Genomic DNA, 55,642 nt, shown 5'->3' on the forward strand with positions numbered 1-55,642 from the left:
CGCTCGCCTTCGCTTTTCGTATTGTCCAGCTTCAGCGTCTAGCTCTCTTGCGCCAAATAACCTTCCCCTTCGAAGTGCAAGCACTTCTGCGGGTGAAGAACATTTGGCTTCGAGAGCTGATCTCGGTGCTTCCGCTTTTCTATGTGGACGCTTCGTTTTGTTCAGTTTTCAAGGAACATTTTTTCCTGTTCGCGACCTCTTTATACTAACATAACCATCAGCAGTATGTCAATACTGTTTTTGTTGTTTAAATTAGCGACGTACTATAATTTATCATGGTATTTTCCTGTTGTCAATACTTTTTTATTCAAATTAAAAAAGATTGTTTCAAAATATGTTTCATAACATTCCCGATGACAAGCATAAGATGGTCACAGGACGACTTTAGGACAAAGGGGGAAAATATAATGAACTTTTTCTACGCACTAAATGGGAGGTCCCTAAAAAAAGCATTGATTATCGTTCTTTCTGCATTTTTTACCGCCGCTATTTTATATGCACATGGAATGTATAATACCACTCTTTCTCTCTCTGCCGGTCCAAAGGCTATCTATAAAGTGGGGAAAAGCAAAGATGAAATAGCATTGACATTTGATATTAGCTGGGGGGATCAAAATGCTTTGCACATCCTCGATGTATTAAAACAAAACGGCATCAAAAATGCAACCTTTTTTTTATCGGCTTCGTGGGCAGAACGCCATCCAAACATCGTGAAGCGAATTAAAGAGGACGGCCACGAAATCGGCAGCATGGGTTATAACTTTTTGAACTATACGGAGCTAGAAAATGCGAAAATACGGCAAGATCTTATGCAAGCCAAGAAAGTATTTGACACCCTTGGAATAAAGGAAATAACATTATTGCGTCCTCCGGGAGGCAACTTTAACAAAAACGTGTTAAAGATTGCCGATTCCCTTGGCTACACAGTCGTTCACTGGAGCATTGATTCTAAAGATTGGCTTAATCCTGGCACCAACACCATTGTGAAAAATGTTGTCACCGACATGGAAGCGGGAGACATTATTTTACTTCATGCATCCGATTCTGCCAAGCAAACAGCAAAAGCACTTCCAAAGATTATTGAGGTAATGAAGGAAAACGGATACCGGAATGTTAGCGTTTCGCAGCTGATTGCGAATGGAGATGTAAGCAGCAAGGAAATCAATTAAACGATCATATGTTTGATCCGATTTTTACAAAAAAGGAGGAGCTCCTCCTCCTTTTCGGTTATGATTTCGCGCCGCCTGTTAATTTATGCAGTATAAGCAGCTGATAAGCATTGCAAGCTAATAAAGGAAACAACATTAAATAAAGCCAGTTTCGGTCATTAATACGCAATACAGGGAACCATTCAATTACCGTCACGACAATCATGAAGAACAAGGCTGGCACAAATGCTCCTTTATTGGTTTGCGCGCTTTTTATATACGCTACAACAAGCCCAACCATTAAAAGAAATAAAGCCACTAATATGTAACTAACCACAGACTCACCCTTGGCCGCAAATGCTTGATAACGAAAATATACCAAGTCAAACAGTACAAACAAAATTAACACCATTTGTACAGCGTTCCACAGCGAGGCAGAGCGGAAAATTCCCAGCCCAAAGCGATGGATAGTTAAATAGGCAAAAAAACCCGCTTGGCTCACGGCACTAAAAATAAAGCCAACACCAATATGCCACATCAATACAGCGAAAATTTCCACTACGTCCAATTGCAACAGCAGTTTTTGGTATTGGCCCCAATTAAAAACGATTCCTATAATTGCCGTCGTTATTCCTCCGATAGCTAATGTCGTTAAAAATAAACGCACCCATTTACGGCTGTTCACAACTCCATCCTCCATTATTCTCAACATGATTCGCTTTAAATTTTATCAACGACTTCGGAAAAAAGCCAGCTTGGAATAAAGCAAATGCATATTTTTCTGTTGAAAATTCATATTAAGGGTAGGGACTTTTGCAAGAAAGGAGCTTACCTACATGAAAAAAAGTACATTGCTCCTGTTATTGAGCTATTTTCTTATCCTTGGTTCTTGTGCTCCTCAAGAAATTAGTGCACCTCCCCCTGATTATGACGAAACGAAAAAAATGGTCGTTGATATTTTAAAAACCGATGAAGGAAAAAAGGCGATTCAAGAAATCATGACGGATGAAAAAATGAAGCAACAACTCATCATGGAACAAACCGTCATCAAAGACACGTTGCAAAAAGTACTGACTTCTGAACAAGGAATAAAATTTTGGGAGAAAGCACTACAAGATCCCAAAATTGCGGAAAGCTTTGCCAAAAGCTTAAAAACGGAACATGAAAAAACGATCAAAGCGTTGATGAAAGACCCGGAATATCAAGGGATGATGATAGATATTTTGAAAAATCCTGAAATGGAAAAAGCAATGCTAGACGTGTTAAAAAGCAAGGAGTTTCGCCAACATCTGCAGCAAGTCATCACCGAAACGCTGAACAGTCCATTGTTCCAAGCAAAAATTCAAGACATATTAATCAAATCGGCTGAAAACATACAACAGGAAACGAAAAAACAAGGCGATGGTGAAGAGGCGGGAGAGGGAGAAGAAAGCAGCGGAGATCAGCAAGGGCAAGGAGCAGGAAGCTAAAAGGAGAACATCTCTTAGAGATGCATCTCCTTTTTTATTTAACATTTTTCGATAATTTTGCGGGCGATGTCCATATATATTTGTCCAATCGGATGATCCTCGGCATACACCGATGGAGCAAAATCATCATCATTCCAATCTGGTTGCTGCAGCGGCAATTGGCCTAATAGTTCTGTTTGCAACTCCTTGGCAAGCTTTTCGCCACCGCCTTTGCCAAATACATATTCTCTTTCCCCTGTTTTGCGGCTTTCAAAATAGGACATATTCTCAATCACACCGATAATTTCATGCTCGGTACGAAGCGCCATTGCCCCCGCGCGCGCCGCCACAAACGCCGCTGTCGGATGCGGAGTAGTAACGATGATTTCTTTGCACGATGGCAGCATCGTATGGACATCTAACGCCACATCTCCTGTTCCAGGAGGTAAATCCAATAATAGGTAGTCTAGATCGCCCCATTCCACTTCTTTGAAAAAGTTGTTTAACATTTTTCCTAACATTGGACCACGCCAAATAACAGGAGCGTTATCTTCGACAAAAAAGGCCATGGAAATGACTTTTACTCCAAAACGTTCCACCGGAATAATTTTATCACCGCGCACCGTCGGGCGTTCGACAATGCCCATCATGTCCGGAACACTAAATCCATAAATATCGGCATCAATGAGCCCTACCTTTTTGCCAAGGCGAGCGAGAGAAACAGCCAAATTGACGGAAACGGTCGACTTTCCGACCCCGCCTTTTCCGCTGGCAATCGCAATGTAAGTAGTTTTGGACTTGCTCCCTTCATATTTTGCCACTACTTCTTCAGGAAGCTGTGCAAACCGCAAGCCTACCGAAGCAGCGCCCGCATCTTTTAATAATTGGACAACTGTCGTTTGCACCCGAAGCTGTTCTGCTGTTCCCGTTTTGGCCAATGCAATTTTGACGCTAACATGTTTTTTGTCTTCCTTAATTTTAATTTCTTGGATTGCATTTGTTTCTTTAAACGTTTTGTTTAAAAACGGATCTTTGATGTTTTCAAGCAGCGCTCTAACCTCGTTCTCCGTAAGCATCGATCATCACCAGCCCTTATGTATATATTGCGTTTCATATTTTTACTATATCATATATAATGATCGCATAGCCATTATGTAAAAAAAAGGAATCCCCCTACTTCGGGGGATTTTTCTCATTAGAAAAATATCGCAGCACTCCTTTGTATATCGAGGCGGCAAGTTTGGTTTGATAGTGATTGGAAGCTAAAAGTTCCCTCTCCTCCGGATTGGATAAAAAACCAATTTCGACGAGCGCGCCAGGTTTTTTCGCATATTTTAACAAATAAACGGTATCAATAACTTTGGCTACACGGTTTGTATTTTCAAGATTACGCCGCAACTCGTCCTGGATAAACCTAGCAAGCCGTTCATTTTCTATCAATGAACCATAATAAAAGGTTTGCGCTCCACGCCAACGCGGAGAAGGGATCGCATTGAGATGAATGCTAATAAATAAATCCGCTTCTGATTCATTAATAAAAGCGACTCGCTTTCGCAAATCCTCTGTTTTCCGCCGGCTGTAGCCGCGCGTGTCTTTATCAGCAAGATCGCTGTCCGTTTCCCTTGTCATCAGCACGAGCGCTCCTTGCTGCTGCAAGTAGTCACGCAATTTCGCCGCCACTTTCAGCGCCACTTCTTTTTCCGCCACATCGCCGCCGACCGCTCCGCCATCTGGTCCGCCGTGACCAGGGTCTAAAATGATAATCCTTCCAGATAGCGGAAGATTCCATGATTTTGTTGAAGTGGGATCGGAAAAAAGGTATTGGAACAAAACAATAATAATGGCCAAACTAATGACAAGAGCACCCAACCATTTTCCTTTCATTATTTCTCCTCCTGCGTTTCCCCTACTCTATGTTATATGGGACAAGAGGCTAAAATAGAACTTCTTTCAGTGAAGTTTCAAGCGCCGGCGTTTTTTTCCTTTTTCAAATCCTTCTGTCCACCAATAAATGATATAATGCTCGCATGTATAATAAAGCGATTCGCTTACCAATCCGTCATCGATATTGCCCCAAAAGCAAAGGAAATCGAATAATGTATCGATTAAATATTTTTCCTCTTGCGCACATCGTCTTCTTACGCTTTCTGTCGGCTCCCCATAGTAACCAAACCGGCTGTAGTTTGCACCGAGCAAATACGCCTCAATCGCGATATCGATGCATCCTTCCTCAATAATGGCTGGGAATACGCGATACATATGATAAAAAGGACCAAATTGTTCAATGACTTTCGTTTTTAACTTTTCCAACGACAACTCGCGCAACATTTTTCGCTCGTATAGTATTTGCTTTTCGCGTTTTTTTTCCTTAAATGAAGTAATGACATTCATGTTCTTTCACGCTCCTTTAGGATGTAGTTTTCAACGATTCATCCTAAACATGCGTGAAGAAAAAAGGTGAGGGAAAAGAAAAAAATCCCAGCCGATATGGCTGAGATTTGTGGAAAAATAAGATTAACGTTTGGAGAATTGTGGAGCGCGACGAGCACCTTTGAGACCGTATTTTTTCCGTTCTTTCACGCGAGCATCGCGTGTTAATAATCCTGCGCGTTTTAATATTGGGCGATAATCCGGGTCTACTTGCAATAACGCACGGGCAATGCCGTGGCGAATCGCACCTGCTTGACCAGCAAATCCGCCGCCTTTTACGTTTACCAACACATCATAATTTCCTAATGTTTCTGTTAACACTAGCGGTTGTTTCACCACTTCGATTAACGCTTCTGTTGGAATATAGTCACGAATGTCACGGTTGTTGACGATAATGCGTCCGTCTCCTGGAACAAGGCGCACGCGTGCAACAGAGCTTTTGCGACGACCTGTGCCATAATATTGTACCTGTGCCAAAATAATACCCTCCTTCATCGATTATCCGCGAATTTCATAAACTTCTGGTTTTTGTGCTTGATGTGGATGTTCGCTTCCACGATATACGTGCAGTTTTTTAAACATTTGACGACCTAAGCGGCCTTTTGGAAGCATTCCGCGTACCGCTCTTTCAATCATTTGCTCTGGATAGTTTGTACGCATTTCTAAAGCCGTTCTTATTTTTAATCCACCTGGATGCAAGCTGTGACGATAATAAAGTTTTTTCGTTAATTTTTTCCCGGTTAATTCCACTTTATCTGCATTGATCACGATGACATGATCGCCGCAATCCACGTGTGGTGTGAATATTGGTTTATGTTTGCCGCGCAAAATTGCTGCTACTTCACTTGCAAGGCGTCCTAACGTTTTGCCAGCAGCGTCGACAACGTACCATTTACGTTCTACTTCATTTGGCTTCGCCATGTAAGTTGTACGCATTCTGTTCCCTCCTAAAATAAAAAATAAACATGCAATTTGCTATAAAATTTATCTCAACACGATTACTTTCCGGGGCTAATCGTGGAAAAATACATACCATATTACATAATATCTCTTTAGCATATCAATGTCAAGAAAATGTTACACCAGGACTAGTTGTCATAATATACTTTCCATAAATACAGACCTTGAGGCGGAGCAGTCGGGCCAGCATAACGCCGGTCTTTTGCCTCCAAAATAGTGGAAATGCTGTCTGCGCTCCGTTTTCCTTGACCAACCTCCAAAATAGTCCCAACAATAATCCGCACCATATTATACAAAAATCCATTGCCAATCAGACGAAATTCTAACATCTCTTGATCAACGGCCATGTCCGCTTGATAAATAGTCCGTATACGATCATCTATATCGGTTTTTGCGGAACAAAAGCTCGTAAAATCATGTGTGCCTTCCATTAGTCGTAATGCACGTCTCATTGCTTCCATATCAAGTGGATAAGGGTAATGATAGCAATAATTACGCAAAAATACGTCACGTTCTTGGGCAATTCGTACTTTATATCGATATTCTTTTGCTTTGGCACTAAAACGCGCATGAAAAGAAGGATCCGCTTCTTGCACATCTTTAATCACTATATCATCCGGTAACTGGGCATTTAATGCTTTTTTCCATTGATCTGCAGAAAGCGATAAAAACGTATCGAAATGAATCACTTGCCCGTATGCATGAACACCCGCATCTGTCCTTCCTGAAGCAGTAGCACGAATCGCTTTCCCTTTATGCATTTGTTCCAGCACGCGTTCTAACTCGCCTTGCACCGTTCGTTTGCCAGGCTGAATTTGATAACCGGAAAAATGTGTACCGTCATAGGAAAGCGTGCATTTGATCCGTTTGCTCATTTTTCCCCTCCCTGTTATGAGCGTAGTACAAACAAAACAACAGCTAATAATAAAACTGCCGCTAAAAAAGCTGTATCTGTCCATTTCCATACCAACTGGCGAAATTTCGTTCTTCCCTCGCCGCCGCGGTAGCCGCGCGCTTCCATCGCGGTTGCCAGTTCCTCAGCGCGTTTAAACGAACTGATAAATAGCGGCACAAGCAGTGATACAATCGCTTTCATTCTTTCCGAAAATCGGCCTCCAGTAAAATCGACGCCGCGGGCTGTTTGTGCTTTCATAATTTTCTCCGTTTCTTCCATTAGCGTCGGGATAAAACGAAGAGAAATAGACATCATTAGCGCCAGTTCATGGACAGGAACGCGCATTTTTTTTAGCGGCGCCAGTAGGATTTCCACTCCGTCAGTCACTTCGATCGGGGTGGTGGTTAAGGTTAATAAAGTAGTAATAATAATGAGCAGTAGAAAGCGTAGCGAAATAAAAATTCCTTGCTTGACGCCGCCTTCGTAAATCGAAAAGGAACCAATTTGGTATAGCACATCCCCCTCTTTTGTCATCAAGACATGCAGCAAAAAAGTAAAGACGATAATCCATATAATCGGCTTTAAACCTCTAATCACAAACGATAACGGGATGCGCGACAATGCGAGAAAACCAAATGTAAATACCGTTAATACGGCATAAGTAACACTATTATTCGCTAAAAAGACGATAAATACGTACATAAAGATGATTAACAGTTTGGCACGCGGGTCCATGCGGTGAATGACGGAATTGCCAGGTACATATTTCCCAATAATCATGCTATTCATCATGAGTGTTCACCTTGGAAAATAATTTTTGAATGGCGTCTACGGTCTCTTCGATCGTCAAACACGGAGATGGCAGGGTAATCCCTAACTTTTTCTCCAATTCTTTTTTTAGACGCACTGTCTCCGGTACATTGAGCCCAATTTCCTCTAAAGAATCGCTATCTTGAAAAATTTGTTGTGGTGTTCCCGTTTTCCACACGGTCCCTTTATGCATAACAATCATATAATCTGCATATGCGGCAGCATCCTCCATGCTATGGGTAACTAATACGGTCGTCATCTGTTTTTCACGATGAAGGCGGTAGAACATTTCCATGATTTCTTTACGCCCGCGTGGGTCTAGGCCAGCCGTCGGCTCGTCCAACACAATCACATCAGGTTCCATCGCCAACACCCCGGCAATGGCAACACGGCGCATTTGCCCGCCGCTTAAATCAAACGGCGACTTGCTTAATACGTCCTCCGGAAGCCCGACTAGCTTAATCAGCTCTCTTGCCTTCCTTTTTGCTTTCTCCTCGGGAACACCGAAATTCATTGGTCCGAAACATATATCTTTCTCCACTGTTTCCTCAAACAGTTGGTGTTCTGGAAATTGAAAGACAATACCAACCTGTTTGCGGAGCGGTTTTAAGTCCCTTTGGCGTTTTTTATTTGTAATCGTTTGATTTCCTACCGTCACTGTGCCGCTTGTCGGCTGAAGCAACCCGTTTAGATGTTGCAACAACGTCGATTTTCCTGAACCAGTATGACCGACAACCGCCACATAAGAGCCGCTTTCAATCATGATGTCCACGTCGTATAACGCTCGACGGGCAAACGGTGAGTTGGCATTATATACATGTTCTACCTTTTGGAATATAATGTCCATAATTCTTCTACCAACTCCTCTATCGTAAAGTAGCTTGAAGATAGCGGGATTCCGCACTGTTTTAGCCGGTCTCTTATTTTTACCGCAAACGGCAAATCCAAGCCTATTCGTTCTAGTTTTGTCCCAAGCGCAAAAATTTGTTTCGGCGTTCCTTCTGTCATTATTTCCCCTCTATTCATGACAATAACGCGGTCGGCCTTAGCGACTTCCTCTAAATCATGGGTGATGGACAACACAGTGATACGTTGTTTTTTGTTTAAATCACGGACGGTGTCTAATACTTCCTGCCTTCCTTTTGGATCTAGCATCGATGTTGCCTCATCTAAAATGATGAGATCCGGCCGCAAGGCAAGGATGCCTGCAATCGCAACGCGCTGCTTTTGACCGCCGGAAAGGTGATGTGGTTCATGGTGCAAAAACTCTTCCATATGAACTTGCCGAATCGCTTCATGAACTCTTTTGACCATTTCGTCGCGAGGAACCCCATTGTTTTCCAGAGCAAAAGCGACATCATCTTCTACCGTCGTTCCGACAAACTGATTATCTGGATTTTGGAATACCATGCCAACGCGACGGCGGATTTCCCAAACTGTCTGCTCATCAAGCACATGATGAAACAGCTTAATCACACCGCTTTCCGGTCTTAACAACCCGATAAGCAATTTAGCAATGGTTGATTTTCCTGAACCGTTATGCCCGACAATCGCCAGCCATTCCCCACGCTTCGCTTGGAATGTTACGTTTTGCACAGCATAATCAGATTGATTTGGATAGCGAAAACATAGCTTTTCCACGGATAAAATGGTTTCTGTCATAATTCCTTCTCCTTGTCTCTTCTATCTCTCACCTCTACTCTACTACAAACCAGTAAAATAAAAAAAGGGCATAGATCCAGTTCGAAAGAAACTGTCTCGCCCTTGTTAGTCAACAGAACTGCTTTACATTACACTAGTTCAATGATCACCATTGGCGCTCCATCGCCGCGGCGAGGACCAAGTTTCATAATCCGAGTATAACCGCCTTGGCGATCTTGATAACGCGGTGCAATATCGCTGAACAGCTTTTGCAGTGCGTCTTGACCTGTTTCACTGTTTGCTACTTCTTTACGAATAAATGCTGCCGCTTGACGGCGTGCATGCAAATCACCGCGCTTGCCAAGCGTGATCATTTTTTCAATCACAGAACGCAATTCTTTCGCACGCGCCTCTGTTGTTTCAATACGCTCATTAATGATTAAATCTGTTGCTAAATCGCGAAGCAATGCTTTGCGTTGAGCGCTTGTACGTCCTAATTTTCTGTATGACATGAGATGTCCCTCCTTTATAATATTTTCGCATGATATCCGATGCAAATCTCTTATTTAGCTGCTAACAAGAATGGTAACAATAATGTTTCTCGAACAAAATGAAACTGCAATATTTAGCAAGTCAACCAACAAATAGACGAACATGCCCTATTCCTAGCTGTTTTCGTTCGACAAAGCCGATTTCCATAGTAACATGAAAATACTAGTTAAACAACGTTAACTAGTCATCTTTCCGCAGGCTAAGCCCAAGTTCAGCCAGCTTCGCTTTTACTTCTTCAAGAGATTTGCGACCAAGATTGCGCACTTTCATCATATCTTCTTCTGTTTTTTGCGTCAGTTCTTGAACCGTGTTAATACCGGCACGTTTCAAGCAGTTGTAGGAACGGACAGAAAGATCAAGCTCTTCAATAGTCATTTCGAGCACTTTTTCTTTTTGATCTTCTTCTTTTTCCACCATGATTTCCGCATTTTGCGCTTCATCTGTCAGGCTGACGAAAATATTTAAGTGCTCGGTTAAAATTTTCGCACCGAGGGAAATGGCTTCTTTCGGTCCGATGCTTCCATCTGTCCACACATCAATGGTTAACTTATCATAGTCCGTCACTTGTCCGACACGCGTATTCTCTACTTGATAAGAAACGCGTGAAACAGGTGTATAAATCGAATCGATAGGGATAACGCCTATTGGCTGATCCTCGCGCTTGTTGGCCTCAGCTGGAACATACCCACGTCCCCGTTTGGCGGTCATTCTCATACGCAAACGCCCGCCTTCTGCCAACGTAGCAATATGAAGGTCCGGGTTTAAAATTTCCACATCGCTGTCGTGAGTAATATCAGCAGCTGTGACAACTCCTTCACCCTGTACATCGATTTCCAACGTTTTTTCTTCATCGGAATAAATCTTTAACGCTAATTTTTTTATGTTCAAAATGATTGCTGTCACATCTTCTACGACGCCATCAATCGTTGAGAACTCATGCAGTACACCATCTATTTGTACCGATGTCACAGCAGCACCAGGGAGTGAAGATAATAGGATACGACGTAAGGAGTTACCCAAAGTTGTACCATATCCACGCTCAAGCGGTTCGACGACGAATTTGCCATATTTGGCATCTTCGCTGATTTCAACCGTTTCGATTTTCGGTTTTTCAATTTCAATCATCGATTATTATACCCTCCTTCAAAACGTCGAGACCCCGACCAAACGATACACGCCTAATCGAAATTCCCCCATGAATAAGTTCCCAAATGTGTAAATGGCTAAGCAATATTTTCCCTGTACATAATGATACTTATCATATCCCATTATTGACAAGGATACAAATTCTATACAGGGATATTACACACGGCGACGTTTTGGCGGACGGCATCCATTGTGCGGGATAGGAGTTACGTCTTTAATTGCTGTAATTTCCAATCCAGCTGCCTGCAATGCGCGAATCGCTGCCTCACGACCAGCACCAGGTCCTTTTACGTTTACTTCTACTGTTTTCATTCCATGTTCCATCGAAGCTTTTGCAGCTGCTTCCGCTGCCATTTGCGCCGCAAATGGTGTCGATTTACGGGAACCTTTAAAACCTAACGCTCCAGCGCTGGACCAAGCAATCGTATTTCCGTGAACGTCTGTAATCGTTACGATCGTATTGTTAAAAGTGGAACGAATATGGGCAATACCCGTATCAATATTTTTTCTTACACGGCGTTTGCGTGTATTTGTTTTACGTGCCATTCGTGGAATTACCTCCTTTGCTTAATTATTTTTTCTTGTTCGCTACGGTACGGCGTGGACCTTTACGTGTACGAGCATTGTTTTTCGTATTTTGGCCGCGAACCGGCAAGCCGCGACGGTGGCGAAGGCCACGATAGCATCCGATCTCAATTAAACGTTTAATATTTAACGATACTTCGCGACGAAGATCTCCTTCCACTTTCAAGCGGCTGACGATCTCGCGAATTCTCCCTAATTCTTCCTCTGTCAAGTCACGAACACGAGTATCTTCTGATACACCTGCTTCTTTCAAGATTTTTTGAGCAGTTGGTTTGCCGATTCCGTAGATATAAGTTAACGAAATAACTACACGTTTATCACGTGGAATATCTACACCTGCAATACGTGCCATATTGTACACCTCCTTAAAGATTAACCTTGTCGTTGTTTATGTTTTGGATTTTCGCAAATCACCATAACTTTACCACGTCTACGAATAACTTTACATTTTTCACAAATAGGTTTTACAGATGGTCTTACTTTCATGTCTTTTACCTCCCTGTCAAACGGAGTGCTTTCATTATTTATAACGATACGTGATTCGACCGCGTGTCAAATCATACGGAGATAATTCTACCGTAACTTTATCTCCAGGTAAAATCCGAATGAAATGCATGCGAATTTTACCAGAAACATGCGCCAATACAGTATGACCATTTTCTAATTCTACACGAAACATCGCATTTGGCAATGTTTCGACTACAGTGCCTTCCACTTCAATTACATCGTCTTTAGCCATCGAGCGGCTCTCCCTCCTTCGAATGAGTAACATAGTGTTACGAAAAACCGAATGAACACCATATTGGCCAACGGCTCCACAATCCGTGTCCATCATGATTATATTAGAGGGTTGTCAAGATTTCATAGCCATTTTCTGTAATGGCGATCGTGTGCTCAAAATGGGCACACATCTTTCCGTCTACCGTAACGACGGTCCAGTTATCAGCAAGTGTTTTGACATAGCGGCTGCCCGCATTGACCATCGGTTCAATACATAACGTCATTCCTGGTTTTAAACGCGGTCCTTTATTCGGCGGACCATAATGCGGTATTTGCGGGTCTTCATGTAAGTCTTGACCAATTCCGTGCCCAACATACTCGCGAACGATCGAAAAATGGTGAGATTCCACATACGTTTGAATCGCGTGAGAAATATTGGACAAACGGGCACCTGGTTTTGCTTCTTCTAATCCTATATATAAGGATTTTTCCGTTACTTCAAGAAGCTTTTTCGTTTCTTCCGCAATTTCCCCAACAGGATACGTCCATGCGGAATCAGCATGATAGCCATTATATTGGGCGCCGACATCAATGCTGATAATATCTCCTTCTTTTAATACCCGGTTGCCAGGAATTCCGTGAACAAGCTCTTCATTTACAGAAGTGCAAATGCTTCCTGGAAATCCGTTGTATCCTTTAAACGAAGGAATGGCACCGTACTGGCGTATTACGTCTTCCGCAATCGCATCCAACTCTTTCGTTGTAATCCCAGGACGAATATGTTTTTCTAACTCTTTTCGGGTCAGCGCCACGATTTTCCCGGCCTCGCGCATGATTTCAATTTCACGCGGAGTTTTGCAAATAATCATTATTGTAATCCTCCGAGAAGTTCACGAATATCTGCGAATACTTTTTCAATATCTTGCTGTCCGTTAATGTGGCGTAAATACCCTTTTTTCTCGTAAAAATCCAGCAACGGCTGCATTTGTTTGGCGTTTACTTCGAGCCGGTTCGCTACCGTCTCTTCATTATCATCGGCGCGTTGGTATAGTTCGCCGCCGCATTTATCGCAAACGCCTGGCTTGGCCGGCGGATTAAATACAAGATGGTACGTTGCGCCACAGTTTTTACAAATTCTTCTTCCTGTCAACCGTTCCATTAAAATATCTTTATTTACATGAATATGAATCACATAATCAATCGTGCGATTTAATTCGGCAAGAATGTTTTCTAACGCCTCCGCTTGGGCAACCGTCCGTGGAAACCCGTCTAGCAAAAATCCTTTTTGACAATCGTCTTTGCTTAAACGCTCGCGAACGATGCCGATGGTCACTTCATCCGGAACAAGATCACCGCGATCCATATATTCTTTCGCTTGCAATCCTAATGGTGTTCCCTCTTTAATGGCCGCACGGAACATATCACCAGTGGAAATATGCGGAATTCCGTATGTCTCAACAATTTTTTCCGCTTGAGTACCTTTTCCGGCACCTGGTAAACCCATTAGTACTAAATTCATCCTCGCTCCCCCTCAGCTCTAAGAGGCAAGGGGCGGTTGCTCCTGACCTCTTTATTTAATAAAACCTCGATAGTGACGTTTCACAAGCTGGCTTTCTAGCTGTTTCATTGTCTCGAGCGCAACACCGACGACAATGAGCAAACTGGTTCCACCGATGCGAGCGGAAGGTGGCAAATTAGCAAAATTGACAAAGAACACAGGAAGGACCGCAACTGCTGCTAAAAATATCGAACCGACAAATGTAAGCCGGTATAAAATTTTGGTGACATACTCCTGTGTATTTTTCCCTGGACGTATCCCTGGGATATAACCACCTTGTTTTTTCAAGTTGTCCGCCATTTGTTCAGGATTGACTTGAACAAAGGCATAGAAATACGTAAAGGCGATAATTAATAGCACGTAAAGAACCATGCCAACTGGGTGTGTATAGTCGAATGTTTTCCGAATCCACAATGTTACATCATTCGATCCAAAAAACGATGCAATTGTCGGTGGAGCAACAAGAAATGACACGGCAAAAATCACTGGAATAACTCCCGCTGGATTCACTTTCAGCGGCAAATGGGTAGAATGCCCGCCAACCGGGCTCCGTCCTTCCAGTCGTTTAGCATATTGAATCGGAATTTTCCGGAATGCTTGTTGAATGTAAATAACGCCAACGATAACAACAACTACCGCTAACGCAACAAGCAGAAGCTTCACAATGCGCAAAAACAACTCTTCGCCGGCATTTTCAAATTGCTGTGCATAAATTTGATTGAGCACAGCAGGGATACCGGAAACGATCCCGGCAAAAATAATAATCGAAATGCCGTTTCCTACACCTTTCGCAGTAATTTGTTCACCAAGCCACATCAGAAATGCCGTTCCGGCTGTTAAAACCGTTGCGATTAATAAATAGGTTGGTATACCAGGGTCTTTAATGAGCGCTCCCGATGCCATACGGTTAAAACCATACGACATTCCGAACGCCTGAATAAAACCTAAAATGACCGTAAAATAGCGGGTAAACTGAGCTAATTTACGTCGTCCAACCTCACCTTGCTTCGACCACTCCGTAAATTTAGGAACAACATCCATCTGCAGCAGCTGCACGATGATGGATGCTGTAATATACGGCATCACGCCCATCGCAAAAATCGAGAAGTTTTGCAATGCCCCGCCGCCGAATATGTTAAGAACGCCAAAAGCGTTTAGCTGATCCTGCACTTTTAAGACATCCGCATTCACATTCGGAACGGGGATAAATGTTCCAATCCGGAACACAATGAGCATAAGAAGAGTAAAGATGATTTTTTTTCTTATATCACCGACGCGCATAAAGTTGGAGATTGTCCGAAACATTAAATCACCTCAGTTTTACCGCCAGCAGCTTCGATTGCCTCTTTGGCAGAAGCAGAGAATTTGTGAGCTTTTACCGTTAGCTTTTTCTCAATTTGTCCTTTGCCTAAAATTTTCACGCCCGATTTCAATTTGCTGATGACGCCTGTTTCCAGCAGCAACTCAGGTGTTACTTCTGTTCCGTCTTCAAAACGGTTTAATTTGTCAAGGTTAACAATGGCGTATTCTTTGCGGTTGATATTGGTGAAACCGCGTTTTGGAAGACGACGGAATAAAGGAGTTTGACCACCTTCAAAACCGAGGCGTACTCCACCGCCAGAGCGGGCGTTTTGACCTTTTTGACCTCTGCCAGATGTTTTGCCGTTACCAGAACCGATACCGCGGCCGACGCGATTACGTTCTTTCCGGGAACCCGGTGCTGGTTGTAATTCGTGAAGTTTCATGGCGAAGCACCTCCTTATGATCATTATTCTTCAATTTCTTTTACTTTGACAAGGTGTGCAACTTTGTTAATCATCCCGCGGATCGCAGGATTATCGTTATGAATGACAGTTTGATGCATTTTCCGTAAACCTAACGTTTTAACGGTAATCCGTTGATCTTCCGGACGACCGATAACGCTGCGAGTGAGGGTAATCGCTAATTTTTTTGCCACTATATTTCCCTCCTTATCCTAACAGTTCCTCAACTGTTTTGCCGCGCAATCTCGCTACATCTTCAGCACGTTTTAATTGTTTTAATCCATCCACGGTAGCGCGCACCATGTTCACTGGCGTGTTTGAACCGATCGATTTGGAAAGAATATCGCTGATACCTGCTAACTCCAATACAGCACGTGCCGGACCACCAGCGATAACCCCTGTACCTTCGGATGCAGGTTTTAAAATGATTTTTCCGGCGCCAAAATGGCCGATCACTTCGTGAGGAATCGTTGTGCCAACGATCGGTACTTCAATTAAATTTTTCTTTGCATCTTCAATCGCTTTGCGAATCGCATCCGGAACTTCTTGTGCTTTACCTGTACCAAAACCAACATGACCGTTTTTATCGCCGACAACGACTAATGCGGAAAAGCGTAAACGACGTCCACCTTTTACTACTTTTGCAACACGGTTCACCGCTACTACGCGCTCTTCAAGTTCAAGTTTATTTGGATCGATACGACGCATCTTTGTCCCTCCTTTATGATTAAAATTCTAAGCCAGCTTCACGAGCGGCATCGGCAAGTGCTTTTACCCGTCCATGGTATAAGTATCCGCCGCGGTCAAACACCACTTTTTTAATGCCTTTTTCCAATGCCCGTTTTGCTACTAACTCACCGACTTTTTTAGCTGCTTCAATATTTCCAGTCGATTCCAAGTCAAATTCTTTATCTAGTGTCGAAGCACTGACAAGTGTCACAGCTTTCATATCATCAATAATTTGCGCATAAATGTGTTTGTTAGAACGGAACACATTTAAGCGTGGACGCTCGGCAGTTCCAAATATTTTTTTACGAACGCGTGCGTGTCTTCTTTTACGAACTGCGTTTCTATCAATTTTCGTGATCATTTATGTCACTCCTTTCATTTCGCTAAGCCGCGTTATTTACCAGTTTTCCCTTCTTTAAGACGTACAACTTCACCTTCGTAGCGAATGCCTTTACCTTTATACGGCTCAGGTGGACGCACCGCGCGAATGTTCGCGGCAAGCTCGCCAACACGTTGTTTATCCGCACCTTTTACAACGATTTTCGTTTGCGAAGGAACTTCAATTTCTAATCCTTCTTCCGGTTCAATTTCTACCGGATGAGAAAAACCGACGCTAAGGACAAGTTTTTTACCTTGTTTAGCCGCACGATATCCGACACCAACGAGCTCAAGCGCTTTTTCGTATCCTTTCGATACGCCTTCCACCATGTTTGCAAGCAAGCTGCGAGTCGTACCATGAAGCGCACGATGAAATTTCTCATCGCTCGGACGAGTAACTGTGATCATATTATCTTCTACTTTGATAGTCATATCTGGATGAAAAGTGCGAGTTAATTCTCCTTTTGGCCCTTTCACTGTAACGGTATTGCCGTTTACCGTTACTGTTACACCAGAAGGAATTTCAATTGGCTTTTTACCGACACGTGACATGTACAAACACCTCCATTCTTAACAAAATGAATTACCATACGTATGCGATTACTTCGCCGCCAGTTCCTTTTTGACGCGCTTCTTTATCCGTTAAAATGCCTTGCGATGTAGAAAGAATTGCAATTCCTAATCCGTTCAATACACGAGGCACTTCATGCGCTTTAACATAAACGCGCAAACCTGGTTTGCTAATGCGTTTTAAGCCAGTGATTACACGTTCATTATTTGGACCGTATTTTAAGAAAATACGAAGAATGCCTTGTTTGTTGTCTTCAATGTATTCGTAATCACGAATAAAACCTTCGCGTTTTAAAATTTCCGCGATTTCGCGTTTCATTTTCGAAGCCGGTACTTCAAGCTTCTCATGACGTACCATGTTCGCATTACGAATGCGAGTAAGCATATCTGCAATTGGATCTGTCATCACCATTATGTTTTACCTCCTTCCCAATTCGTGGGTTTATTACCAGCTTGCTTTTTTAATGCCTGGAAGTTGACCTTTATATGCTAGTTCACGGAAACAAATACGGCAAAGTTTAAATTTGCGATAAACCGAGTGCGGACGGCCGCAGCGTTCGCAACGGGTATACGCTCTTACTTTAAACTTTGGCGTACGTTTTTGTTTCGCAATCATTGATTTTTTAGCCACGATTTCGCCTCCCTTGCTTTACGGATGGGATTCATTATTTTTGGAATGGCATGCCGAGCAATGTTAAAAGTTCACGTGCTTCTTCGTCCGTGTTGGCTGTCGTAACAATGACGATATCCATGCCGCGCACTTTATTGACTTTATCATAGTCGATCTCAGGGAAAATTAATTGTTCTTTAATTCCTAGCGTGTAGTTGCCGCGACCATCAAACGATTTTTTCGATACACCTCGGAAGTCACGGACGCGTGGAAGCGATACGGAAATCAGTTTATCTAAAAATTCATACATACGTTCTCCGCGCAATGTTACTTTCGCACCGATCGGCATTCCTGCACGAAGACGGAAGCCAGCGATCGATTTTTTCGCGCGAGTCACAACCGGTCTTTGACCAGCGATTAATGTTAATTCTTCCACTGCGCTGTCAAGCGCTTTTGGATTTTGTACTGCATCGCCAACACCCATGTTAATGACGATTTTTTCAATTTTTGGGACTTGCATTATAGATTTGTAGTTAAACTTGCTCATAAGAGCAGGTACCACTTCTTTTACATATTTCTCTTTCAGGCGGTTCATAAGAGTACCTCCTTTCTGACATCACGATTATTTATCTAAAATCTCACCGGATTTTTTTGCATAACGTACTTTTTTGCCGTCAACAATCTTATAGCCAATGCGGGTTGGAGTTCCCGTTTTTGGATCTAAAGGCATTACTTTTGATACGTGAATTGGTGCCTCTTTTGTGATAATACCGCCTTGCGGGTTTGCTTGTGATGGTTTCGCATGTTTTTTGACGATATTGACACCTTCAACAATCACGCGGTTTTTCTTAGGAAATGCCGCTAGAATAACGCCTTGTTTCCCTTTATCTTTACCGGAGATTACTTGTACTTTATCACCTTTTTTTACATGCATTGCAGTTCGCACCTCCTTAAAAGGCTTTTCCTGTCCGTTAAATTACTTCTGGAGCTAAGGAAATGATTTTCATAAAGTCTTTATCGCGCAATTCACGAGCAACTGGCCCGAAAATACGCGTACCGCGCGGGCTTTTGTCATCGCGAATGATAACGCAAGCATTTTCGTCAAAGCGGATGTAAGAACCGTCAGAACGGCGAACACCGCGTTTTGTACGGACAACCACTGCTTTTACGACTTGACCTTTTTTAACAACGCCACCTGGTGTAGCATCCTTGACCGTTGCAACGACAACGTCGCCAATGTTTGCATAGCGGCGACCAGAGCCACCTAAAACTTTAATAACAAGCACTTCCCGTGCACCTGAGTTATCAGCCACTTTTAAACGAGATTCTTGTTGAATCATCGACGAAACCTCCTTTCGGAATTATATCACCGAACCAAACCTTGTAATGATTAAACGATAACTGCTTTTTCAACGATTTCCACTAAGCGGAAACGTTTTGTTGCCGAAAGCGGGCGGGTTTCCATAATTTTTACGATGTCGCCAACTTTTGCAATGTTATTTTCGTCATGCGCTTTATATTTTTTCGAATATTTCACGCGTTTGCCATAAAGCGGATGCTTTTTGTATGTCTCAACAAGAACGGTAATCGTTTTATCCATTTTGTCGGATACAACGCGGCCTACGTATACTTTGCGTTGATTGCGTTCACTCATGTCGCAAACCTCCTCTCAAACGTTTATTTATTGGCAGCGATCTCTCTTTCACGGATGATCGTTTTCATGCGTGCGATATCTTTACGCACTTGGCGAATGCGTGCCGTGTTTTCCAATTGCCCTGTTGCCAATTGGAAGCGAAGGTTGAATAACTCTTCTTTTAATGCTTTAATTTTTTGTTCAATTTCGGCAGTGGTAAGTTCACGAATTTCCTTAGCTTTCATTTGCTTCACCACCAATTTCTTCGCGTTTTACGAATTTGCATTTAATCGGAAGTTTGTGAGAAGCAAGACGCAATGCTTCACGTGCCACTTCCTCTGAAACACCGCCAACTTCAAACATTACTTTACCTGGCTTAACAACCGCTACCCAACCTTCAGGAGCACCTTTACCGGAACCCATCCGCACTTCCAACGGTTTTGCTGTATATGGTTTAGAAGGGAAAATTTTAATCCAAACTTTACCGCCACGTCTCATATAACGAGTCATCGCACGACGAGCTGCCTCGATTTGGCGGTTGGTAATCCAAGCGGATTCCAACGCTTGCAATCCGTATTCACCGAAATGTACTTCCGTGCCGCCTTTTGCGCGACCTTTCATGCGTCCGCGATGTTCACGACGATATTTTACGCGTTTTGGCATTAACATAATTATTTTCCTCCTTCCTCAGTTTTCTTTTTTGTCGGAAGGACCTCTCCACGATAAATCCATACTTTTACGCCGATTTTTCCGTATGTTGTATCCGCTTCTGCCGTTCCGTAATCGATGTCAGCGCGAAGTGTATGGAGTGGAACAGTTCCTTCGCTGTAATGTTCCGAACGAGCGATATCAGCACCGCCGAGACGACCGGATACCATCGTTTTAATCCCTTTTGCACCTGCGCGCATTGCGCGTTGAATTGCTTGTTTTTGCGCACGACGGAAGGAAACGCGGTTTTCTAATTGGCGAGCAATGTTTTCCGCTACTAGTTTCGCATCTAAATCTGGTTTTTTGATTTCAACGATGTTAATGTGAACACGCTTGCCAGTTAATTGCGTTAACGCTTTGCGGAGCGCTTCTACCTCCGAACCGCCCTTACCGATGACCATGCCTGGTTTGGCCGTATGAATCGTAACATTAACACGGTTTGCCGCACGTTCGATTTCAATGCGAGATACCGCAGCATCTTGCAAACGTTTATTAATATACTCACGGATTTTTAGATCTTCATGTAAAAGGTCCGCATAATCTTTTTCAGCGTACCATCTAGAGTCCCAGTCACGAATAATGCCGATGCGGAGACCGACTGGATTCACCTTTTGACCCACTTATTATCCCTCCTTCTTTTCTGAAACAACGATGGTGATATGGCTTGTGCGTTTATTAATCGCGCTTGCACGTCCCATTGCGCGCGGGCGGAAACGTTTCAGCGTTGGACCTTCGTCCACATATGCTTCCGTAATAACCAGTTTGTTCACGTCCATGTCATAGTTATGTTCAGCGTTTGCTACCGCAGATTTTAACACTTTTTCAATAATCGGAGAAGCAGCTTTTGGCGTGTGGCGAAGAATGGCTACTGCCTCACCAACTTCTTTTCCTCGAATTAAATCAATCACTAAACGTGCTTTACGAGGAGCAATCCGGACTGTTCTTGCAACAGCTTTAGCTTGCATGTGTTTAACCTCCTCTCATTAACGTTTTGTTTTCTTATCGTCGCCAGCGTGGCCTCTGAACGTACGTGTTGGCGCGAACTCGCCAAGTTTGTGTCCGACCATGTCTTCCGTAATATAAACCGGTACATGTTTGCGTCCATCATATACGGCAATCGTATGACCAACAAATTGCGGGAAAATTGTCGAACGACGAGACCATGTTTTAATTACTTGTTTTTGTCCTGTCTCATTTAATTTTTCGATTTTTTTCATTAAATGCTCATCACAAAACGGACCTTTTTTTAAGCTGCGACCCATAAATGAACCTCCCTTCGTGATTGTGCTACGGTTCTTAAGAACCGTAGTTCAACCCCGTTATTTTTTACGACGGCGGATAATAAATTTATCCGATTTATTTTTCTTTTTACGAGTTTTAAATCCAAGTGTCGGTTTGCCCCAAGGAGTCATTGGCGATTTACGTCCGATTGGCGCTTTACCTTCACCACCACCGTGCGGGTGATCGACAGGGTTCATAACCGAACCACGAACTGTTGGGCGAATACCTAACCAACGAGCACGACCTGCTTTACCGATGTTGACCAGTTCATGCTGTTCGTTACCTACTTCACCAACTGTTGCCCGGCAAGCACCTAAAATCATGCGTACTTCGCCAGATGCAAGACGAACAATGACATATTTTCCTTCTTTCCCAAGCACTTGTGCGGATGTGCCAGCTGCGCGAACTAACTGTCCGCCTCTTCCTGGTTTCAGCTCGATATTGTGCACAAGCGTACCAACTGGGATATTTTCAAGCGGCAATGCGTTGCCGACTTTGATGTCTGCATTTGGTCCAGACATAATTTCCATGCCTACTTTAAGGTTTTTCGGCGCAATAATATAACGTTTTTCACCGTCTGCATAATGAATTAATGCAATGTTTGCGGAACGGTTTGGATCGTACTCGATTGTAGCAACGCGGCCTGGAATTCCATCTTTGTCGCGTTTAAAATCAATGATACGGTATTGACGTTTATGACCGCCACCTTGATGGCGTACTGTAATTTTCCCTTGGTTGTTGCGACCCGCTTTTTTCTTTAATGGCGCGAGCAACGATTTTTCCGGCTGATCGGTTGTGATTTCTGAGAAATCAAGCACTGTCATGCCACGACGACCGTTGGATGTCGGTTTATATTTTTTAATCGCCATGTTGGTTTCCCTCCTTCGCTTTTAAACTTTATACTTCGAACAGTTCGATCTCTTTGCTGTCTGGCGTTAGCGTTACAATCGCTTTGCGGCGACGGTTTGTATAACCGCTGTAACGGCCAACGCGTTTAAATTTCCCTTTATAGTTCATAATGTTGACTTTCGCTACTTTTACGCCAAAGATTTTTTCAACAGCATCTTTTACTTCGGTTTTATTGGCTTTTACATCTACCTCAAACGTGTATTTTTTTTGCGCTGTTAAATTCATGGTATTTTCCGTGATGATGGGGCGCTTAATAATATCGCGAGGATCTTTCATTATGCAAGCACCTCCTCTACTTTCTCCACGGCCGCTTTCGTGATTACAAGCTTATCATGGTTTAACACATCAAGAACGTTAATGCCGTTCGCTGTAACCACAGTAACGCCTGGAATATTGCGCGCAGATAGTGCAACATTTTCATTGACGTCATCTGTTACAATCAGCGCTTTGCGATCAACTGAGAGATTGTTTAAGATTTTTACCATTTCTTTTGTTTTTGGCGCTTCTAATGTTAAGCTGTCTAAAACAACAATGTTGTTTTCAAGAACTTTAGAAGATAATGCCGATTTAATTGCTAAGCGACGGACTTTTTTCGGCAGCTTATAGCTGTAGCTGCGCGGAACCGGGCCGAATACTGTACCACCACCACGCCATTGTGGAGCGCGAATCGAACCTTGACGAGCGCGACCTGTTCCTTTTTGGCGCCATGGTTTGCGGCCGCCGCCACTTACTTCCGAACGATTTTTTGTTTTATGCGTTCCTTGACGCAGCGAAGCGCGTTGCATAATGACCGCTTCGAATAACACATATTTATTTGGCTCAATACCAAAAACGGAATCGTTCAGTTCAATTTCACCGATTGTTTCTCCGTTCTGGTTATACAATGCTACTTTTGGCATTGGATAGTTCCTCCTTTCCTAGCAAAATGTTATTTTGCTTTCGCTTTTACTGCGCTTTTTACGATCACTAAACCTTTTCTTGGACCAGGTACGTTTCCTTTGATAAGAAGAAGGTTGCGTTCTGGATCCACTTTCACGATTTTCAAGTTTTGGATCGTTACACGTTGTCCACCCATGCGGCCTGGCAATTCTTTCGATTTAAATACGCGGTTTGGAGCAATCGCACCCATCGAACCAGGACGACGATGATAGCGAGAACCGTGTGCCATTGGTCCGCGCGATTGACCATGCCGTTTGATCGCGCCTTGGAATCCTTTCCCTTTTGAAATTCCAGTCACATCGACAATATCGCCTTCAGAAAAAATATCTACTTTGACTTCCTGACCAACTTCGTATTCATCGACATTTGCGCCGCGGATTTCGCGGATGAAGCGCTTAGGTGCAGTATTCGCTTTCGCAGCGTGGCCGATTTGCGGCTTATTGGCGCGTTTTTCGCTTAAATCCTCAAAACCTAATTGGATCGCCTCATAACCGTCCTTTTCAATCGTTTTCTTTTGCAATACCACGTTTGGAGTTGCTTCAATGACGGTTACAGGAATTAAATCGCCATTTTCTGCGAATACTTGCGTCATACCGATTTTTCTCCCTAAGATTCCTTTGGTCATTCGTCACACCTCCTGCTTAATTAAAGTTTAATTTCAATATCAACGCCAGATGGCAAATCAAGGCGCATTAATGAATCTACTGTTTGTGGAGTAGGGTTTACGATATCGATCAAGCGTTTATGTGTACGCATTTCGAATTGTTCACGAGAATCTTTGTACTTGTGAACAGCGCGTAAAATCGTATAAACAGTTCTTTCCGTTGGTAACGGAATCGGACCGGATACTTTTGCGCCGGAACGTTTTGCTGTTTCTACGATTTTCTCCGCAGATTGATCAAGAATTCGATGATCGTAAGCTTTTAAACGGATACGAATTTTTTCTTTTGCCATTGTTTTCCCTCCTTCTTCGCCTATTTTCAAAATAGACATTCTCCATGGAAATTTCCTGCACACTCGCCATGGCAAAGCGACCGGGTGTGTCAGCAACCTTCCACTTCATCGCAGTCAAAGACCAACATTTGATATTATACAGATATGTAAACGGGATTGCAAGCTATTTCTTCGTTTTTCTGCGCACTTCTTAATTATACATAGCTAAATGTCCATTTTCAACCTGCCGAAAAATTGCATAAAAAAACAAGCAGGTTTGCACAAGGCAAACCTGCTTGTTTTTCTGCCACAGAAGCGCAAGTATATTACTCAATGATTTCAGATACAGAACCTGCGCCTACTGTACGTCCACCTTCACGGATTGAGAATTTTGTACCTTCTTCGATCGCGATTGGCGCGATTAATTCTACTGTCATTTCAACGTTGTCGCCAGGCATAACCATTTCTACGCCTTCTGGAAGCGTGATGATGCCTGTTACGTCTGTTGTGCGGAAGTAGAATTGTGGACGATAGTTAGAGAAGAATGGAGTATGACGTCCACCTTCTTCTTTTGTTAAAACGTAAACTTGCGCTTTAAATTTTGTATGTGGTGTGATAGAACCTGGTTTCGCAAGTACTTGACCGCGTTCTACTTCGTCACGGGAAATACCGCGAAGAAGCGCACCGATGTTGTCACCAGCTTCTGCTTGGTCAAGAAGTTTGCGGAACATTTCTACACCAGTAACTGTTGTAGATTTTGGCTCGTCAGAAAGACCAACGATTTCTACTGCGTCACCAACTTTTAGCGTACCGCGTTCTACACGGCCAGTTGCTACCGTACCACGACCAGTGATCGAGAATACGTCTTCAATTGGCATCATGAATGGTTTGTCAATTTCACGTTGTGGAGTTGGAATGTATTCGTCAACTGCATTCATCAATTCAACAATTTTTTCTTCCCATTGCGGATCGCCTTCAAGCGCTTTTAATGCAGAACCTTTGATAACAGGCACTTCATCGCCAGGGAAGTCATATTCAGATAATAGATCACGAACTTCCATTTCAACTAGTTCTAATAATTCTTCGTCGTCTACCATGTCGCATTTGTTCAAGAATACGACGATGTATGGTACACCTACTTGGCGAGAAAGAAGAATGTGTTCGCGAGTTTGTGGCATTGGACCGTCAGCTGCAGATACAACAAGGATCGCGCCGTCCATTTGCGCTGCACCTGTGATCATGTTTTTCACGTAGTCCGCGTGTCCAGGGCAGTCAACGTGTGCATAGTGGCGTTTGTCAGTTTCATACTCAACGTGTGCAGTAGAGATTGTGATACCACGTTCACGTTCTTCTGGAGCTGCGTCGATTTGGTCATACGCTTTTGCTTCTGCTTTACCTTGTTTAGCGAGAACCGTTGTAATCGCAGCAGTTAACGTCGTTTTACCGTGGTCAACGTGGCCGATAGTACCAATGTTGACGTGTGGTTTCGTACGTTCGAATTTCGCTTTAGCCATGAGAAATATCCTCCTTAAAATTAGAATATAATTTTAATGGTTTATATAAATATAGGATGCCTGGGAACCAATACAGATTGTATTGATTCCCAAGTCTTACATAAGTATTTATAGCGAAACTATGCAGAGAAATCAATTATTCACCTTTATTTTTTTTGATGATTTCGTCTGCAATGTTTTTCGGAACTTCTTCATAGTGGTCAAATACCATCGTGAACGTTCCGCGTCCTTGTGTATTAGAACGCAACGAAGTAGCGTATCCAAACATTTCCGCAAGCGGAACCATCGCGCGGACGACTTGTGCATTACCGCGGGCTTCCATTCCTTCGACGCGTCCGCGGCGGGAAGTGATGTCGCCCATAATATCGCCAAGATATTCTTCTGGAATAATTACTTCGACTTTCATGATTGGCTCAAGCAACACAGGGTCACATTTAGTCGCAGCGTTTTTCAATGCTAAAGAAGCTGCGATTTTGAACGCCATTTCACTCGAGTCGACATCATGGTAAGAACCATCAAATAGTTTCGCTTTGATGTCGACCACTGGATATCCGGCAAGAACCCCGTTTTGCATTGCTTCTTCAAGACCTGCTTGGACTGCCGGTATATATTCTTTCGGAACAACCCCACCGACAATCGCGTTTTCGAATTCGAACCCTTTTCCGCGTTCGTTTGGCGAGAATTCAATCCAAACGTGACCGTATTGACCGCGACCACCGGATTGACGGATGAATTTCCCTTCCACTTGCGCCGATTTGCGGAATGTTTCGCGGTATGCAACTTGTGGAGCGCCAACATTCGCTTCCACTTTAAATTCACGGCGCATACGGTCAACGATGATGTCTAGGTGAAGCTCACCCATACCAGCAATGATCGTTTGGCCAGTTTCCGGATCTGTCCAAGCACGGAATGTTGGGTCTTCTTCTTGTAACTTTTGCAATGCTTGGCTCATTTTATCTTGGTCTGCTTTTGATTTTGGCTCAATGGCTACGTTAATAACTGGTTCAGGGAATTCCATTGATTCTAATACAACAAGGTTCTTTTCATCACATAGAGTATCGCCTGTTGTTGTATCTTTTAAACCTACAGCTGCCGCGATGTCACCGGCATATACTTTCGAAATTTCCTGACGGTGGTTCGCATGCATTTGTAGGAGACGACCGATACGTTCGCGTTTGCGTTTTGTCGAGTTCATGACATATGAACCAGAATCAAGCGTACCAGAGTACACGCGGAAGAACGTTAATTTACCAACATAAGGGTCTGTCATAATTTTAAATGCCAACGCTGCGAATGGAGCATCGTCTCTTGCTTCACGAACAACTTCTTCTTCCGTATCCGGTACAACCCCTTTGATTGGCGGAATATCAACTGGAGATGGCAAATAATCTACGACTCCATCTAACAGCAATTGAACACCTTTGTTTTTAAATGCGGAGCCGCAGAATACAGGGAAGAATTCTACGCTGATCGTTGCTTTGCGAATCGCTGCTTTCAATTCTTCTGTTGTAATTTCTTCCCCTTCTAAATATTTCATCATCAGTTCTTCATCTAATTCTGCAACTGCTTCAATAAGCTTGTTGTGGTATTCTTCCGCCATATCACGGTATTCTTCCGGAATTTCAATGCGTTCAATATTTTTGCCAAGTTCATCATGGTAATGGTACGCGCACATTTCGACAAGGTCAATAATGCCGGAGAATTGGTCTTCCGCACCGATTGGCAATTGCACTGGATGCGCGTTTGCTTGCAAGCGGTCATGAAGCGTTTTTACAGAATATAGGAAATCTGCGCCAATTTTGTCCATTTTGTTGACGAATACAATACGTGGAACCCCGTATGTAGTCGCTTGGCGCCAGACTGTTTCCGTTTGCGGTTCTACACCGGATTGCGCGTCAAGAACAGTAATCGCACCGTCAAGCACGCGAAGGGAACGCTCTACCTCTACCGTAAAGTCTACGTGCCCTGGCGTGTCGATAATATTGATGCGATGACCTTTCCATTGCGCTGTTGTCGCCGCAGACGTAATCGTAATCCCGCGCTCTTGCTCTTGTTCCATCCAGTCCATTGTGGCCGCGCCTTCATGGACTTCACCAATCTTATGAACGCGTCCTGTGTAGAACAAGATACGCTCTGTTGTTGTTGTCTTACCGGCGTCAATGTGCGCCATAATCCCAATGTTACGAGTGTTTTCCAAGGAGAACTCTCTTGCCATGGTGGTTATTTTCTCCTTCCTTCAAATAAGTATCATGTATAATAATCACGCTCATATAAAACAATTAAAACAATGCAAAATCATAGGAATATAGGTATAGGCGGCAAGCTGATTTTGCCACCATCACCTATTTCCCTAATAAAGATCTTTAACTGATCATTACCAACGATAATGTGCAAACGCTTTGTTTGCTTCCGCCATTTTGTGCGTATCTTCGCGTTTTTTCACCGCTGCACCGGTGTTGTTGGCCGCATCCATAATTTCATTCGCAAGGCGCTCTTCCATCGTTTTTTCGCCGCGGAGACGAGCATATTGCACTAACCAGCGAAGCCCCAACGACACACGGCGATCCGGGCGAACCTCAACAGGAACTTGGTAGTTTGCCCCACCGACGCGGCGTGCGCGAACCTCCAAAACAGGCATAACATTTTTTAATGCTTGTTCAAATACTTCCATAGGATCTTTACCCGTACGTTCACGGATAATATCAAATGCCGTGTAAAGAATTTTTTGTGCTTTTGATTTTTTTCCGTCCACCATAATTTTATTGATTAGACGGGTTACTAGTTTCGAATTGTAAATTGGGTCTGGTAGTACGTCTCGTTTTGCAACTGGACCTCTACGTGGCATAGTTTTTCCTCCTTTCAGTAAAAAATCCGATTTACTTTATTATTTTTTCGATTCTTTTGGTTTTTTCGCACCGTATTTCGAACGCCCTTGCATGCGGTTTGCCACACCTGCTGTATCTAGGGCGCCACGAATGATGTGATAACGTACCCCTGGCAAGTCTTTTACACGTCCGCCACGAATTAATACGACGCTGTGTTCTTGTAAGTTATGGCCGATACCAGGGATGTAAGCTGTTACCTCGATACCGTTCGATAAACGAACACGCGCATATTTACGAAGCGCAGAGTTTGGCTTTTTCGGAGTCATCGTACCAACACGTGTACAAACACCGCGTTTTTGTGGTGAAGGAACGTTTGTTTGCACTTTTTTAAAGCTGTTGTATCCTTTATTTAACGCAGGAGATTTGGATTTTACTACTTTTTTCTCGCGCCCTTTACGGACTAATTGGTTAATTGTAGGCATGTTAAATTGTCCTCCTTTCACATATAAACTTAAGCCCACATATCCAGGTGGTTCATTATTTATACAAACAAGGTTTTTAAGATAAAAACCGAAATGGTTTTTACCGAAGAATCGCGACAGCAGCTGCTCCTACTTGAATTTTGCACGCTTTGCCAAGCTTTTTCATCGAATCTACTTTCGTAACAGGAACATTAGCCTCTTTTGCTGCTTCCATCACCTTATCAACAATGGATGGATCAGCATCTTCGGCAACGATGACTTCGAGCGCTTTTCCTTCTTTCAGAGCTCTTACTGTTTGTTTCGTTCCAACGACAATCTTTCCAGCCTGTAATACTTTTTCATAAGACATGTAACATATCCTCCAAAGTACCAGGTTTTTGGAACACCTTTGATATACTATCATTTTTGCAAGACATTGTCAACTATATTTTCAATCCATTTAATTTATTGCCAGCAAAGGAGGGTTCTCCTTTGCTGGCACCGAGAGATTTATTTGGATGTAACAGCATCGCTTTCCGTTTCTTTCTTCACTACCGGCTTGACTTTACGATAGCGAGCCATTCCTGTTCCGGCTGGAACAAGCTTACCGATAATGACGTTTTCTTTTAAGCCGAGCAATTCATCGCGTTTTCCTTTAATCGCCGCATCGGTCAACACGCGCGTTGTTTCTTGGAACGATGCAGCCGATAAGAACGAATCTGTTTCAAGCGATGCTTTTGTAATACCAAGCAGCACCGGACGTGCGGTCGCCGGGCGTTTTCCTTCCAGAAGCGCTTTTTCATTGACGTCTGTAAATTGATGCACATCCAGCAGCGTTCCTGGAAGCACATCCGTGTCCCCTGCATCAATGACACGCACTTTGCGCAGCATTTGCCGAACCATCACTTCAATATGTTTGTCGCTAATTTCTACCCCTTGCATCCGGTATACTTTCTGTACTTCACGCAGCAAGTATTCTTGAACCGATGTAATGTCGCGGACTCTTAACAGCTGTTTTGGATCGATCGAGCCTTCGGTCAGCTCTTGACCTCTCTCTACTTGCTGCCCTTCTTCGACTTTTAGTCTTGCGTTGTAAGGGGCAACATATGAACGCGTTTCAACCTCACCTTTGACAACAATTTCATATTGATGATCACGCGTTTCGCTAATGGAAACAACAACGCCGTCAATTTCCGAAATGACAGCTTGCCCTTTCGGATTACGCGCTTCAAACAGCTCTTGTACCCGTGGCAAACCTTGGGTGATGTCGTCGCCGGCAACACCGCCTGTATGGAACGTACGCATCGTCAGCTGCGTACCAGGCTCCCCGATCGACTGGGCCGCGATAATACCGACCGCTTCGCCGACTTCGACATCGGCGCCTGTCGCCAAGTTGCGGCCATAGCATTTTTTACATACGCCATGCCGCGTATTGCATGTAAAGGCAGAACGAATCCATACCTCTGTAATCCCCGCTTTAATGATCTCGTTCGCAATATCTTCGGTGATCATTTCATCTTTACGAACGAGTATTTCGCCTGTTTCCGGATGTTTCACCGTTTTTTGCGCATAGCGGCCGACAAGGCGCTCTTCTAATTTGACGATCACTTCTGTGCCGTCTGTTAACGCTCTTGCAAGAATACCGCGGTCTGTACCACAATCTTCTTCACGCACAATCACATCTTGCGCCACGTCGACAAGACGTCTTGTGAGATAACCAGAGTCCGCTGTTTTTAGAGCCGTATCCGCCAGTCCTTTGCGCGCCCCGTGCGTAGAAATAAAGTATTCCAATACCGTTAAGCCTTCACGGAACGACGACTTGATCGGCAACTCAATAATGCGTCCTGCCGGGTTGGCCATGAGACCGCGCATTCCGGCAAGCTGCGTAAAGTTCGAAGCGTTACCGCGCGCTCCAGAATCACTCATCATAAAGATCGGGTTGCGTTTATCCAACGATTTCATTAGTCTGTCTTGAATTTTGTCTTTCGCCGCGCTCCAAATCGAAATGACACGTTCATAGCGCTCTTCATCGGTAATTAAACCGCGGCGGAACTGTTTCAATACGGTATCGACTTTCGCCTGCGCTTCGTCAAGAATTTCTTGTTTTTCCGGCAATACTACGATATCAGCGACGCCGATCGTAATGCCGGCTTTCGTCGAATATTGGAAACCTAAATCTTTCATGCGGTCAAGCATCTTCGACGTTTCCGTAATTTTAAACCGCTTGAATACTTCCGCGATAATTTGTCCAAGCACTTTTTTCTTAAACGGCGGCACAAGTTCGCGTTTGCGAATCTCTTCTTTCACATTTACGCCTTTATCAAGGAAATATTTATCCGGCGTCCGTCCCTCAATGTTTTCTGTTGTCGGCTCATTAATGTAAGGGAACGAGTTTGGCAAAATTTCGTTGAAAATCAATTTGCCAACGGTAGTGAGCAATAATTTGTTGTTTTGCTCTTCGGTGAACGTTTCGTTTTTCAATGAGCCGGCATGAACAGCGATGCGCGAATGTAAATGAACATATCCATTATGATAGGCAAGCAACGCCTCATCCGTATCTTTAAATACCATGCCTTCACCGATGGCCCCTTCGCGTTCCATCGTTAAATAATAGTTTCCTAAAACCATGTCTTGCGAAGGCGTAACAACTGGCTTTCCGTCTTTCGGGTTCAAAATATTTTGCGCAGCCAGCATGAGCAAGCGCGCTTCCGCCTGTGCTTCCGCCGAGAGCGGAACGTGAACCGCCATTTGGTCTCCGTCAAAGTCCGCGTTATACGCGGTACATACAAGCGGATGCAAGCGAATCGCGCGGCCTTCGACAAGCGTTGGTTCAAACGCTTGAATGCCTAAACGGTGAAGCGTCGGAGCACGGTTCAAAAGCACTGGATGCTCTTTAATGACATCTTCTAATACGTCCCATACTTCTGGATGCACGCGCTCAATTTTCCGTTTCGCGCTTTTAATATTATGCGCCAATCCGCGTTCTACCAGTTCTTTCATAACAAACGGCTTAAAGAGTTCGAGCGCCATTTCTTTTGGCAAGCCGCATTGATACATTTTTAAGTTTGGACCGACAACAATAACAGAACGGCCGGAATAGTCGACGCGCTTACCGAGCAAGTTTTGCCGGAAACGTCCTTGTTTCCCTTTTAACATATGGGACAATGATTTTAATGGGCGGTTGCCAGGTCCTGTTACCGGGCGGCCGCGGCGACCATTGTCAATCAGCGCATCAACGGCTTCTTGCAACATCCGTTTTTCGTTTTGCACGATAATATTTGGTGCGCCAAGATCCAATAAACGTTTTAAGCGGTTATTTCGGTTAATTACGCGGCGGTACAAATCGTTCAAGTCCGATGTCGCAAAGCGTCCGCCGTCTAATTGCACCATTGGCCGCAATTCAGGCGGGATAACCGGCAGCACATCAAGCACCATCCAAGCAGGATCGTTGCCTGAGTTGCGGAACGCCTCTAGCACTTCCAAGCGCTTGATAATACGAGCACGACGCTGTCCTTGCGCCGTTTTCAGCTCTTCTTTTAACGTCGCTACTTCTTTATCTAAATCAATATCTTGGAGAAGCTTTTTAATGGCTTCCGCCCCCATGGAAGCTTGGAACGATTGCCCGTATTTTTCGCGATAGGCGCGATATTCTTTCTCGGAAAGCAACTGTTTTTTCTCTAAAGGTGTATCGCCTGGGTCCGTCACCACGTAGGAAGCGAAATAAATCACTTCCTCTAACGCACGCGGCGACATATCCAACACAAGCCCCATACGGCTTGGGATGCCTTTAAAATACCAAATATGTGAAACAGGAGCGGCTAGTTCAATATGACCCATCCGTTCACGGCGGACTTTCGAGCGAGTAACTTCGACACCGCAGCGGTCGCAGACAACACCTTTATAACGTACGCGCTTATATTTTCCGCAATGGCATTCCCAGTCTTTAGTCGGCCCGAAAATGCGCTCGCAAAACAATCCGTCTTTTTCCGGCTTCAATGTACGATAGTTAATCGTTTCCGGTTTTTTTACTTCACCATACGACCAGGAGCGGATTTTCTCCGGTGAAGCGAGCCCGATTTTCATGTACTCAAATTTATTTACATCTAGCAAGGGGTATACCTCCCTCTTTATCCATCGGTTTTGCCTCAATTGCTTGTTTGTTTGTTGGATAACACCTTGATAGTGATGGAGGAATATTCCCCCATCACTATCGGTTAAGCTTATTCTTTCGTGACGGCGTCTTTTTCAGCTGCTTTTTCCTTTTCTGCCGGTTTCACTTCCGAAACAATCGCATCGGCAGCATGGTCTTCGTCCTCATCGAAGTTTTCCATATTAACTTCTTGTTCATCGCTCGTTAAAATCGTCACATCCATGCCTAAGCTTTGCAGCTCTTTAATTAAAACTTTAAACGACTCCGGCACACCTGGCTCCGGTATGTTTTCCCCTTTGACAATTGCTTCGTATGTCTTCACGCGACCAACCACATCGTCCGATTTGACGGTAAGTATTTCTTGCAATGTATACGCAGCACCGTAAGCTTCGAGCGCCCATACTTCCATTTCGCCGAAACGTTGTCCGCCAAATTGCGCTTTCCCACCGAGCGGTTGCTGCGTAACAAGCGAGTACGGTCCCGTTGAGCGAGCATGAAGCTTATCGTCAACCATGTGCGCCAGCTTAATCATATACATAATGCCGACCGATACGCGGTTGTCAAACGGTTCTCCCGTTCTGCCATCGTATAGAACCGTTTTTGCATCACGCGGCATCCCTGCTTCTTCCAGTATATTCCACACATCTTCTTCTGTAGCGCCGTCAAATACCGGCGACGCAATATGAAGACCGAGTTTTTTCGCGGCCATCCCAAGATGCAGCTCAAACACTTGCCCGATGTTCATCCGCGACGGAACGCCTAACGGGTTTAACATAATATCAATCGGTGTGCCATCCGGCAAGAACGGCATATCTTCTTCCGGCAAGATGCGGGAAATAACCCCTTTGTTTCCGTGGCGGCCTGCCATTTTATCGCCTTCGGAAATTTTCCGTTTTTGCACAATATAGACGCGGACAAGCTGATTGACGCCAGGCGGAAGCTCATCGCCGTCTTCGCGGTTAAATACTTTCACATCGAGCACAATACCGCCGCCGCCATGCGGAACGCGCAGCGATGTATCGCGCACCTCGCGTGCTTTTTCCCCGAAGATGGCGTGCAACAACCGTTCTTCGGCTGTAAGCTCCGTCATTCCTTTTGGTGTTACTTTACCAACGAGCAAATCGCCGTCTTTTACTTCCGCACCGATGCGGACAATTCCGCGCTCATCTAAATTCTTTAGCGCATCCTCCCCGACGTTTGGAATATCGCGCGTAATTTCCTCTGGACCAAGTTTCGTATCGCGGGATTCCGCTTCATACTCCTCGATATGGATCGATGTATATACGTCCTCTTTGACGAGGCGTTCGCTCATAATAATTGCGTCTTCGTAGTTATAGCCGTCCCAAGTCATAAAGGCGACAAGCACGTTTCGGCCAAGCGCAAGCTCACCTTTGTCCATCGACGGACCGTCTGCTAAAATTTCACCTTTTTCAACAATGTCACCTTTTTTCACAATCGGACGCTGATTGTAGCAAGTTCCTTGGTTCGAGCGGACAAATTTCAACAGACGATATTTGTCAAGGTCTCCTTTTACTTCCTTTCCGTCTACTTCAATGAGACGGCGAACCCAAATTTCTTTGGCCTCTACCCGTTCGACAATACCGCGATGTTTACAAATAACAGCGGCACCGGAGTCCTTCGCCGATACATATTCCATTCCTGTACCGACAATTGGCGCTTCCGGCTCTAACAGCGGAACTGCTTGACGCTGCATGTTCGCACCCATAAGCGCGCGGTTCGAGTCGTCGTTTTCTAAGAACGGGATGCACGCCGTCGCTGCCGATACAACTTGCTTTGGCGACACGTCCATATAGTCAACGCGGTCGCGTTTGACGACAATGTTTTCCCCGCGGAAACGTGCGACAACATTTTCTTCTAAGAACGTTCCATCTTCCGCAAGCGGGACGTTCGCCTGAGCCACAACATAGTTGTCCTCTTCGTCTGCCGTTAAGTAATCAATTTGATCGGTTACTCTTCCTGTTTCCGGGTCGACGCGCCGATACGGCGTTTCAATGAAACCGAATTTATTGACTTTCGCATAAGTCGATAACGAGTTAATTAATCCAATGTTTGGACCCTCAGGGGTTTCAATCGGACACATCCGTCCATAGTGGGAGTAGTGAACGTCGCGCACCTCAAACCCTGCGCGCTCCCGCGTCAGCCCACCTGGTCCTAACGCCGAAAGACGGCGCTTATGCGTTAATTCGGCAAGCGGGTTCGTTTGGTCCATAAATTGCGAAAGCTGCGAGCTTCCGAAAAACTCTTTAATCGCAGCGATGACCGGCCGAATGTTGATCAATTGCTGCGGTGTAATCGTGTTTGTATCTTGAATGGACATACGCTCGCGAACAACCCGCTCCATACGAGATAAACCGATGCGGAATTGGTTTTGCAACAATTCACCGACCGAACGAAGACGACGGTTTCCTAAATGGTCGATATCGTCCGTATCGCCAACCCCATGCAGCAAGTTAAAGAAATAGCTAATGGAAGCGATAATATCCGCTGGAGTAATATGTTTGACATCTTCAGCAATATAGCCGTTGCTGATGACGTTGATCACTTTTTCGTTGTCCGGGTCATTTGGCGAGTAAATTTTAATCGACTGCACAGAAATCGGCTCGTCTACTACGCCCCCGTTAGGTTTATAAGTTTGCAAGCCAATGCCTTTTTCAAGGTATGGCAGCAAACGATTTAACATTCTGCGGTCAATGATTGCTCCTTTTTCGGCAATAATCTCGCCTGTTTCCGGATCGATTAATGTTTCGGCAAGACGTTGGTTAAACAGGCGGTTTTTAATATGGAGCTTTTTATTAATTTTATAACGTCCGACGCTTGCTAAATCATAGCGTTTCGGATCAAAAAAGCGAGAGATTAACAAGTTTTTCGCGTTTTCAATCGTCGGCGGTTCGCCTGGGCGCAGGCGCTCGTAAATTTCAATGAGCGCTTTTTCGGTGCTATCCGTATTATCTTTTTCAAGCGTGTTGCGCAAATACTCATTGTCGCCGATCAAATCAATAATTTCTTGATCGGAACCAAACCCGAGCGCACGAAGAAGCACCGTAACTGGCAGTTTACGTGTGCGATCAATGCGAACATATACAACATCTTTGGCGTCAGTTTCGTATTCTAGCCAGGCGCCGCGATTCGGAATCACGGTCGCTGAATAGCCTCGTTTTCCGTTTTTATCCACTTTGTCGCTGTAGTACACGCTCGGAGAGCGGACAAGCTGGGATACAATAACCCGCTCTGCCCCGTTAATGATAAACGTCCCTGTTTCTGTCATTAACGGGAAATCACCCATAAACACATCTTGTTCCTTTACTTCACCTGTCTCTTTGTTAATTAAACGGACTTTTACGCGAAGCGGCGCAGCATATGTAACATCGCGTTCTTTCGCTTCTTCTACCGTATATTTCGGCTCCCCTAAACTATAATCAATAAATTCAAGAGAAAGATTACCGGAAAAGTCTTCGATCGGGGAAATTTCGCGGAACATTTCCCGCAATCCTTCATCAAGAAACCATTTGTAAGAGGAAGTTTGAATCTCAATAAGATTCGGCAATTCGAGCACTTCACTAATGCGCGCGTAACTTCTCCGTTGGCGGTGTCGTCCATATTGAACTAGTCGGCCTGTCAAGTGATTCACCCCTCAAATGTAAACATTAATCAAATTGGAAGGTAAACATGGAGCCATGCTTTTCATGGAGAAAAAAAGAAAATGGTTTCTATCATAGAAAACCATATTTTCACCTGTTTATTGATTTTATCATTTTTTCCATTATCACCAAAATTATACGTACCATCCTACTAGGGAAATGTACACATTTAGCATTGTATAATGTTATCACAACCCAAAAACACTGTCAACATTTTTTCGCCTTTATGATATAATATCCTTTTTTCTTCGCTACCACTTCTGCGTGTGAAAACACTTCTTCCAATTTTTTTAACGCAGACGGCGCCCCTTGCTTTTTTTGAATGACAACCCACAGCTCCCCATTTTCGTAAAGATGGTCAGCGCTTTGTTCAAAAATGGCGTGAACAACGCGTTTCCCGGCACGAATCGGCGGATTGGTTAAAATCGCAGCAAATTTTTTATCGCCTACTTGCGCAAATAAATCACTTTCATAAATCGTTACATTTTTAATATCGTTGGCCTGTTTATTTTCTATAGCCAACTCGATCGCGCGCTTGTTAATATCCACCATGTCTACATGGCGGTGTGGAAAGGACTTTGCAACCGCCAAGCCGATCGGACCATATCCGCAGCCAATATCCAAAAAACCGCCCTCTATATCCGGTTCCATAAACGTTTCAATCAACAGCCGCGTGCCAAAATCGACTTCCCGTTTGGAAAATACGCCGCTGTCCGTGGTAAATACGAACTTATTGCCCCGTAATACAAACGTCCACGTATGAGGACGGCTTTCCGATGACGGGTTGGAAGAATAATAATGTTCGCTCAATTTCATCACCTTTCTTTTGCCCATCTATCTTCCATCATACCCATTTTTGCAGTAAAAAAGCCCGCTGGTTTCAGCGGGCTTTTCTTGTAAACAGCAATTATTTTACTTCTACGCTAGCGCCAACTTCTTCAAGTTTTGCTTTGATTTCTTCTGCTTCTTCTTTCGAAACGCCTTCTTTAATTGGTTTTGGAGTGTTATCAACTAAGTCTTTTGCTTCTTTTAAGCCAAGACCAGTGATTTCGCGAACAACTTTGATAACTTTAATTTTTTGCGCACCAGCATCAGCAAGAATAACATCGAATTCTGTTTTTTCAGCAGCAGCTTCGCCGCCAGCAGCAGCGCCGCCAGCAACCACTACAGGAGCAGCAACAGTTACGCCGAACTCTTCTTCAATTGCTTTTACTAATTCATTTAATTCTAATACTGTCATATTTTTAACCGCTTCAATGATTTGTTCTTTTGTCATTGTCAGTTCCTCCTTAATTTATAATTTTATGCATATATGGATGCGAGATTATGCGCCTTGCTCTTCTTTTTTATCCGCAACCGCTTTTGTAACAAGCGCAAAGTTGCGAATTGGAGCCTGAAGAACGCTAAGCAACATAGAAAGCAAGCCTTCGCGGGAAGGAAGTTTTGCAAGCGCATTGATTTCTTCCAGCGTTGCAATGTTGCCTTCAATGACACCTGCTTTAATTTCAAGTGCTTCATGGTCTTTGGCAAATTCACTTAAAATTTTTGCAGGCGCTACGACATCTTCATTGCTAAATGCAATCGCATTTGGTCCAGTAAATACGTCGCTTAATCCTTCTAATCCAACTTCCGCCAGCGCGCGGCGGGTTAATGTGTTTTTATACACTTTGAACTCAACGCCCGCTTCGCGGAGCTGCTTGCGGAGCTCTGTAATTTCCGCTACGTTTAAGCCGCGGTAGTCTACGATAACCGTAGATTTGCTGGCGCGGAATTTTTCAGCTATCTCTGCTACAATTTGTTTTTTGAGTTCGATCGCGCTGCTCATTTTTACACCTCCTGTAGAAGATAAAATGAAAACACCACTTATACCGCATCAGTAAAAAACCTCCATGCCACGTAGACATGGAGGTATCGCAAAACGCGCAAAACGGCCTTGAACGCGTTTTTCTATCGCACAAATACCTCGGTAGGAAATTAAGCTCCTAAGAGCACCTACTGTCTACGGTACAAATGATATTCATTTTTTCATACAAAAGACATTTTACTAAAAGGATGGAAAGAAGTCAATATTTTATTGTGCTACCGCTACTGTAGATGGGTCTACTTTGATGCCAGGCCCCATCGTCGAAGTAACCGTTACATTTTTCACGTACGTACCTTTTGCAGCGGCTGGTTTTGCTTTTAAAATCGCTTCGTAAATCGTAGCGAAGTTTTCTACCAGTTTTTCGTTGTCAAACGACACTTTGCCGATCGGCACGTGGATGTTGCCGGCTTTGTCAACGCGATATTCGACTTTACCAGCTTTAATTTCTTGCACCGCTTTCGCGACATCAAATGTAACGGTGCCAGTTTTCGGGTTTGGCATTAATCCTTTTGGACCTAAAATACGTCCCAGTTTACCAACTTCACCCATCATGTCAGGTGTTGCGACAACGACATCAAAATCAAACCAACCTTGTTGGATTTTGTTGATATATTCTGTATCGCCAACGTAGTCGGCGCCAGCTGCTTCCGCTTCTTTCGCTTTTTCCCCTTTAGCGAATACTAATACGCGCTGTACTTTCCCTGTACCATGAGGCAATACAACCGCGCCGCGAATTTGTTGGTCCGCTTTTTTCGGGTCCACGCCTAAACGGAACGCAACTTCCACCGTAGCATCAAATTTAGCAATGTTCGTTTTTTTCACCAGTTCAATCGCTTCTGCGATTGGATACGCTTTAAAGCGGTCTACAAGTTTCAATGCTTCTAAGTATTTCTTTCCTCTTTTTGGCATACATAATTCCTCCTCATTGTGGTTTTAGCGGAATAACCTCCCACGAATAAAGGTTGCGAAAAGGATCACTCCTTGTAGTCGCAACCTCCTCAGCCAACACTATGCACATTAGTCTTCGATAACAATGCCCATGCTGCGGGCTGTACCTTCAACCATGCGCATCGCAGCCTCAATGCTTGCTGCGTTTAAATCCGGCATTTTCATTTCTGCAATTTCACGCACTTTGTCGCGTTTGATTGTCGCTACTTTGTTACGGTTTGGTTCACCAGAACCGGATTCAATGCCGGCCGCTTTTTTCAGCAACACTGCAGCTGGCGGAGTTTTTGTAATAAATGTAAATGAACGGTCCTCAAACACCGTAATTTCAACTGGAATAATCAAACCCGCTTGGTCAGCTGTGCGAGCATTGAACTCTTTACAAAACGCCATAATATTAACACCGGCTTGACCTAATGCAGGACCAACTGGCGGTGCCGGATTCGCTTTCCCCGCAGGAATTTGCAGTTTGACGACTTTTACAACTTTTTTTGCCACGAGACACACCTCCTTAAGTCCGTGATGTGGTATTAGGGATAGTCCCTCCCACTCATAAGGCTAATGTCATATAGCCTTTTTCCATATCTCCCGTTTCGGTTGAGAGGATCTGCGTGTTAAAAAATCACAGTGCTCCCTTATACACTTGTATAAGTTCATTGCCTGTACAGAAATATATTTGTCTCGGCCTACGAGACATACTGACTTTAAAATATTATCACTTTTCGATTTTGATTGCAAGTTCTTTTCCATCATATTTTTTCAATCTGCGAAAATTCCAACTCCACCGGTGTTTCACGGCCAAACATATTCACAAGCACTTTCACTTTTCGTTTATCCACATCGATCGCTTCTATTTTACCAGTAAAGTTAGTAAAAGGACCTTCTTTTACCCTTACCGTTTCATTTAGTTCATAATCTATATCGATGTCTGTCAATGGCATGCCCATCCGTTTTAAAATCATTTTCACTTCTTCTTCCATCAATGGGGTTGGTTTAGAGCCAGCCCCGCTTGAACCGACAAATCCCGTTACCCCAGGAGTATTGCGCACCACATACCAAGAATCATCGGTCATCACCATTTCCACTAGTACATAGCCTGGAAATACTTTCTTTTTCGTCGTTTTTCTTTTGCCGTTTTTCACATCTGTTTCTGTTTCTTCGGGAACGACAACGCGAAATATTTTATCCTGCATACCCATGGATTCGACGCGTTTTTCTAAATTGGCCTTTACTTTATTTTCATAACCGGAATACGTATGAATCACATACCAATTTTTTTCCATTGATTAGGACTTAACTGTCCTTTCCCTCCCCAAATCGGTTTCATTTCCTTTTTTAAGCAAAACAAAAACCCGTTACCGGGTCAGACGCTCACATTATTATCTTTCATTATATCATATCGGCAGCAGACTTATTCAAAAACAAAACGAATTAATTCGGAAATACCTAAATCAATAACGGCAAAAAACACCGTAAAAAACGTAACGGTAGCTAATACAATAGCGGTATAATTAACTAATTCCTTCCGGTTTGGCCAACTTACTTTTTTCATTTCTCGTGCTACTTCTTTAAAAAAGTTTACGATTCGCTGCATGATTAGTAACCTCCAACAGACTTGAAAAACTGCTCACATAGCGCTACTTCGTTTCACGGTGGAGCGTATGCATGTTGCAAATTTTACAAAATTTATTCGCTTCAAAGCGTTCCGCTGCATGGCTTATTCTTTTCATCGTTACATAATTTCGGCTGCCGCATTTACTGCAAGCTAAAATCACTTTTTTTCGCATGGGTGTCCCACCGTTCTATAAGGATGTCCATAAAAATTTACCACACCCTCATTTCACTGTCAACGGCAGATTTTTTGCCTTTATGCTAGACGTCCTTAAAGGCTGATTTCGCGGTACTCCAAATATTTTTCCAGCTTTCTTTTTACACGCTGAAGAGCGTTATCAATCGATTTGACATGGCGGTTCAATTCTTCAGAAATTTCTTGGTACGAACGTCCATCTAAATACAAAGCAAGCACTTTTCTCTCTAAATCGCTAAGAAGTTCTGCCATTTTGACCTCAATATCGTCTACTTTTTCGCGATTGACAATAAGCTCTTCCGGATCCGTCGCTCTTGTGCCGGAAATGACATCCATCAACGTTCGGTCTGATTCATCATCATAGATAGGCTTATCTAAGGAAACGTATGAATTCAACGGAATATGTTTTTGCCTTGTTGCCGTTTTAATAGCCGTAATCATCTGCCTTGTGATGCAAAGTTCTGCAAACGCTTTAAAAGAGGAGAGCTTGTCCCCCTTAAAATCGCGAACCGCCTTGTACAGGCCGATCATCCCTTCTTGAACAATATCTTCCCGATCAGCGCCGACTAAAAAATAAGAGCGGGCTTTAGCACGTACGAAATTTTGGTATTTATGAATTAAAAAATCTAGCGCATCCCCATCCCCTTGATGTACCAACTCTACTAACCGTTCATCTTCCATGTTTTTGTAATCACTGTACATTTTTTCCTTGAAGCATTGACCCACGCTGATCCCCCCGACCGCATAAATCGCTAGAATTTATTATACAGTACAAATTTTTACAGCGTCAACCACTCACTTTTGACCTCTTCGCCATTTTTCGAAAATTTTAGCAACTTCTTCGGTTAACGGGACTTTGGACATCGGGGTTTGTTGCTGCATGTGTTGCAGTTTTTTGGAAATATCTTTTTCGATCGTCTCCATTTCTGCTAAAAGCTCACGGGCTGACTTTCGCAGCGCTCCTTGACTAAAAATCGTCCATTGCTCCGTATAATCCGACGTAGCAACATACACCTTCGTTCGTACATTGATTAAGCTTTTAGCCAACCGTTCAATGCGCTCGTCCGCCGTTTCATGTTCTTTCGTAAATATTACTTCGACTTGATGGTTTTTATATTTTTTCTCATTCCCTTGTACGAGGTGTGCATCAAAAACAATAATGACTCGGTCTCCTGTAAATGCTTGATACTCCGCCATTTTGTCAATCAGCGAATCCCTTGCCGTGGCAAGGTCATCTTCCTCTTTTAGTTCGCGGAGTTCCGGCCAAGCACCGATAATGTTATAGCCATCAACAATTAAAATATTCATCATTTATTCTCCTAACGGATATCGCTTGCGGTACACCTCATACATGAGAATGCTTGCAGCGACGGAAGCATTCAATGATGTCACATGCCCTCTCATCGGCAGACAAAGGAGAAAATCGCATTTTTCTAAAACAAGTCTGCTGATTCCTTTTCCTTCACTGCCAATTACCAGAGCCAATGGCATTGTTCCGTCAAAGGAGCGGTAGTCGTCTTTTGCTTTCGCATCAGTCCCGACAATCCACACCCCACGCTCTTTTAATTCGTCGATCGTTCTCGCTAGATTTGTCACTCTAGCAACGGGAATATGCTCGATAGCGCCTGTGGAAGCTTTCGCTACCGTCGCCGTCAAGCCGACAGAACGCCGCTTCGGAATAATAATGCCATGCGCCCCTACCGCATCAGCCGTTCGCATAATGGATCCTAAATTATGCGGATCTTCTAGTTCATCGAGAATAAGAAAAAACGGCGGTTCGCTTTTTTCCGATGCCCGGGCGAATAAATCGTCGATTTCGTAGTAACGGTATGCTGCAACTTGAGCCACCACTCCTTGGTGTGTCCCTTCTACCATTTGATCGAGCTTTTTTTTCGGAACGTATTGCACAAGCACACCATTTTGTTTTGCAAGCTGAATAATCGGCTGCACAGAGTGGCGCTGCACCCCTTCTGCGATCCAAATTTTATTGATTTCCCGCTGCGACTTCAACGCTTCCATCACTGGATTTCTCCCAATAATAAAATCCATCGTTACAACGTCCTTTCCTTACTTTCAATAATCGCAAATGAACAACGAATTAGCTCTTCTACCCGCTTTTCATTTTTCCCTAAAAAATGATAGCCAATCAATGCTTCAAACGCCGTGCTATACCGGTACGTCTGCACGTCCGTATTTTTCGGAATCGTGCCGGATTTGGCGTTTCTCCCCCGGCGTACAATAGCCCGTTCCTCTTCCGTTAATAATTCTTTTTCCAATAAAGCTAGTAACACTTTAGCCTGCGCTTTGGCTGATACATATTGAATGGCTTGGCGATGAAGCTGGTGCGGTTTCACGCTGCCATTGGCAAGAAGGTGATGCCGTACATATACTTCGTAGACGGCATCACCGATGTAGGCAAGCGCTAATCCATTTAGCTGTTTTACATCTTTGATCGGCTGTAGCAAGCTCATCCCTTTTATCCTCTTTTCCATCTTGTTCCTTGCGGCGTATCTTCTAAAATAATGTTTTTCGCTTTTAATTGATCACGAATTTGATCGGCTAAGGCAAAATTGCGGTTTTTTCTTGCTTCATTCCGCTTTTTGATAAGCTCTTCAATTTCCTCATCTAATAATTCTTCCTCTTGCAGCGTAATGCCAAGCACATCGAGCAGCTGTTCGAACTCGCGTAAAAACGCATGAATGACGCGTTCCGATGTATTTTTCTCATGCAAATATAAATTCGCTTGTTTCGCCAGCTCAAATAACACGGCGATTCCATTAGCTGTATTAAAATCGTCGTCCATTTCGCGGATAAACGCCTCATGCTGCTCGTAAATCCGCTCAAGCCATTGCTCGTCGTCATCAGTTAAATTGGTGCTGCTTTGCAATCGATGTTTTAAGTTAAAATAGGATGTTTTTAACCGTTCTAATCCTTTTTTCGCGCTTTCTAACAGCTCGTCGCTATAGTTGATCGGATGGCGGTAATGAACCGAAAGCATAAAGAACCGTAGCACTTGTGGATCGATTTGCTGGATAATATCATGAACGAGCACGAAGTTGCCAAGCGATTTTGACATTTTTTCATTGTTAATATTTAAATATCCGTTATGCAGCCAATATTTTGCAAACGGTTTTCCCGTTAATGCTTCCGATTGGGCGATCTCATTTTCATGATGAGGAAATGTCAAATCCTGGCCGCCAGCATGAATATCAATCGTATCTCCTAAATATTTGCGCGCCATGGCTGAGCATTCGATATGCCATCCCGGACGGCCTTTTCCCCACGGGCTGTCCCAGCAAATTTCCCCTTCTTTTGCCGCTTTCCATAAAGCAAAGTCAAGCGGGTCGTCTTTCTTTTCCCCGATTTCGATGCGCGCTCCCGCTCTTAGTTCGTCAATGGACTGGTGAGAAAGTTTTCCGTACTCCGCAAATTTTCTTGTGCGATAATACACATCGCCGTCGACTTCATATGCATACCCTTTATCGATTAGCGCTTGAATAAACGCAATAATGACATCGATATTTTCGGTGACGCGCGGATGCACATCCGCTTTTTTGCAGCCGAGTGCGGTAATATCTTCAAAATATGCTTGAATAAACCGCTCGGCAATCGTCGGTACATCTTCCCCTAGCTCCCGCGCTGCTTTAATTAATTTGTCATCGACATCGGTAAAATTGGATACATATGTCACTTCATAGCCGCGGAACTCTAAGTAGCGTCGAATGGTATCAAATACGATCGCGGCGCGGGCGTTGCCGATATGAATATAGTTATATACCGTCGGACCGCATACATACATTTTCACCTTATTTGGTTCGAGCGGTTCAAACGTTTCTTTTTTTCTTGTTAGCGTATTATAAAGCCGAATGCTGCTCATGTTCGCTCTTCCTTTCCTGTTTTAAGCTCTCGATTTCGCTGCGCAATTTGGCAATTTCCGCTTCCAGCTCTTTAATGCGATCAGCCACTGGATCTGGCAAGTCTGTATGGTTTAAGTCTTTTTTCACTCTCACCCCGTCACGGACAACCACCCGTCCCGGAATCCCGACAACGGTCGAGTTTGGCGGCACGTCTTTTAAGACGACCGAACCAGCGCCTATTTTCGAGTTTTCCCCGATCGTAATCGATCCAAGCACTTTTGCTCCTGCCGCAATTAAGCAGTTATCTTTGATCGTCGGATGGCGCTTCCCTTTCTCTTTCCCGGTCCCGCCTAATGTTACGCCTTGGTATACAGTTACATTATCGCCAATTTCACACGTTTCGCCAATAACCACTCCCATGCCATGGTCGATGAAAAAGCGACGGCCGATTTTCGCTCCCGGATGAATTTCAATACCGGTAAAAAAGCGGCTGATTTGCGAAATCAAACGGGCGAGAAAATAAAATTTACGTTTGTACAACGCATGAGCAATGCGATGCGCCCAAATCGCATGCAAACCGGAATACGTTAAAATCACCTCTAAATAGCTTCTTGCCGCCGGGTCTTGCTCAAAAATCACTTCAATATCTTCTTTTAGTGTTTTAAACATATAGTCCTCCCTCCACCATTATTCAATAATTTGCATTATATCGATAACGGTTTTGTTTTTTCATTAGAAAAAAGCGCCTCTGTGCCAAAGACACAGAGACGCTCTGCGCGCGGTTCCACTCTGTTTAGCTAAACGATCGTTTAGCCCGCTCTAGTCTGATAACGGAGAAACTCCGCTCCCATCTACTACAGAACGTCCCTGTTCCGGTTCGAAAGGAGGCTCCGAGGGGCATTTCGGAAAACATCGGTCATGAATCACTTCCAGCCAAGGTGATTCTCTCTGGAATGCCAATGTTTCCTACTTCTCCTCATCAACGCTTTTTCCATATTTTCATTTTTACTTAACTATATGAAAAGCGTACAAAAATGGTTAATGAATAACTTTTTCTAATCGGCTGATCACTTTTTCTTTTCCTAGTAATTGGAGCGCAAACGGCAATTCCGGACCGTGAGTTTGCCCGGTTACGGCGACGCGGATTGGCATAAACAATTTTTTCCCTTTTTGTCCTGTCGACTTTTGCACGGATTTAATCGCCGCTTTAATATTGTCCGCCGTAAATGGCTCGAGTTGCTTCACTTCTTCTAAAAATGCTTTCAATACATCCGGAACTTGTTCTTCCGCCAACACTTGTTTTGCCTCTTCATTATACTCAATCTCTTCTTTAAAGAACAGCTCCGATAGCTCTACAATTTCTGCTCCGTAACTCATTTGCTCTTGATATAGGGCAATTAAATCGCGCGCCCATTGCCGCTGTTCTTCGCTCATTTGCTCCGGCAGGCGCCCTGCTTTAATTAAATGCGGCAAAGAAATTTCCACCAGCCGGTCTAAATCTAGCTTTTTAATATATTGGTTATTCATCCATGTCAGCTTTTTCGTATCGAACATCGACGGCGATTTGGACAATCGGGAAACATCAAAAATACGGATTAGTTCTTCTTTCGAGAAAATTTCTTCTTCTCCTTCCGGCGACCAGCCTAACAGCGCAAAAAAGTTGAACATCGCTTCCGGAAGATAGCCAAGCTCCTTATACTGCGAGACAAATTGAATAATCGACTCGTCGCGTTTCGAAAGCTTTTTGCGCTGCTCATTTACGATCAAGGTTAGATGGGCAAATTGCGGCGGCTCCCAGCCGAAATAGTCGTACACCATCAGCTGTTTCGGCGTGTTCGATAAGTGCTCTTCGCCGCGGAACACATGTGTGATTTTCATTAAATGATCATCGATGACAACGGCGAAATTGTATGTCGGGATGCCGTTCGCTTTCATAATAACCCAATCGCCAATATCTTTCGATTCAAACGTCACTTTTCCGCGCACCATATCTTCAAATTCATATGTCTTTCCTTCAGGAACTTTGATGCGGATCGTATATGGCTTTCCTTCCGCTTCCAATTTGGCAACTTGTTCTTTCGTTAAATGGCGGCATTTTCCGCTATATTGCGGCGCCGCGATGCCTGCTGCTCTTTGTGCTTCCCGCTCTTTTTCGAGCTCTTCCGGCGTACAGAAACATTTATAGGCGTATCCTTTTTCTAAAAGTTCATCAACATATTTACGGTATATATCAAGACGTTCTGTTTGGCGATACGGACCATATCCTCCGTCTTTATCGACGGATTCATCATAATCAATACCGAGCCATTTTAAATTTTCCAGCTGCGATTGTTCGCCGCCTTCTACGTTGCGTTCAATATCCGTATCCTCAATGCGTACAATAAATTTTCCGTTATGATGACGGGCAAATAAATAGTTAAACAAAGCTGTCCGCGCCCCGCCAATATGCAAATGGCCGGTTGGACTTGGTGCATAGCGCACTCGTACTTCTTGTGCCATTGTTGATAACCTCCAATATAATCAAGCTTGTACCACTATTGTACATTTTATCGCGGCAGAGTTCAAAATAGATTGTTTTCCGCGATACAGTCCATCGCAGAAGCTTACCGTTTTTGCAATAATACGACTGCCTGCGCAGCAATTCCTTCTTCCCGGCCGGTAAAGCCCAGCTTTTCCGTCGTTGTGGCTTTTACATTGACTTGTGATGGTTCTCCTTCTAACAATTCGGCAATTTTCTCTTTCATTTGTTCAATATATGGCGCCATTTTCGGCTTTTGCGCAATAATCGTGCAATCGACGTTCACAAGCACGTATCCTTGCTGTTTGACTAGCTCCCATACATGTTTTAATAATAACGCGGAATCCGCGTCTTTAAAACGGTTGTCCGTGTCCGGGAAATGCTTCCCGATGTCGCCGGCGCCGATCGCCCCTAGACAAGCGTCTGCAACCGCATGCAGCAATACGTCGGCGTCGGAATGGCCAAGCAGCCCTTTTTCGTAGGGAATGCGAACGCCACCTATAATTAAAGGACGACCATGAACAAACTGATGCACATCAAATCCTTGACCAATGCGAAACATGTCGTTCCCCCTCCCGTTATAAACTGGCGCGGCTCGATAAAATCGCTTCCGCAAACAATAGGTCATCCGGTGTCGTTAATTTAATATTGCGGTAATCGCCTTCCACAATCTTTACTTTTCCGCCGATTCGCTCGACGAGGCTGGCATCGTCCGTGCCGATATAACCTTCCTTTTTTGCTTGCTCATGTGCCTGTAAAATGAGAGAAACATGAAAAGCTTGTGGAGTTTGTACAGCCCACAAGCTAGAACGTTCCATCGTCTCTTTCACAAACTGTCCGTGGACTTTCTTGATCGTATCTTTGACGCGAACCGCCGGAACCGCTGCGCCATACTCATTTGCTGCTGTTACTAATTCATGAATGTGCTCCACGGTAACGAATGGACGGGCGCCATCGTGAATAAGGACAATATTGCTGTTTTTGAGCGCTTTCAGCCCATTGTACACGCTATGCTGCCGCTCTTTGCCGCCGTTGACCACTGCGATAATTTTGTTGAGATGAAAGCGGGAAAATAATTGTTCAAATCGGGTTCTTTCCGCTTCGTTAATCACCACAATAATGCCGTCGCACCATTCATCGCTGTCAAACACTTTCAATGTGCGCACGATCAACGGTTCATGACGAAGCTCAATGAACTGTTTATTCACTCCCGCTCTCATTCGCTTTCCTTGCCCAGCTGCTGGAATGACTACCTCATACTTCATTGCCGTTTCCCCTATTCATTTGTTTAAAGTGCTTTTTGCAACAGTTTTAGCTTGGCAAAAATCATTCTCCCTGCAGATGTTTGTAACACGCTCGTCACCAATACGTCAACCCGTTTGCCAATGTACTCTTTTCCATCCTCGACGACGATCATCGTGCCATCATCTAAATACGCTACTCCTTGATTATGCTCTTTGCCATCTTTGATGACATGGACGTTTAATTCTTCCCCAGGCAGAACAACCGGTTTCACCGCATTGGCTAAATCGTTAATATTAAGAACACGCACATTTTGCAGCTCACATACTTTATTTAAATTAAAATCGTTCGTAACGACAACTCCTGATAACAATTTTGCTAACTTCACCAGCTTGCTGTCGACTTCCTGAATATCATCAAAATCGCCTTCATAAATTTCTACTTTTATATCCAATTCTTTTTGGATGCGATTTAAAATGTCCAGCCCGCGGCGGCCGCGGTTGCGTTTCAACACATCGGAAGAATCGGCAATATGTTGCAATTCTTCCAGCACAAAGCGCGGAATGACAATGGGTCCTTCTAAAAAACCAGTTTGACAAATGTCTGCAATCCGACCGTCAATAATGACGCTTGTATCTAAAATTTTCACTGAACCGCCCTTTGGCTGCTCTGCCTCTCCTTCTCCACTTTTTCTCTTCGCCATTCGGTTAGAAAGAGAAAATAAGTTCATTAATTCATGCCGTTTGCTAAAACCAACGCGGAATCCTAAATAACCGAGCAAAATCGTCAAAAAGATTGGCAGAACCGTATTGACAACTTGAATGTGAAACGATTGCAGCGGCATGACAACTAAAAATGCGATAATAAGGCCAAAAATAAGCCCTAAACTGCCAAACAATAAATCGGCAACAGGCACTTTAACGAGCGATTCTTCCATCCAACGAATCATATCAACTACATAATCGACTAGCCAAAATGTCAACATAAAGAAAATAATTGCCCCTAATATTGCCAATGTATAGGAATTATTTAAGAGCGGGACAGTGCTTATATGCATGATCCGCAATAAATCAGGCAAAAAAACAGCACCTAATGTTCCTCCGACAACAAGAAAAAATAGCTGCACGATCCGCTTTACCATGTCTGGATCTTCACCTCCCTATTTAACATTATAAACAGTTTCCAATGTTTGAAACCAATAATAGCATAGTTTTTAATGTTTTTTAAACATTTGGCATAGGTTTGTAACGATTTTACTGCAACGTATGCTCGAGCGCCTCGGAAACGTGGGATACACCAATGACCGTTATATGCTTAGGAGGATTCCAGCCCGTTAAGTTGTTTTTTGGAATAATAATACGAGAAAAGCCTAATTTGACGGCCTCTTGCACGCGCTGTTCGATGCGGGACACGCGGCGCACTTCCCCGGTTAAACCGACCTCGCCGATAATCACATCAGACGGATTCGTCGGCTGGTCGCGAAAGCTGGAGGCAATGCTGACGGCGATCGCCAAATCAATCGCTGGTTCATCCAATTTGACTCCTCCTGCCACTTTCAAATAGGCATCTTGATTTTGCAAAAGCAGACCTACCCGCTTCTCTAATACCGCCATCAACAAAGAAACACGGTTATGGTCAATACCGGTTGCCATCCGCCGCGGATTGCCAAAGCTCGTTGGCGATACTAACGCTTGAATTTCGACTAATACAGGACGAGTTCCTTCCATCGCCGCGACAACCGTTGAACCCGCCGCACCGCGGGAGCGTTCTTCCAAAAACACCTCTGAAGGATTTTCGACTTCGGCAAGCCCTACATCCCTCATTTCGAAAATGCCAATTTCATTGGTAGAACCAAACCGGTTTTTTACCGCCCGCAAAATGCGATACGTATGATGCCGCTCCCCTTCGAAATAAAGAACAGTATCAACCATATGCTCTAAAATTCGCGGACCGGCAATGGCACCCTCTTTCGTCACATGCCCGACGATAAAAACAGCGATTCCTTTCGTTTTCGCGATTTTCATTAATTCTGCCGTGCATTCGCGCACTTGCGCCACACTTCCCGGAGCAGATGTAATATCAGCGCGATACACGGTTTGAATAGAGTCAATGACCACACAAGCAGGGTGAATATTTTCTATTGCTTCTACAATATATTCCAAATCTGCCTCCGCTAACACATACAATTGATCGGAGACCACATGGAGGCGGTCAGCGCGCAGCTTCATTTGCTTAATCGATTCTTCGCCTGATATATACAATACTTTATGCTGCATCGCAGCAAGCTGCGCAGAAACTTGCAACAAAAGCGTTGACTTTCCAATACCAGGATCCCCGCCGATTAACACGAGCGAACCTTTTACAATTCCTCCGCCTAATACGCGGTTAAATTCGGACATATTCGTTTGCATGCGCGGCTCCTGCGTGGTCGTTACGGTAGTAATCGGCACCGGTTTAGCCAAGGCATCAGATGCAGAATGGACAAACACTCCTCTTGTTGCCGGCTTTACTCGCTCTATTTCTTCGACCAGCGAATTCCAAGTGTTGCATCCCGGACATCTTCCAAGCCATTTCGCTGATTCATAGCCGCATTCTTGACAAACAAATTTCGTTTTCTTTTTCCCCATCGAAAAAACCCTCTCTTTTTTTACATTGAAACAAAAAGGTATGGGCAATGGAGCTGCCGCATACCTTTCGCAAAAACTTTGATTACATTACCGCTTGTTCTGATAATACAACGAATTCTCCGTCTTTAACATCGACAATGACTTTTTGTCCTTTTGCAATCGTTCCTTTTAACAGCTCTTCCGACAAACGGTCTTCGATATGTTTTTGTAGAGCGCGGCGCAGTGGGCGAGCACCATACTCTGGGTCATATCCTTCCGAGGCAATTTTTTCAATCGCCGCATCCGTCAGCTCTAAATCAATATCTTGCTCTTTTAAGCGTTTGATTAATGTGTCTGCCATCAGTCTGACAATTTGTTTTAAATGTTGTTTTTCGAGCGAATGGAAGACGATAATTTCATCAATTCGGTTTAAAAACTCCGGACGGAACGCTTTCTTTAACTCATCCATGACTTTTCCTTTCATGTCTTTGTACTTCTGATCTTCATCTTGGACGCTAAAGCCGACGTATTTATTCCGTTTCAACGCGTCCGCGCCGACGTTCGACGTCATGATGATAATCGTATTACGGAAATCTACCGTTCTTCCTTTCGAATCGGTTAAACGACCGTCTTCTAGCACTTGCAGCAAAATGTTAAATACGTCCGGATGGGCTTTTTCCATTTCATCCAGCAATACGACCGAATACGGCTTGCGGCGCACTTTTTCGGTCAGCTGGCCGCCTTCTTCATATCCGACATAACCAGGAGGCGATCCGATTAAACGGGACGTCGAGTGTTTCTCCATGTATTCCGACATATCGATGCGGATAAGAGCGTCTTCATCGCCGAACATCGCTTCAGCAAGCGCTCGGGCCAGCTCCGTTTTTCCAACCCCAGTCGGTCCAAGGAAAATAAATGAGCCGATTGGACGTTTTGGATCTTTTAATCCAGCACGGGCGCGGCGCACTGCTTTTGCTACGGCTTTGACGGCCTCGTCTTGCCCAACGACACGCGAATGTAAAATTTCTTCTAGTTTCAGCAAGCGCTCGGTTTCTGTTTGCGCCAATTTTGAAACTGGGATTCCTGTCCAGCTCGATACGACCATGGCAATGTCCTCGACCGTTACTTCCGAATTTTCTTGGCCTTGCTTTTCCTTCCATGCCCGTTTTGTTTCTTCTAGTTCTTCACGCAGCCGTTGCTCCATATCACGCAAGGAAGCCGCTTTTTCAAATTCTTGGCTTTGTACTGCAGCATCTTTTTCTTTCCGGATTTCCTCCAGTTTTTGTTCCAGTTCTTTTAATTTCGGCGGAGCGGTAAAGGAACGAAGACGGACTTTTGAGCAAGCTTCATCAATTAAGTCAATCGCTTTATCCGGGAGAAAACGATCTGTAATATACCGGTCGGATAATTTGACCGCTTGAATAATCGCTTCATCGGAAATAGAAACACGGTGATGCGCTTCATAACGGTCACGCAGCCCTTTTAAAATTTGAATCGATTCTTCCACCGTTGGCTCGTCAACATAAATCGGCTGGAAGCGGCGTTCTAGTGCTGCATCCTTTTCAATATATTTGCGGTATTCATCCAATGTCGTCGCACCGATACATTGCAGCTCCCCGCGAGCAAGAGCCGGTTTTAAAATGTTCGATGCGTCGATCGCGCCTTCTGCTCCGCCGGCGCCAATCAAAGTATGAAGCTCGTCAATGAACAGAATGATATTCCCCGCCTGACGAATTTCATCCATCACTTTTTTCAAACGATCTTCAAACTCGCCGCGATATTTCGTACCGGCTACGACCGTTCCCATATCCAGCGTCATCACCCGCTTATCGCGGAGCGTTTCCGGCACTTCATTGTTGACAATTTGCTGCGCAAGCCCTTCAGCAATTGCCGTTTTCCCTACACCAGGCTCCCCGATCAACACCGGGTTATTTTTCGTGCGCCGGCTTAACACTTCAATTACGCGCTGAATTTCTTTGCTTCGGCCAATAACAGGGTCCAATCGACCTTCGCGGGCAATCGCCGTTAAATCGCGGGCCAAGCTGTCTAATGTCGGCGTGCTGACATGGGAAGCACCGCTTCCTGAATGGCCCGAAACCGATTCGTTGCTTCCGAGCAGCTGCAATACTTGCTGGCGCGCTTTATTCAAGCTGACTCCCAAGTTGTTAAGTACACGGGCCGCCACCCCTTCGCCTTCGCGAATAAGACCAAGCAAAATATGTTCGGTGCCCACATAGGAATGGCCAAGTTTTCTCGCTTCGTCCATGGATAATTCAATAACCTTTTTCGCCCGCGGTGTATAGTGAATCGTATGGGAAACTTCTTGTCCGCGACCAATCAGCGACTCCACTTCTTTTTGAATTTTTTCCGGCCCAAGTCCCAACGCCATTAATGCTTTCGCTGCGATTCCTTCCCCTTCGCGGATCAGCCCTAACAAAATATGTTCCGTGCCAATATTGTTATGGCCCAGGCGTATCGCTTCTTCTTGGGCTAGCGCTAATACTTTTTGCGCCCGTTCCGTAAATCTGCCAAACATCATTATTCATCACCCTCCATATTTTTTCTCTCTTCCATTTTTAGACGTTCCCGTATTAATGCCGCTCGACGAACATCCCTCTCCTCTGGTCTCAGCGCACCGCCGGCGTATTGTTGCAAAAACCCAGGCTGCGTCAAAATCATTAGCTCATTTAAAATATTGCGCGAAATATTTTTAATGTATCCTAAATCAATTCCTAAACGCACGTCGGACAAACACTGCGCCGCTTCTTTCGATTCAATCATCCGACAGTTGGCCAATATTCCATACGAGCGGAATACTCTGTCTTCTAATTTTATGTTTAAAGTTTTGACTAATGCCTCCCTTGCCATTCGCTCTTGGGCGATTAATTGCTTAACGATGCTTTGTAAATCTTCGACAATATCTTCCTCTGATTTTCCTAATGTAATTTGGTTTGATATTTGAAATATATTACCTAAAGCCTCACTTCCTTCTCCGTATGTTCCGCGTACTACCAACCCCAATTGATTAATAGCTGGAATAATGCGGTTGATTTGCTGTGTTAAAACGAGGGCAGGAAGGTGCATCATCACAGAGGCGCGCATCCCTGTCCCAACGTTGGTTGGGCAGCTTGTTAAATAGCCGAGTTTTTCATCGAAGGCATAATTCACATGCTCTTCAATCCAATCATCCAGCTCATTCGCTGCTTCCAATGCTTCGGTTAATTGCAACCCTGGAAATAAGCATTGAATGCGAATATGGTCTTCTTCGTTAATCATAATACTCACTTCTTCATTTTCCGATAGCAGGCAAGCACCGAATGGCGAATCTTCTGCCAAATGTGGGCTAATTAGATGTTTTTCTACTAATACCCTTTTTTCAATCGGCTGAAGCTCTGACATTTTTAACAATTCAAAACGTCCGACCGAATGATAAGAGCGATGGGCAAATGTCTGTTCGAATAGGGAAACAATTTGTTGTGCCTCCTCGCTGCTAAACACGGTTGGGAAACGGAAGTCAACGATGTTTCGTGCCAAACGGATACGGCTGCTTAACACGATATCGGAATCAGGACCTTCCTGGCTCATCCAAGAACTAACGGCCGTATTAAAAAACTTTTCAAATGACATACCGCTACATTTCCCCCTCTCCACGCTGACGCAGCTGATATTCCAAAGAACGAATTTGGTCGCGGACTTCTGCCGCCTTTTCAAATTCCTCTCTCGCTACAAGTTCCTGCAGCTTTTGTTTTAGGACGAAGATTTGTTTGCGCAGATGAAGCACTCCGCCTTTTCGTTTCGGTATTTTCCCGGAATGGGTCGTATTTCCGCTATGAAGTCTTTTTAATATT

At 44.1% G+C, this 55,642-nt stretch carries 72 protein-coding genes and 2 other annotated features (1 of these 74 cut by a window edge); of the genes, 3 read left to right on the top strand and 69 right to left on the bottom strand.

What is annotated here, in order from left to right:
* Both GCA01S_RS20705 and pdaB read left to right on the top strand, forming a co-directional pair.
* Positions 1-209: hypothetical protein (locus GCA01S_RS20705; RefSeq protein WP_042410095.1), on the top strand; the 209-nt coding region annotated here is incomplete at its 5' end.
* A gap of 198 nt (positions 210-407) precedes the next feature.
* Positions 408-1,169 (top strand): polysaccharide deacetylase family sporulation protein PdaB, encoded by a 762-nt coding sequence (gene pdaB, locus GCA01S_RS11285; protein WP_017433984.1) that lies wholly within the window; start codon positions 408-410, stop codon positions 1,167-1,169.
* Positions 1,170-1,227: 58 nt separating this feature from the next.
* On the opposite strand, the gene GCA01S_RS11290 is transcribed toward pdaB, so the two are convergent.
* Positions 1,228-1,833, bottom strand: a complete 606-nt coding sequence (locus tag GCA01S_RS11290) for a KinB-signaling pathway activation protein (protein WP_042410096.1) — start codon at positions 1,831-1,833, stop codon at positions 1,228-1,230.
* Between the two features lie 151 nt (positions 1,834-1,984).
* Here GCA01S_RS11290 and gerD point away from each other — a divergent pair, with 151 nt between their 5' ends.
* Entirely contained in the window at positions 1,985-2,617 is a 633-nt protein-coding gene (gerD, locus tag GCA01S_RS11295) for a spore germination lipoprotein GerD (RefSeq protein WP_042410105.1), read from the top strand.
* 38 nt (positions 2,618-2,655) lie between these two features.
* Here gerD and GCA01S_RS11300 read toward each other — a convergent pair whose 3' ends face one another.
* The 68 genes from GCA01S_RS11300 to GCA01S_RS11630 form a co-directional block, all read right to left on the bottom strand.
* The gene (locus GCA01S_RS11300) at positions 2,656-3,672 is read right to left on the bottom strand and encodes an Mrp/NBP35 family ATP-binding protein (protein WP_017433987.1); all 1,017 of its coding nucleotides are present in this window, start codon (positions 3,670-3,672) and stop codon (positions 2,656-2,658) included.
* Between the two features lie 97 nt (positions 3,673-3,769).
* A complete protein-coding gene (gene cwlD, locus GCA01S_RS11305; protein WP_042410106.1) occupies positions 3,770-4,480 on the bottom strand; it encodes an N-acetylmuramoyl-L-alanine amidase CwlD in 711 nt (236 codons plus the stop codon).
* Positions 4,481-4,546: 66 nt separating this feature from the next.
* Positions 4,547-4,987, bottom strand: coding sequence for a YbaK family protein (locus GCA01S_RS11310; protein WP_042410107.1), 441 nt, complete (start codon positions 4,985-4,987; stop codon positions 4,547-4,549).
* 123 nt (positions 4,988-5,110) lie between these two features.
* On the bottom strand, positions 5,111-5,503 hold the full coding sequence (gene rpsI, locus GCA01S_RS11315) for a 30S ribosomal protein S9 (protein WP_017433990.1): 393 nt from the start codon (positions 5,501-5,503) through the stop codon (positions 5,111-5,113).
* A gap of 21 nt (positions 5,504-5,524) precedes the next feature.
* On the bottom strand, positions 5,525-5,962 hold the full coding sequence (rplM, locus tag GCA01S_RS11320; protein ID WP_042410108.1) for a 50S ribosomal protein L13: 438 nt from the start codon (positions 5,960-5,962) through the stop codon (positions 5,525-5,527).
* A 152-nt stretch (positions 5,963-6,114) separates the two neighbouring features.
* Positions 6,115-6,861: a tRNA pseudouridine(38-40) synthase TruA gene (gene truA / locus GCA01S_RS11325; protein ID WP_017433992.1), complete on the bottom strand. Its 747-nt coding sequence runs from the start codon at positions 6,859-6,861 to the stop codon at positions 6,115-6,117.
* Positions 6,862-6,875: 14 nt separating this feature from the next.
* Positions 6,876-7,673: an energy-coupling factor transporter transmembrane component T family protein gene (locus tag GCA01S_RS11330; protein WP_017433993.1), complete on the bottom strand. Its 798-nt coding sequence runs from the start codon at positions 7,671-7,673 to the stop codon at positions 6,876-6,878.
* Positions 7,663-8,538: an energy-coupling factor ABC transporter ATP-binding protein gene (locus GCA01S_RS11335; protein WP_042410110.1), complete on the bottom strand. Its 876-nt coding sequence runs from the start codon at positions 8,536-8,538 to the stop codon at positions 7,663-7,665. The genes GCA01S_RS11330 and GCA01S_RS11335 overlap by 11 nt, the downstream gene beginning before the upstream one ends.
* Positions 8,514-9,353: an energy-coupling factor ABC transporter ATP-binding protein gene (locus tag GCA01S_RS11340; protein ID WP_017433995.1), complete on the bottom strand. Its 840-nt coding sequence runs from the start codon at positions 9,351-9,353 to the stop codon at positions 8,514-8,516. Before GCA01S_RS11340 ends, GCA01S_RS11335 begins: the two co-directional genes overlap by 25 nt.
* A 128-nt stretch (positions 9,354-9,481) precedes the next feature.
* A complete protein-coding gene (gene rplQ / locus GCA01S_RS11345) occupies positions 9,482-9,844 on the bottom strand; it encodes a 50S ribosomal protein L17 (RefSeq protein ID WP_017433996.1) in 363 nt (120 codons plus the stop codon).
* A gap of 220 nt (positions 9,845-10,064) precedes the next feature.
* Positions 10,065-11,009, bottom strand: a complete 945-nt coding sequence (locus GCA01S_RS11350; RefSeq protein ID WP_017433997.1) for a DNA-directed RNA polymerase subunit alpha — start codon at positions 11,007-11,009, stop codon at positions 10,065-10,067.
* Between the two features lie 177 nt (positions 11,010-11,186).
* Positions 11,187-11,576: a 30S ribosomal protein S11 gene (gene rpsK / locus GCA01S_RS11355; RefSeq protein WP_017433998.1), complete on the bottom strand. Its 390-nt coding sequence runs from the start codon at positions 11,574-11,576 to the stop codon at positions 11,187-11,189.
* Between the two features lie 25 nt (positions 11,577-11,601).
* Positions 11,602-11,967 (bottom strand): 30S ribosomal protein S13, encoded by a 366-nt coding sequence (gene rpsM / locus GCA01S_RS11360; protein WP_017433999.1) that lies wholly within the window; start codon positions 11,965-11,967, stop codon positions 11,602-11,604.
* 20 nt (positions 11,968-11,987) lie between these two features.
* Positions 11,988-12,101, bottom strand: coding sequence for a 50S ribosomal protein L36 (rpmJ, locus tag GCA01S_RS19430; RefSeq protein ID WP_003247619.1), 114 nt, complete (start codon positions 12,099-12,101; stop codon positions 11,988-11,990).
* Between the two features lie 34 nt (positions 12,102-12,135).
* On the bottom strand, positions 12,136-12,354 hold the full coding sequence (gene infA, locus GCA01S_RS11365) for a translation initiation factor IF-1 (RefSeq protein WP_003247618.1): 219 nt from the start codon (positions 12,352-12,354) through the stop codon (positions 12,136-12,138).
* A 103-nt stretch (positions 12,355-12,457) separates the two neighbouring features.
* Entirely contained in the window at positions 12,458-13,204 is a 747-nt protein-coding gene (map, locus tag GCA01S_RS11370) for a type I methionyl aminopeptidase (RefSeq protein WP_017434000.1), read from the bottom strand.
* A complete protein-coding gene (locus GCA01S_RS11375) occupies positions 13,204-13,854 on the bottom strand; it encodes an adenylate kinase (protein ID WP_017434001.1) in 651 nt (216 codons plus the stop codon). The genes map and GCA01S_RS11375 overlap by 1 nt, the downstream gene beginning before the upstream one ends.
* A 51-nt stretch (positions 13,855-13,905) precedes the next feature.
* Positions 13,906-15,198 carry a preprotein translocase subunit SecY gene (gene secY, locus GCA01S_RS11380; RefSeq protein ID WP_042410113.1) on the bottom strand — a complete coding sequence of 431 codons (1,293 nt, stop codon included), beginning with the start codon at positions 15,196-15,198 and terminating at the stop codon, positions 13,906-13,908.
* Positions 15,198-15,638 (bottom strand): 50S ribosomal protein L15, encoded by a 441-nt coding sequence (gene rplO, locus GCA01S_RS11385; protein WP_017434003.1) that lies wholly within the window; start codon positions 15,636-15,638, stop codon positions 15,198-15,200. The genes secY and rplO overlap by 1 nt, the downstream gene beginning before the upstream one ends.
* 23 nt (positions 15,639-15,661) lie before the next feature.
* Positions 15,662-15,850: a 50S ribosomal protein L30 gene (gene rpmD / locus GCA01S_RS11390; protein WP_017434004.1), complete on the bottom strand. Its 189-nt coding sequence runs from the start codon at positions 15,848-15,850 to the stop codon at positions 15,662-15,664.
* Between the two features lie 13 nt (positions 15,851-15,863).
* Positions 15,864-16,364: a 30S ribosomal protein S5 gene (rpsE, locus tag GCA01S_RS11395; protein WP_017434005.1), complete on the bottom strand. Its 501-nt coding sequence runs from the start codon at positions 16,362-16,364 to the stop codon at positions 15,864-15,866.
* Between the two features lie 19 nt (positions 16,365-16,383).
* Entirely contained in the window at positions 16,384-16,746 is a 363-nt protein-coding gene (gene rplR / locus GCA01S_RS11400) for a 50S ribosomal protein L18 (protein ID WP_017434006.1), read from the bottom strand.
* 32 nt (positions 16,747-16,778) lie between these two features.
* Positions 16,779-17,315: a 50S ribosomal protein L6 gene (gene rplF / locus GCA01S_RS11405; protein ID WP_017434007.1), complete on the bottom strand. Its 537-nt coding sequence runs from the start codon at positions 17,313-17,315 to the stop codon at positions 16,779-16,781.
* A gap of 31 nt (positions 17,316-17,346) precedes the next feature.
* On the bottom strand, positions 17,347-17,745 hold the full coding sequence (gene rpsH, locus GCA01S_RS11410; RefSeq protein WP_017434008.1) for a 30S ribosomal protein S8: 399 nt from the start codon (positions 17,743-17,745) through the stop codon (positions 17,347-17,349).
* Positions 17,746-17,778: 33 nt separating this feature from the next.
* Entirely contained in the window at positions 17,779-17,964 is a 186-nt protein-coding gene (locus GCA01S_RS11415; protein WP_003247599.1) for a type Z 30S ribosomal protein S14, read from the bottom strand.
* Between the two features lie 34 nt (positions 17,965-17,998).
* Complete coding sequence (rplE, locus tag GCA01S_RS11420) at positions 17,999-18,538, bottom strand: 50S ribosomal protein L5 (RefSeq protein ID WP_017434009.1); 540 nt, start codon at positions 18,536-18,538, stop codon at positions 17,999-18,001.
* A gap of 27 nt (positions 18,539-18,565) precedes the next feature.
* A complete protein-coding gene (rplX, locus tag GCA01S_RS11425) occupies positions 18,566-18,877 on the bottom strand; it encodes a 50S ribosomal protein L24 (protein WP_017434010.1) in 312 nt (103 codons plus the stop codon).
* A 37-nt stretch (positions 18,878-18,914) separates the two neighbouring features.
* Positions 18,915-19,283 carry a 50S ribosomal protein L14 gene (rplN, locus tag GCA01S_RS11430; protein ID WP_008881934.1) on the bottom strand — a complete coding sequence of 123 codons (369 nt, stop codon included), beginning with the start codon at positions 19,281-19,283 and terminating at the stop codon, positions 18,915-18,917.
* Positions 19,284-19,333: 50 nt separating this feature from the next.
* Positions 19,334-19,597, bottom strand: coding sequence for a 30S ribosomal protein S17 (gene rpsQ / locus GCA01S_RS11435; RefSeq protein WP_003247581.1), 264 nt, complete (start codon positions 19,595-19,597; stop codon positions 19,334-19,336).
* Between the two features lie 23 nt (positions 19,598-19,620).
* Positions 19,621-19,821, bottom strand: coding sequence for a 50S ribosomal protein L29 (gene rpmC, locus GCA01S_RS11440; RefSeq protein ID WP_017434011.1), 201 nt, complete (start codon positions 19,819-19,821; stop codon positions 19,621-19,623).
* Entirely contained in the window at positions 19,811-20,245 is a 435-nt protein-coding gene (gene rplP, locus GCA01S_RS11445; RefSeq protein WP_017434012.1) for a 50S ribosomal protein L16, read from the bottom strand. Before rplP ends, rpmC begins: the two co-directional genes overlap by 11 nt.
* Before the next feature lie 2 nt (positions 20,246-20,247).
* Positions 20,248-20,904 (bottom strand): 30S ribosomal protein S3, encoded by a 657-nt coding sequence (gene rpsC / locus GCA01S_RS11450; protein ID WP_017434013.1) that lies wholly within the window; start codon positions 20,902-20,904, stop codon positions 20,248-20,250.
* Between the two features lie 3 nt (positions 20,905-20,907).
* Entirely contained in the window at positions 20,908-21,249 is a 342-nt protein-coding gene (rplV, locus tag GCA01S_RS11455; protein ID WP_012748888.1) for a 50S ribosomal protein L22, read from the bottom strand.
* Between the two features lie 18 nt (positions 21,250-21,267).
* Positions 21,268-21,546 carry a 30S ribosomal protein S19 gene (gene rpsS / locus GCA01S_RS11460; protein WP_003247570.1) on the bottom strand — a complete coding sequence of 93 codons (279 nt, stop codon included), beginning with the start codon at positions 21,544-21,546 and terminating at the stop codon, positions 21,268-21,270.
* 57 nt (positions 21,547-21,603) lie between these two features.
* Positions 21,604-22,434, bottom strand: coding sequence for a 50S ribosomal protein L2 (gene rplB / locus GCA01S_RS11465; protein ID WP_017434014.1), 831 nt, complete (start codon positions 22,432-22,434; stop codon positions 21,604-21,606).
* Between the two features lie 28 nt (positions 22,435-22,462).
* Positions 22,463-22,750: a 50S ribosomal protein L23 gene (gene rplW, locus GCA01S_RS11470; RefSeq protein WP_017434015.1), complete on the bottom strand. Its 288-nt coding sequence runs from the start codon at positions 22,748-22,750 to the stop codon at positions 22,463-22,465.
* The gene (gene rplD / locus GCA01S_RS11475) at positions 22,750-23,373 is read right to left on the bottom strand and encodes a 50S ribosomal protein L4 (RefSeq protein WP_017434016.1); all 624 of its coding nucleotides are present in this window, start codon (positions 23,371-23,373) and stop codon (positions 22,750-22,752) included. The genes rplW and rplD overlap by 1 nt, the downstream gene beginning before the upstream one ends.
* A gap of 29 nt (positions 23,374-23,402) precedes the next feature.
* Positions 23,403-24,038: a 50S ribosomal protein L3 gene (rplC, locus tag GCA01S_RS11480; protein WP_017434017.1), complete on the bottom strand. Its 636-nt coding sequence runs from the start codon at positions 24,036-24,038 to the stop codon at positions 23,403-23,405.
* Positions 24,039-24,058: 20 nt separating this feature from the next.
* The gene (rpsJ, locus tag GCA01S_RS11485) at positions 24,059-24,367 is read right to left on the bottom strand and encodes a 30S ribosomal protein S10 (protein WP_003247558.1); all 309 of its coding nucleotides are present in this window, start codon (positions 24,365-24,367) and stop codon (positions 24,059-24,061) included.
* 305 nt (positions 24,368-24,672) lie between these two features.
* A complete protein-coding gene (gene tuf / locus GCA01S_RS11490; RefSeq protein WP_017434018.1) occupies positions 24,673-25,860 on the bottom strand; it encodes an elongation factor Tu in 1,188 nt (395 codons plus the stop codon).
* A gap of 136 nt (positions 25,861-25,996) precedes the next feature.
* Positions 25,997-28,075 carry an elongation factor G gene (gene fusA, locus GCA01S_RS11495; RefSeq protein WP_017434019.1) on the bottom strand — a complete coding sequence of 693 codons (2,079 nt, stop codon included), beginning with the start codon at positions 28,073-28,075 and terminating at the stop codon, positions 25,997-25,999.
* A 159-nt stretch (positions 28,076-28,234) separates the two neighbouring features.
* Positions 28,235-28,705, bottom strand: coding sequence for a 30S ribosomal protein S7 (gene rpsG, locus GCA01S_RS11500; protein ID WP_017434021.1), 471 nt, complete (start codon positions 28,703-28,705; stop codon positions 28,235-28,237).
* A 39-nt stretch (positions 28,706-28,744) separates the two neighbouring features.
* Positions 28,745-29,167: a 30S ribosomal protein S12 gene (gene rpsL, locus GCA01S_RS11505; RefSeq protein WP_017434022.1), complete on the bottom strand. Its 423-nt coding sequence runs from the start codon at positions 29,165-29,167 to the stop codon at positions 28,745-28,747.
* 100 nt (positions 29,168-29,267) lie between these two features.
* Positions 29,268-29,516: a 50S ribosomal protein L7ae-like protein gene (locus GCA01S_RS11510; protein WP_017434023.1), complete on the bottom strand. Its 249-nt coding sequence runs from the start codon at positions 29,514-29,516 to the stop codon at positions 29,268-29,270.
* Between the two features lie 140 nt (positions 29,517-29,656).
* Positions 29,657-33,256: a DNA-directed RNA polymerase subunit beta' gene (gene rpoC, locus GCA01S_RS11515; protein WP_017434024.1), complete on the bottom strand. Its 3,600-nt coding sequence runs from the start codon at positions 33,254-33,256 to the stop codon at positions 29,657-29,659.
* 110 nt (positions 33,257-33,366) lie between these two features.
* Positions 33,367-36,936 carry a DNA-directed RNA polymerase subunit beta gene (gene rpoB / locus GCA01S_RS11520; protein WP_042410124.1) on the bottom strand — a complete coding sequence of 1,190 codons (3,570 nt, stop codon included), beginning with the start codon at positions 36,934-36,936 and terminating at the stop codon, positions 33,367-33,369.
* 226 nt (positions 36,937-37,162) lie between these two features.
* A complete protein-coding gene (locus GCA01S_RS11525) occupies positions 37,163-37,765 on the bottom strand; it encodes a class I SAM-dependent methyltransferase (RefSeq protein WP_042410148.1) in 603 nt (200 codons plus the stop codon).
* Between the two features lie 97 nt (positions 37,766-37,862).
* Positions 37,863-38,231 carry a 50S ribosomal protein L7/L12 gene (gene rplL, locus GCA01S_RS11530; RefSeq protein WP_042410127.1) on the bottom strand — a complete coding sequence of 123 codons (369 nt, stop codon included), beginning with the start codon at positions 38,229-38,231 and terminating at the stop codon, positions 37,863-37,865.
* 48 nt (positions 38,232-38,279) lie between these two features.
* Positions 38,280-38,780: a 50S ribosomal protein L10 gene (gene rplJ, locus GCA01S_RS11535; RefSeq protein WP_017434028.1), complete on the bottom strand. Its 501-nt coding sequence runs from the start codon at positions 38,778-38,780 to the stop codon at positions 38,280-38,282.
* 44 nt (positions 38,781-38,824) lie between these two features.
* Positions 38,825-38,978 (bottom strand) — a sequence feature (ribosomal protein L10 leader region).
* A 48-nt stretch (positions 38,979-39,026) separates the two neighbouring features.
* Complete coding sequence (gene rplA, locus GCA01S_RS11540; RefSeq protein ID WP_017434029.1) at positions 39,027-39,728, bottom strand: 50S ribosomal protein L1; 702 nt, start codon at positions 39,726-39,728, stop codon at positions 39,027-39,029.
* Positions 39,729-39,836: 108 nt separating this feature from the next.
* Complete coding sequence (rplK, locus tag GCA01S_RS11545) at positions 39,837-40,262, bottom strand: 50S ribosomal protein L11 (protein ID WP_017434030.1); 426 nt, start codon at positions 40,260-40,262, stop codon at positions 39,837-39,839.
* Between the two features lie 251 nt (positions 40,263-40,513).
* Positions 40,514-41,047: a transcription termination/antitermination protein NusG gene (gene nusG / locus GCA01S_RS11550; protein WP_017434031.1), complete on the bottom strand. Its 534-nt coding sequence runs from the start codon at positions 41,045-41,047 to the stop codon at positions 40,514-40,516.
* A 128-nt stretch (positions 41,048-41,175) separates the two neighbouring features.
* On the bottom strand, positions 41,176-41,358 hold the full coding sequence (gene secE / locus GCA01S_RS11555; protein ID WP_017434032.1) for a preprotein translocase subunit SecE: 183 nt from the start codon (positions 41,356-41,358) through the stop codon (positions 41,176-41,178).
* A 43-nt stretch (positions 41,359-41,401) separates the two neighbouring features.
* Positions 41,402-41,551 (bottom strand): 50S ribosomal protein L33, encoded by a 150-nt coding sequence (gene rpmG / locus GCA01S_RS11560; RefSeq protein WP_042410133.1) that lies wholly within the window; start codon positions 41,549-41,551, stop codon positions 41,402-41,404.
* Positions 41,552-41,646: 95 nt separating this feature from the next.
* Entirely contained in the window at positions 41,647-42,273 is a 627-nt protein-coding gene (gene sigH, locus GCA01S_RS11565; protein ID WP_100225052.1) for an RNA polymerase sporulation sigma factor SigH, read from the bottom strand.
* Positions 42,274-42,366: 93 nt separating this feature from the next.
* Positions 42,367-42,879, bottom strand: a complete 513-nt coding sequence (locus GCA01S_RS11570) for an NYN domain-containing protein (protein WP_042410149.1) — start codon at positions 42,877-42,879, stop codon at positions 42,367-42,369.
* A 3-nt stretch (positions 42,880-42,882) separates the two neighbouring features.
* Positions 42,883-43,620, bottom strand: a complete 738-nt coding sequence (gene rlmB / locus GCA01S_RS11575; RefSeq protein WP_042410136.1) for a 23S rRNA (guanosine(2251)-2'-O)-methyltransferase RlmB — start codon at positions 43,618-43,620, stop codon at positions 42,883-42,885.
* 2 nt (positions 43,621-43,622) lie between these two features.
* Positions 43,623-44,042 carry a Mini-ribonuclease 3 gene (locus GCA01S_RS11580; RefSeq protein WP_017434037.1) on the bottom strand — a complete coding sequence of 140 codons (420 nt, stop codon included), beginning with the start codon at positions 44,040-44,042 and terminating at the stop codon, positions 43,623-43,625.
* 5 nt (positions 44,043-44,047) lie between these two features.
* Positions 44,048-45,448 carry a cysteine--tRNA ligase gene (gene cysS / locus GCA01S_RS11585; RefSeq protein WP_017434038.1) on the bottom strand — a complete coding sequence of 467 codons (1,401 nt, stop codon included), beginning with the start codon at positions 45,446-45,448 and terminating at the stop codon, positions 44,048-44,050.
* Entirely contained in the window at positions 45,426-46,097 is a 672-nt protein-coding gene (cysE, locus tag GCA01S_RS11590; RefSeq protein ID WP_017434039.1) for a serine O-acetyltransferase, read from the bottom strand. Before cysE ends, cysS begins: the two co-directional genes overlap by 23 nt.
* Positions 46,098-46,188: 91 nt before the next feature.
* Positions 46,189-46,420 (bottom strand) — a binding site (T-box leader).
* 46 nt (positions 46,421-46,466) lie between these two features.
* Complete coding sequence (gene gltX / locus GCA01S_RS11595; RefSeq protein WP_042410139.1) at positions 46,467-47,927, bottom strand: glutamate--tRNA ligase; 1,461 nt, start codon at positions 47,925-47,927, stop codon at positions 46,467-46,469.
* 104 nt (positions 47,928-48,031) lie between these two features.
* Positions 48,032-48,508, bottom strand: a complete 477-nt coding sequence (gene ispF / locus GCA01S_RS11600) for a 2-C-methyl-D-erythritol 2,4-cyclodiphosphate synthase (protein ID WP_042410141.1) — start codon at positions 48,506-48,508, stop codon at positions 48,032-48,034.
* A gap of 16 nt (positions 48,509-48,524) precedes the next feature.
* Positions 48,525-49,211, bottom strand: coding sequence for a 2-C-methyl-D-erythritol 4-phosphate cytidylyltransferase (ispD, locus tag GCA01S_RS11605; protein WP_042410144.1), 687 nt, complete (start codon positions 49,209-49,211; stop codon positions 48,525-48,527).
* A 23-nt stretch (positions 49,212-49,234) separates the two neighbouring features.
* Positions 49,235-50,329, bottom strand: a complete 1,095-nt coding sequence (locus tag GCA01S_RS11610) for a PIN/TRAM domain-containing protein (RefSeq protein ID WP_042410146.1) — start codon at positions 50,327-50,329, stop codon at positions 49,235-49,237.
* A 112-nt stretch (positions 50,330-50,441) separates the two neighbouring features.
* Positions 50,442-51,815: a DNA repair protein RadA gene (gene radA, locus GCA01S_RS11615; protein WP_017434044.1), complete on the bottom strand. Its 1,374-nt coding sequence runs from the start codon at positions 51,813-51,815 to the stop codon at positions 50,442-50,444.
* Between the two features lie 82 nt (positions 51,816-51,897).
* A complete protein-coding gene (gene clpC / locus GCA01S_RS11620; protein ID WP_017434045.1) occupies positions 51,898-54,333 on the bottom strand; it encodes an ATP-dependent protease ATP-binding subunit ClpC in 2,436 nt (811 codons plus the stop codon).
* Positions 54,333-55,421 carry a protein arginine kinase gene (locus GCA01S_RS11625; RefSeq protein WP_017434046.1) on the bottom strand — a complete coding sequence of 363 codons (1,089 nt, stop codon included), beginning with the start codon at positions 55,419-55,421 and terminating at the stop codon, positions 54,333-54,335. The genes clpC and GCA01S_RS11625 overlap by 1 nt, the downstream gene beginning before the upstream one ends.
* 4 nt (positions 55,422-55,425) lie before the next feature.
* On the bottom strand, positions 55,426-55,642 hold the 3' end of the coding sequence (locus tag GCA01S_RS11630) for a UvrB/UvrC motif-containing protein (RefSeq protein ID WP_017434047.1). It continues 332 nt past the right edge of the window; the window shows 217 of its 549 coding nt (coding positions 333-549); the start codon falls outside the window, past its right edge; it ends in the stop codon at positions 55,426-55,428.

It is taken from the genome of Parageobacillus caldoxylosilyticus NBRC 107762 (assembly GCF_000632715.1).
Taxonomy (GTDB): Bacteria; Bacillota; Bacilli; order Bacillales; family Anoxybacillaceae; genus Saccharococcus; species Saccharococcus caldoxylosilyticus.

Coding starts and splice junctions, on each gene's coding strand:
- pdaB (WP_017433984.1), top strand. CDS start 408: ATGAACTTTTTCTACGCACTAAATGGGAGGTCCCTAAAAAAAGCATTG.
- gerD (WP_042410105.1), top strand. CDS start 1,985: ATGAAAAAAAGTACATTGCTCCTGTTATTGAGCTATTTTCTTATCCTT.
- GCA01S_RS11300 (WP_017433987.1), bottom strand. CDS start 3,672: ATGCTTACGGAGAACGAGGTTAGAGCGCTGCTTGAAAACATCAAAGAT.
- cwlD (WP_042410106.1), bottom strand. CDS start 4,480: ATGAAAGGAAAATGGTTGGGTGCTCTTGTCATTAGTTTGGCCATTATT.
- GCA01S_RS11310 (WP_042410107.1), bottom strand. CDS start 4,987: ATGAATGTCATTACTTCATTTAAGGAAAAAAAACGCGAAAAGCAAATA.
- rplM (WP_042410108.1), bottom strand. CDS start 5,962: ATGCGTACAACTTACATGGCGAAGCCAAATGAAGTAGAACGTAAATGG.
- truA (WP_017433992.1), bottom strand. CDS start 6,861: ATGAGCAAACGGATCAAATGCACGCTTTCCTATGACGGTACACATTTT.
- GCA01S_RS11330 (WP_017433993.1), bottom strand. CDS start 7,673: ATGATGAATAGCATGATTATTGGGAAATATGTACCTGGCAATTCCGTC.
- GCA01S_RS11335 (WP_042410110.1), bottom strand. CDS start 8,538: ATGGACATTATATTCCAAAAGGTAGAACATGTATATAATGCCAACTCA.
- GCA01S_RS11340 (WP_017433995.1), bottom strand. CDS start 9,353: ATGACAGAAACCATTTTATCCGTGGAAAAGCTATGTTTTCGCTATCCA.
- rplQ (WP_017433996.1), bottom strand. CDS start 9,844: ATGTCATACAGAAAATTAGGACGTACAAGCGCTCAACGCAAAGCATTG.
- GCA01S_RS11350 (WP_017433997.1), bottom strand. CDS start 11,009: ATGATTGAAATTGAAAAACCGAAAATCGAAACGGTTGAAATCAGCGAA.
- rpsK (WP_017433998.1), bottom strand. CDS start 11,576: ATGGCACGTAAAACAAATACACGCAAACGCCGTGTAAGAAAAAATATT.
- rpsM (WP_017433999.1), bottom strand. CDS start 11,967: ATGGCACGTATTGCAGGTGTAGATATTCCACGTGATAAACGTGTAGTT.
- rpmJ (WP_003247619.1), bottom strand. CDS start 12,101: ATGAAAGTAAGACCATCTGTAAAACCTATTTGTGAAAAATGTAAAGTT.
- infA (WP_003247618.1), bottom strand. CDS start 12,354: ATGGCTAAAGACGATGTAATTGAAGTGGAAGGCACTGTAGTCGAAACA.
- map (WP_017434000.1), bottom strand. CDS start 13,204: ATGATTATTTGCAAAACTCCGCGTGAAATTGAAATCATGCGCGAGGCC.
- GCA01S_RS11375 (WP_017434001.1), bottom strand. CDS start 13,854: ATGAATTTAGTACTAATGGGTTTACCAGGTGCCGGAAAAGGTACTCAA.
- secY (WP_042410113.1), bottom strand. CDS start 15,198: ATGTTTCGGACAATCTCCAACTTTATGCGCGTCGGTGATATAAGAAAA.
- rplO (WP_017434003.1), bottom strand. CDS start 15,638: ATGAAACTTCACGAATTACAACCAGCACCGGGTTCCCGGAAAGAACGT.
- rpsE (WP_017434005.1), bottom strand. CDS start 16,364: ATGCGTCGTATCGATCCAAATAAACTTGAACTTGAAGAGCGCGTAGTA.
- rplR (WP_017434006.1), bottom strand. CDS start 16,746: ATGATCACGAAAATTGATAGAAACGCAGTTCGTAAAAGAAGACACGCA.
- rplF (WP_017434007.1), bottom strand. CDS start 17,315: ATGTCACGTGTCGGTAAAAAGCCAATTGAAATTCCTTCTGGTGTAACA.
- rpsH (WP_017434008.1), bottom strand. CDS start 17,745: ATGGTGATGACAGATCCAATTGCAGATATGCTTACTCGCATTCGTAAT.
- rplE (WP_017434009.1), bottom strand. CDS start 18,538: ATGAACCGCCTGAAAGAGAAATATGTAAAAGAAGTGGTACCTGCTCTT.
- rplX (WP_017434010.1), bottom strand. CDS start 18,877: ATGCATGTAAAAAAAGGTGATAAAGTACAAGTAATCTCCGGTAAAGAT.
- rplN (WP_008881934.1), bottom strand. CDS start 19,283: ATGATTCAACAAGAATCTCGTTTAAAAGTGGCTGATAACTCAGGTGCA.
- rpsQ (WP_003247581.1), bottom strand. CDS start 19,597: ATGAGTGAACGCAATCAACGCAAAGTATACGTAGGCCGCGTTGTATCC.
- rpmC (WP_017434011.1), bottom strand. CDS start 19,821: ATGAAAGCTAAGGAAATTCGTGAACTTACCACTGCCGAAATTGAACAA.
- rplP (WP_017434012.1), bottom strand. CDS start 20,245: ATGTTAATGCCAAAACGCGTAAAATATCGTCGTGAACATCGCGGACGC.
- rplV (WP_012748888.1), bottom strand. CDS start 21,249: ATGCAAGCTAAAGCTGTTGCAAGAACAGTCCGGATTGCTCCTCGTAAA.
- rpsS (WP_003247570.1), bottom strand. CDS start 21,546: ATGGGTCGCAGCTTAAAAAAAGGTCCGTTTTGTGATGAGCATTTAATG.
- rplB (WP_017434014.1), bottom strand. CDS start 22,434: ATGGCGATTAAAAAATATAAACCGACATCCAACGGTCGTCGTGGCATG.
- rplW (WP_017434015.1), bottom strand. CDS start 22,750: ATGAAAGATCCTCGCGATATTATTAAGCGCCCCATCATCACGGAAAAT.
- rplD (WP_017434016.1), bottom strand. CDS start 23,373: ATGCCAAAAGTAGCATTGTATAACCAGAACGGAGAAACAATCGGTGAA.
- rplC (WP_017434017.1), bottom strand. CDS start 24,038: ATGACCAAAGGAATCTTAGGGAGAAAAATCGGTATGACGCAAGTATTC.
- rpsJ (WP_003247558.1), bottom strand. CDS start 24,367: ATGGCAAAAGAAAAAATTCGTATCCGTTTAAAAGCTTACGATCATCGA.
- tuf (WP_017434018.1), bottom strand. CDS start 25,860: ATGGCTAAAGCGAAATTCGAACGTACGAAACCACACGTCAACATTGGT.
- fusA (WP_017434019.1), bottom strand. CDS start 28,075: ATGGCAAGAGAGTTCTCCTTGGAAAACACTCGTAACATTGGGATTATG.
- rpsG (WP_017434021.1), bottom strand. CDS start 28,705: ATGCCACGTAGAGGTCCAGTTGCAAAACGAGACGTACTACCAGACCCA.
- rpsL (WP_017434022.1), bottom strand. CDS start 29,167: ATGCCTACAATTAACCAATTAGTCCGTAAAGGGCGCGAGAAAAAAGTA.
- GCA01S_RS11510 (WP_017434023.1), bottom strand. CDS start 29,516: ATGTCTTATGAAAAAGTATTACAGGCTGGAAAGATTGTCGTTGGAACG.
- rplL (WP_042410127.1), bottom strand. CDS start 38,231: ATGACAAAAGAACAAATCATTGAAGCGGTTAAAAATATGACAGTATTA.
- rplJ (WP_017434028.1), bottom strand. CDS start 38,780: ATGAGCAGCGCGATCGAACTCAAAAAACAAATTGTAGCAGAGATAGCT.
- rplA (WP_017434029.1), bottom strand. CDS start 39,728: ATGCCAAAAAGAGGAAAGAAATACTTAGAAGCATTGAAACTTGTAGAC.
- nusG (WP_017434031.1), bottom strand. CDS start 41,047: ATGGAAAAAAATTGGTATGTGATTCATACGTATTCCGGTTATGAAAAT.
- secE (WP_017434032.1), bottom strand. CDS start 41,358: ATGCAGCGAATCGTAAACTTTTTTAAAGAAGTAGCACGAGAAATGAAA.
- rpmG (WP_042410133.1), bottom strand. CDS start 41,551: ATGCGAAAAAAAGTGATTTTAGCTTGCAGTAAATGCGGCAGCCGAAAT.
- sigH (WP_100225052.1), bottom strand. CDS start 42,273: ATGTACAGTGATTACAAAAACATGGAAGATGAACGGTTAGTAGAGTTG.
- GCA01S_RS11570 (WP_042410149.1), bottom strand. CDS start 42,879: ATGAATATTTTAATTGTTGATGGCTATAACATTATCGGTGCTTGGCCG.
- rlmB (WP_042410136.1), bottom strand. CDS start 43,620: ATGGATTTTATTATTGGGAGAAATCCAGTGATGGAAGCGTTGAAGTCG.
- GCA01S_RS11580 (WP_017434037.1), bottom strand. CDS start 44,042: ATGAGCTTGCTACAGCCGATCAAAGATGTAAAACAGCTAAATGGATTA.
- cysS (WP_017434038.1), bottom strand. CDS start 45,448: ATGAGCAGCATTCGGCTTTATAATACGCTAACAAGAAAAAAAGAAACG.
- cysE (WP_017434039.1), bottom strand. CDS start 46,097: ATGTTTAAAACACTAAAAGAAGATATTGAAGTGATTTTTGAGCAAGAC.
- gltX (WP_042410139.1), bottom strand. CDS start 47,927: ATGGCACAAGAAGTACGAGTGCGCTATGCACCAAGTCCAACCGGCCAT.
- ispF (WP_042410141.1), bottom strand. CDS start 48,508: ATGTTTCGCATTGGTCAAGGATTTGATGTGCATCAGTTTGTTCATGGT.
- ispD (WP_042410144.1), bottom strand. CDS start 49,211: ATGAAGTATGAGGTAGTCATTCCAGCAGCTGGGCAAGGAAAGCGAATG.
- GCA01S_RS11610 (WP_042410146.1), bottom strand. CDS start 50,329: ATGGTAAAGCGGATCGTGCAGCTATTTTTTCTTGTTGTCGGAGGAACA.
- radA (WP_017434044.1), bottom strand. CDS start 51,815: ATGGGGAAAAAGAAAACGAAATTTGTTTGTCAAGAATGCGGCTATGAA.
- clpC (WP_017434045.1), bottom strand. CDS start 54,333: ATGATGTTTGGCAGATTTACGGAACGGGCGCAAAAAGTATTAGCGCTA.
- GCA01S_RS11625 (WP_017434046.1), bottom strand. CDS start 55,421: ATGTCATTTGAAAAGTTTTTTAATACGGCCGTTAGTTCTTGGATGAGC.